General features: G+C 60.7%; 49 protein-coding genes (1 of these 49 only partly in view). 32 read left to right on the top strand and 17 right to left on the bottom strand.

The window, feature by feature from the left end; all coding sequences use genetic code 11:
• Positions 1-140: 140 nt before the first annotated feature.
• From AACY45_RS07725 to AACY45_RS07675, 11 genes are all read left to right on the top strand, one after another.
• Positions 141-959 (top strand): hypothetical protein, encoded by an 819-nt coding sequence (locus AACY45_RS07725; protein WP_339544900.1) that lies wholly within the window; start codon positions 141-143, stop codon positions 957-959.
• Entirely contained in the window at positions 956-2050 is a 1095-nt protein-coding gene (locus AACY45_RS07720; RefSeq protein WP_212620602.1) for an AAA family ATPase, read from the top strand. The genes AACY45_RS07725 and AACY45_RS07720 overlap by 4 nt, the downstream gene beginning before the upstream one ends.
• Positions 2051-2277: 227 nt before the next feature.
• The gene (locus AACY45_RS07715) at positions 2278-4197 is read left to right on the top strand and encodes an alpha-ketoglutarate-dependent dioxygenase AlkB (RefSeq protein WP_339544899.1); all 1920 of its coding nucleotides are present in this window, start codon (positions 2278-2280) and stop codon (positions 4195-4197) included.
• Between the two features lie 688 nt (positions 4198-4885).
• On the top strand, positions 4886-5869 hold the full coding sequence (locus tag AACY45_RS07710; protein WP_339544898.1) for a helix-turn-helix domain-containing protein: 984 nt from the start codon (positions 4886-4888) through the stop codon (positions 5867-5869).
• A 167-nt stretch (positions 5870-6036) separates the two neighbouring features.
• Positions 6037-7071 (top strand): DUF1254 domain-containing protein, encoded by a 1035-nt coding sequence (locus AACY45_RS07705; protein ID WP_339544897.1) that lies wholly within the window; start codon positions 6037-6039, stop codon positions 7069-7071.
• Positions 7072-7152: 81 nt separating this feature from the next.
• Positions 7153-7998, top strand: a complete 846-nt coding sequence (locus AACY45_RS07700) for a MipA/OmpV family protein (protein ID WP_339544896.1) — start codon at positions 7153-7155, stop codon at positions 7996-7998.
• A gap of 37 nt (positions 7999-8035) precedes the next feature.
• Positions 8036-8851, top strand: a complete 816-nt coding sequence (locus AACY45_RS07695) for an acid phosphatase (RefSeq protein ID WP_339544895.1) — start codon at positions 8036-8038, stop codon at positions 8849-8851.
• A gap of 13 nt (positions 8852-8864) precedes the next feature.
• Positions 8865-9659, top strand: a complete 795-nt coding sequence (locus AACY45_RS07690; protein WP_339544989.1) for a hypothetical protein — start codon at positions 8865-8867, stop codon at positions 9657-9659.
• A gap of 628 nt (positions 9660-10287) precedes the next feature.
• Positions 10288-11784: an OmpA family protein gene (locus AACY45_RS07685; protein ID WP_339544894.1), complete on the top strand. Its 1497-nt coding sequence runs from the start codon at positions 10288-10290 to the stop codon at positions 11782-11784.
• Between the two features lie 18 nt (positions 11785-11802).
• Positions 11803-13617: a hypothetical protein gene (locus AACY45_RS07680; RefSeq protein ID WP_339544893.1), complete on the top strand. Its 1815-nt coding sequence runs from the start codon at positions 11803-11805 to the stop codon at positions 13615-13617.
• Positions 13617-14450, top strand: coding sequence for a hypothetical protein (locus AACY45_RS07675; RefSeq protein WP_339544892.1), 834 nt, complete (start codon positions 13617-13619; stop codon positions 14448-14450). The genes AACY45_RS07680 and AACY45_RS07675 overlap by 1 nt, the downstream gene beginning before the upstream one ends.
• 137 nt (positions 14451-14587) lie before the next feature.
• Here AACY45_RS07675 and AACY45_RS07670 read toward each other — a convergent pair whose 3' ends face one another.
• Both AACY45_RS07670 and AACY45_RS07665 read right to left on the bottom strand, forming a co-directional pair.
• The gene (locus tag AACY45_RS07670; RefSeq protein ID WP_339544891.1) at positions 14588-15874 is read right to left on the bottom strand and encodes an OprD family porin; all 1287 of its coding nucleotides are present in this window, start codon (positions 15872-15874) and stop codon (positions 14588-14590) included.
• Between the two features lie 290 nt (positions 15875-16164).
• Positions 16165-16860 (bottom strand): DsbA family protein, encoded by a 696-nt coding sequence (locus AACY45_RS07665; protein ID WP_339544890.1) that lies wholly within the window; start codon positions 16858-16860, stop codon positions 16165-16167.
• A 228-nt stretch (positions 16861-17088) separates the two neighbouring features.
• On the opposite strand from AACY45_RS07665, the gene AACY45_RS07660 reads away from it, so the two are divergent.
• Positions 17089-19185, top strand: a complete 2097-nt coding sequence (locus tag AACY45_RS07660; RefSeq protein ID WP_339544889.1) for a TonB-dependent receptor — start codon at positions 17089-17091, stop codon at positions 19183-19185.
• Between the two features lie 52 nt (positions 19186-19237).
• Here the strand turns inward: AACY45_RS07660 and AACY45_RS07655 are convergent, their stop codons facing one another.
• From AACY45_RS07655 to AACY45_RS07640, 4 genes are all read right to left on the bottom strand, one after another.
• Entirely contained in the window at positions 19238-19438 is a 201-nt protein-coding gene (locus AACY45_RS07655) for a hypothetical protein (protein ID WP_339544888.1), read from the bottom strand.
• Between the two features lie 244 nt (positions 19439-19682).
• Positions 19683-20789 (bottom strand): agmatine deiminase, encoded by a 1107-nt coding sequence (gene aguA, locus AACY45_RS07650; RefSeq protein ID WP_339544887.1) that lies wholly within the window; start codon positions 20787-20789, stop codon positions 19683-19685.
• Between the two features lie 5 nt (positions 20790-20794).
• Positions 20795-21673, bottom strand: coding sequence for an N-carbamoylputrescine amidase (aguB, locus tag AACY45_RS07645; RefSeq protein WP_339544886.1), 879 nt, complete (start codon positions 21671-21673; stop codon positions 20795-20797).
• A gap of 227 nt (positions 21674-21900) precedes the next feature.
• A complete protein-coding gene (locus AACY45_RS07640; protein ID WP_339544885.1) occupies positions 21901-24813 on the bottom strand; it encodes an aminotransferase in 2913 nt (970 codons plus the stop codon).
• Positions 24814-24986: 173 nt separating this feature from the next.
• Between AACY45_RS07640 and AACY45_RS07635 the strand changes: the two genes are divergently transcribed.
• Genes AACY45_RS07635 through AACY45_RS07625 form a run of 3 tightly spaced genes read left to right on the top strand, consistent with a single transcriptional unit; the run spans position 24987 to position 28700 of the window.
• Positions 24987-26795, top strand: coding sequence for a sensor histidine kinase (locus AACY45_RS07635; protein ID WP_339544884.1), 1809 nt, complete (start codon positions 24987-24989; stop codon positions 26793-26795).
• Positions 26792-28195, top strand: a complete 1404-nt coding sequence (locus AACY45_RS07630) for a sigma-54-dependent transcriptional regulator (protein ID WP_339544883.1) — start codon at positions 26792-26794, stop codon at positions 28193-28195. Before AACY45_RS07635 ends, AACY45_RS07630 begins: the two co-directional genes overlap by 4 nt.
• Positions 28196-28244: 49 nt before the next feature.
• Positions 28245-28700 carry a YiiD C-terminal domain-containing protein gene (locus AACY45_RS07625; RefSeq protein WP_339544882.1) on the top strand — a complete coding sequence of 152 codons (456 nt, stop codon included), beginning with the start codon at positions 28245-28247 and terminating at the stop codon, positions 28698-28700.
• A gap of 87 nt (positions 28701-28787) precedes the next feature.
• Here the strand turns inward: AACY45_RS07625 and AACY45_RS07620 are convergent, their stop codons facing one another.
• The 3 genes from AACY45_RS07620 to nudE form a co-directional block, all read right to left on the bottom strand.
• Positions 28788-29237, bottom strand: a complete 450-nt coding sequence (locus AACY45_RS07620; RefSeq protein ID WP_339544881.1) for a hypothetical protein — start codon at positions 29235-29237, stop codon at positions 28788-28790.
• Between the two features lie 141 nt (positions 29238-29378).
• Positions 29379-30215, bottom strand: coding sequence for a 3'(2'),5'-bisphosphate nucleotidase CysQ (gene cysQ / locus AACY45_RS07615; RefSeq protein WP_339544880.1), 837 nt, complete (start codon positions 30213-30215; stop codon positions 29379-29381).
• Positions 30212-30778, bottom strand: a complete 567-nt coding sequence (gene nudE, locus AACY45_RS07610) for an ADP compounds hydrolase NudE (RefSeq protein WP_339544879.1) — start codon at positions 30776-30778, stop codon at positions 30212-30214. Before nudE ends, cysQ begins: the two co-directional genes overlap by 4 nt.
• 88 nt (positions 30779-30866) lie before the next feature.
• Between nudE and yrfG the strand changes: the two genes are divergently transcribed.
• Complete coding sequence (gene yrfG / locus AACY45_RS07605; protein WP_339544878.1) at positions 30867-31529, top strand: GMP/IMP nucleotidase; 663 nt, start codon at positions 30867-30869, stop codon at positions 31527-31529.
• 62 nt (positions 31530-31591) lie between these two features.
• Here the strand turns inward: yrfG and lysM are convergent, their stop codons facing one another.
• Complete coding sequence (gene lysM, locus AACY45_RS07600; RefSeq protein ID WP_339544877.1) at positions 31592-32032, bottom strand: peptidoglycan-binding protein LysM; 441 nt, start codon at positions 32030-32032, stop codon at positions 31592-31594.
• A gap of 135 nt (positions 32033-32167) precedes the next feature.
• Between lysM and AACY45_RS07595 the strand changes: the two genes are divergently transcribed.
• The 4 genes from AACY45_RS07595 to AACY45_RS07580 all read left to right on the top strand — a co-directional run bounded on the left by AACY45_RS07595 (position 32168) and on the right by AACY45_RS07580 (position 37060).
• Entirely contained in the window at positions 32168-33055 is an 888-nt protein-coding gene (locus AACY45_RS07595) for a LysR family transcriptional regulator (RefSeq protein WP_339544876.1), read from the top strand.
• 94 nt (positions 33056-33149) lie between these two features.
• Positions 33150-33989: a formate dehydrogenase accessory sulfurtransferase FdhD gene (gene fdhD, locus AACY45_RS07590; RefSeq protein WP_339544875.1), complete on the top strand. Its 840-nt coding sequence runs from the start codon at positions 33150-33152 to the stop codon at positions 33987-33989.
• Positions 33986-36334, top strand: coding sequence for an FdhF/YdeP family oxidoreductase (locus AACY45_RS07585; protein WP_339544874.1), 2349 nt, complete (start codon positions 33986-33988; stop codon positions 36332-36334). The genes fdhD and AACY45_RS07585 overlap by 4 nt, the downstream gene beginning before the upstream one ends.
• Positions 36335-36568: 234 nt before the next feature.
• The gene (locus tag AACY45_RS07580) at positions 36569-37060 is read left to right on the top strand and encodes a glycine zipper domain-containing protein (RefSeq protein ID WP_339544873.1); all 492 of its coding nucleotides are present in this window, start codon (positions 36569-36571) and stop codon (positions 37058-37060) included.
• Positions 37061-37125: 65 nt separating this feature from the next.
• On the opposite strand, the gene AACY45_RS07575 is transcribed toward AACY45_RS07580, so the two are convergent.
• Both AACY45_RS07575 and AACY45_RS07570 read right to left on the bottom strand, forming a co-directional pair.
• Positions 37126-37557, bottom strand: coding sequence for an acyl-CoA thioesterase (locus tag AACY45_RS07575; protein WP_339544872.1), 432 nt, complete (start codon positions 37555-37557; stop codon positions 37126-37128).
• A gap of 229 nt (positions 37558-37786) precedes the next feature.
• Positions 37787-39736 carry a RecQ family ATP-dependent DNA helicase gene (locus AACY45_RS07570; protein ID WP_339544871.1) on the bottom strand — a complete coding sequence of 650 codons (1950 nt, stop codon included), beginning with the start codon at positions 39734-39736 and terminating at the stop codon, positions 37787-37789.
• Positions 39737-40156: 420 nt separating this feature from the next.
• On the opposite strand from AACY45_RS07570, the gene AACY45_RS07565 reads away from it, so the two are divergent.
• Positions 40157-40438, top strand: coding sequence for a hypothetical protein (locus AACY45_RS07565; protein WP_339544870.1), 282 nt, complete (start codon positions 40157-40159; stop codon positions 40436-40438).
• 111 nt (positions 40439-40549) lie between these two features.
• The gene (locus AACY45_RS07560) at positions 40550-41680 is read left to right on the top strand and encodes a hypothetical protein (RefSeq protein ID WP_339544869.1); all 1131 of its coding nucleotides are present in this window, start codon (positions 40550-40552) and stop codon (positions 41678-41680) included.
• Between the two features lie 72 nt (positions 41681-41752).
• On the opposite strand, the gene AACY45_RS07555 is transcribed toward AACY45_RS07560, so the two are convergent.
• Entirely contained in the window at positions 41753-43294 is a 1542-nt protein-coding gene (locus tag AACY45_RS07555) for a phosphoenolpyruvate carboxykinase (protein WP_339544868.1), read from the bottom strand.
• 179 nt (positions 43295-43473) lie between these two features.
• A complete protein-coding gene (gene hslO, locus AACY45_RS07550) occupies positions 43474-44376 on the bottom strand; it encodes an Hsp33 family molecular chaperone HslO (protein WP_339544867.1) in 903 nt (300 codons plus the stop codon).
• 100 nt (positions 44377-44476) lie between these two features.
• Here hslO and AACY45_RS07545 point away from each other — a divergent pair, with 100 nt between their 5' ends.
• Positions 44477-45286: a phosphatase PAP2 family protein gene (locus AACY45_RS07545; RefSeq protein WP_339544866.1), complete on the top strand. Its 810-nt coding sequence runs from the start codon at positions 44477-44479 to the stop codon at positions 45284-45286.
• Positions 45287-45337: 51 nt separating this feature from the next.
• Here AACY45_RS07545 and AACY45_RS07540 read toward each other — a convergent pair whose 3' ends face one another.
• Positions 45338-45742 carry an RNA-binding S4 domain-containing protein gene (locus AACY45_RS07540; protein WP_339544865.1) on the bottom strand — a complete coding sequence of 135 codons (405 nt, stop codon included), beginning with the start codon at positions 45740-45742 and terminating at the stop codon, positions 45338-45340.
• Positions 45743-45960: 218 nt separating this feature from the next.
• Here AACY45_RS07540 and rimB point away from each other — a divergent pair, with 218 nt between their 5' ends.
• A complete protein-coding gene (gene rimB / locus AACY45_RS07535; RefSeq protein WP_095167470.1) occupies positions 45961-46443 on the top strand; it encodes a retropepsin-like aspartic endopeptidase RimB in 483 nt (160 codons plus the stop codon).
• Positions 46440-47345, top strand: coding sequence for a 30S ribosomal protein S6--L-glutamate ligase (gene rimK, locus AACY45_RS07530; protein WP_339544864.1), 906 nt, complete (start codon positions 46440-46442; stop codon positions 47343-47345). The genes rimB and rimK overlap by 4 nt, the downstream gene beginning before the upstream one ends.
• A 69-nt stretch (positions 47346-47414) precedes the next feature.
• Here rimK and AACY45_RS07525 read toward each other — a convergent pair whose 3' ends face one another.
• On the bottom strand, positions 47415-48728 hold the full coding sequence (locus tag AACY45_RS07525) for an ATP-binding protein (protein WP_339544863.1): 1314 nt from the start codon (positions 48726-48728) through the stop codon (positions 47415-47417).
• Between the two features lie 107 nt (positions 48729-48835).
• The gene (gene ompR / locus AACY45_RS07520; RefSeq protein ID WP_339544862.1) at positions 48836-49576 is read right to left on the bottom strand and encodes an osmolarity response regulator transcription factor OmpR; all 741 of its coding nucleotides are present in this window, start codon (positions 49574-49576) and stop codon (positions 48836-48838) included.
• Positions 49577-49937: 361 nt separating this feature from the next.
• Between ompR and AACY45_RS07515 the strand changes: the two genes are divergently transcribed.
• The 7 genes from AACY45_RS07515 to tauD form a co-directional block, all read left to right on the top strand.
• Positions 49938-52262 (top strand): Tex family protein, encoded by a 2325-nt coding sequence (locus AACY45_RS07515; RefSeq protein ID WP_339544861.1) that lies wholly within the window; start codon positions 49938-49940, stop codon positions 52260-52262.
• A complete protein-coding gene (locus AACY45_RS07510; RefSeq protein WP_339544860.1) occupies positions 52262-52645 on the top strand; it encodes a PaaI family thioesterase in 384 nt (127 codons plus the stop codon). Before AACY45_RS07515 ends, AACY45_RS07510 begins: the two co-directional genes overlap by 1 nt.
• 273 nt (positions 52646-52918) lie before the next feature.
• Positions 52919-54502, top strand: a complete 1584-nt coding sequence (gene gshA, locus AACY45_RS07505) for a glutamate--cysteine ligase (RefSeq protein ID WP_339544859.1) — start codon at positions 52919-52921, stop codon at positions 54500-54502.
• Positions 54503-54756: 254 nt separating this feature from the next.
• Complete coding sequence (gene tauA, locus AACY45_RS07500) at positions 54757-55731, top strand: taurine ABC transporter substrate-binding protein (RefSeq protein ID WP_339544858.1); 975 nt, start codon at positions 54757-54759, stop codon at positions 55729-55731.
• A 15-nt stretch (positions 55732-55746) separates the two neighbouring features.
• Positions 55747-56541 carry a taurine ABC transporter ATP-binding subunit gene (gene tauB / locus AACY45_RS07495; protein ID WP_339544857.1) on the top strand — a complete coding sequence of 265 codons (795 nt, stop codon included), beginning with the start codon at positions 55747-55749 and terminating at the stop codon, positions 56539-56541.
• Positions 56538-57377 (top strand): taurine ABC transporter permease TauC, encoded by an 840-nt coding sequence (gene tauC, locus AACY45_RS07490; RefSeq protein ID WP_339544856.1) that lies wholly within the window; start codon positions 56538-56540, stop codon positions 57375-57377. The genes tauB and tauC overlap by 4 nt, the downstream gene beginning before the upstream one ends.
• 44 nt (positions 57378-57421) lie before the next feature.
• Positions 57422-57671, top strand: partial view of a taurine dioxygenase gene (gene tauD, locus AACY45_RS07485; protein ID WP_339544855.1) — the 5' end (the start) only. 587 nt of this gene lie beyond the right edge of the window; the window shows 250 of its 837 coding nt (coding positions 1-250); it begins with the start codon at positions 57422-57424; the stop codon falls past the right edge of the window.

Here is a 57671-nt window from a genome sequence, read left to right as displayed (position 1 = left end):
AAGACAAATGACAAGCTGACATTGACGTCGCCAAGCAATTCATGGCACTTTGGCATCACTAACTTGAATCCACTAAATGGACTGTTCTACTCCGACTCTTTCATGCCGAATGGTCGACAGCAGAGCTTAGAGGGATGCTTATGCCATGGCTGCAAACGGTGCTGGATGTTGAAATTAACGATCAAATTTCTTCTGACGACCGAACCACTCCAACAACGTTTTTAGGTTGGCCAAGACAGACTGTTTTTACCGACGTCATAGAGGGTGGACAAGCGGATTTTGACGCACCAATCGGACACCTCAGTGGCGCTGATAGGGCGTTACTCTATGCAAAGTACAATCAAGTTAGGCACTTAGACGAATTGAAACACGCTTTCCGTCAGCTATTTCAACCAGGGCAGAGCTATGGCGACCCTCTGATGATCGATCTCGGCTGTGGCCCTTTCACAGCCGGGCTATCTCTAGCGGCAACGCTAGGCAAAAACGACGTATTTGATTACTACGGCGTAGACCACTACCAATCGATGAGAGATCTTGGCCTGCGATTAGCTAACGCCACTCGGGCTCATGGCGGGTTGCACGATCGTACGAAGTACCAATTCCTGCAAGATTTGAATCAGGTAAATTTCGGCCCGATCCGAGGAAGCCTAACTCTGTTCGTCGCATCTTATTTGCTAGCGAGCCCAAATCTCAACATTGAAAATTTGGTACGAGACATGGTTAACGCCCATACCAGGGCAAGTTTGGGACCTGCCGCAGTGCTTTACACTAATAGTGCCCGCGCAGAGGCCAGAGCTAAATTCCCAGAATTTAAAAAGCTTCTCATCGAAGCAGGGTTTAATTTAGTGATCGATCATATAGACAGGTTCACAGAAACAATCAAAACGCCCACGGATGTCCACTACGCTCTTTTCTTTAAGCCTGCGAATTTTAGTATTCGACGAGACAAAGCCCTATGAAACTTCCGTTGCTAGATGACCTTATTCATGAGCAATTGGATATCTACGACGCTGATCCCGAGACCCCATTGTTTGTCTTGGGACCACCAGGGTCTGGTAAAACTTCTCTGGCAGTACTCCGGATGCAGTTGTTACGCTCGCTAGGACATTCGTGCCTGCTCATTACAAAAAATCGATTGCTAGCTTCTTTGGGTTCACAGCTTGGGAATCAAGCCCTCAACGTAACCACCATGCACTCCTTTATTAGCAGCGACCACTCGCAAAGAATTGGCTGTTTCGCACCCGAGCCTTATGGGCCATTCATATACGATTGGCCTACGCTGCTATCCAACTACGAACGGGCCAATATTGAACCACAGTGGGATCATTTGGTGATTGATGAAGGTCAAAACCTACCCGCTGGATTCTTCGCATGGGCTGTACGTTATGGTGCAAAAACTGTCAGTGTGTTCGCGGATGAGGACCAAACCACCGATAGCCAAAGAGCTTCTATCGAGGATATTCTCGCTGCGCCTATGCCCGATCCGATCCGACTATCAGCCAACCACCGGAACACTCGCGAAATAGCTGCGTTGGCCGAACACTTTCACAGATCAAGCACTCTCCCACCTGCCGTGGTACAAAGGCCACGTAGCGGAGATATGCCACGCCTTGTAACATTTACACAATGGAGTGACGCAATATCTTCTATTGCAAATCGCTTGACCAACCGGGGCGGCTCAATTGGCGTTATCGTCTATCCAGTGTCGAAAGCGCAAGCAGTGCATCAGATGCTGAAATCCGCGCTGCCGCCTGAGACCCGAGTAGATCTTTACACCCACCGAATGCCAAAGGGAGCTGAACAGAATATCCACCCAATGAAGGCAGGAATCACAGTATTGACTGGCGAGTCAGCTATCGGCCTAGAGTTCGACAGCGTCTACCTGCAGGATCTTTCGCGCTCCCTACCGAGCGTTGACAAAGATCAATGCCGTCGCATGTATATGCTTTGCGCAAGGGCTCGTGACTCGTTGATACTATTGAATGAACCGTCGCCGCTGACAACAGCCCAACTCTCAAGCCTTCCTGACTCGACTCTACTCTCACGATGACCCAACCATCGCAGCCCAGCTTGACCTTACCCTTGCAGTTCGAAAATGAGCCGCACTCGACGGAAACCACACCTGCTGCGCCTATGAGGCTTGCTTTCTCAATGGACCATCGGGCCTGGCTTAGCTTGCTGGCGGAGGAGTGGTGGCCTATAAGAAGAGATTTAGTTTGGGTCCGATTTGGTATAGACCAACCAGTGCAGACGCCTATAGCTGATGATCGAATAGAGGTGCTTGCCTGGGTCGATCCTCAAAAGCTGCCCAGCGACGCAAAAGTCATGATCTGGCGTAAGAGTGAATGGGTCAATGCCGCCTTAGGCACTCTAAAACCTAAGGATAAACAGCTGGTTTGGCCTGGCCCAGTTCCGCTTTTTGCAATTACTCACTTCTCGGTTACTTCGCAGGATCAGAAGGTGCGCCTACAAGGTATGGCGCAAGGCTTTGCAAACTTAGCACTGCCGGAACAAGAAATTTTTATAGAAGAGCACTCCGGATTACACCCGCGAGATCTGAAGGAAAAGACCCCGAAATTCCCTCTGCAACCTCCTGAGTATTGGAACGCACTGCGTGGCGCCGCCGCAATGGCTCTGTGGGCAGTTCCAAAGATCACCCCGTGGCTTGAAAAGGCCAGCGAATGGTTCGGTGAAACGAAATCCACACCCATGCCTTGGGCGCCTTGGCTCGAAAAAGCTCCTTGGGTGTGCTTCACGATGATCAGCGAAAGCGACTCACGAGATACTCTGCTCTGGCGTGCAATGCTTGAGGTCTTCATGCAATGCAATATTCGGGAATCTTGGCAATCTAGCGACCTCCTAGAGTCAATATGTGATAAAGCGCGTATTTTTGGTGTAGATCCAGAATCTCTAGACTCTTTACTTTTGGATACCGCTGCGATTTTAGATGACCGCGGTGTCATCGACTCAGCACTATCGCAACGAGATCCACTAGGGCTGGCTCTACAACTAGTACTGTTACGTCCTAAGCCTGAGCAATTTATCACCTGGAAAAACGATCTACGTAGTATTCCACCAGCTGTTTGGTGGTCCGCCGCGATCCTCAGCGGATTGATTGTAGGCTATCGTAATCTAGACATCCGTTTTCGCGGCGGCATCGCTGCCTCTAGACTTGCAGCCTTACAAATATGGCAACGCTCGGAAAAAAAACCGAAGAGTTTTCCGTTATGGGGTGCGACATCATCTCCCCTAGAGCTCGATATCAAGCAGGCAAACGCACGGTTGCAGATTGGTGAGGATGTAATTATTGATCGCCCCCTCAGCAGTCGAGGTCTTTGGTTTGCTGCCGATTATGAGAATTCAGATGTATTACAGATAGCTCAGGATATCGCTGAAAGACAATATCCTGAAGCCCTGCGCTCCTATGTAGATATCACAGATTTGACCATCGCCTACAGTGGTAGCGGCAGACTGACGGTGAATTCTGAAAATAAGACTGTATGCGCTAGAGGCAAAGTACTGATTGATATCGGACATGTTAAAGCAACTCGCGGATTGGATGTTTTGCGCTTCAAAAATTGGATTGCTTCAGGTTCCATTTCAGAAAGGCTAACAGATCCTCCACGAGAGATTCACGCTGAAGTACCAACTAACCATAGCAACCCACAGGGCTTAAGCCTTATTCCTGAATTCATCAGCACGGATGAGGAACAAAAACTTATCAATCTCGTTGACAGTAGCGATTGGCTAGGGGACCTCCGTCGACGCGTCCAGCATTATGGATGGAAATACGATTATCGCTCGCGCTCTATCCAACCTTCTTCTTATCTAGGGCCTTTGCCAGAGTGGGCAGACAATTTGGCATCCCGCCTAGTTGATCACGGATTAGTTTCTGAAAAACCGGATCAGGTAATAGTCAACGAATATATCGAAGGACAAGGCATCAGCAAACACGTAGATTGTCCAAGTTGCTTTAGAGGAACTATCGTAACCATAAGCCTAATTGAAACTTGGTCAATGATATTCCGTCGCCGCAACGAGAAATATGAAATGCTATTACCGCGTCGAAGCGCCGCATGTATGACCGGATCGTCAAGGTACGACTGGACGCACGAAATTCCACAGCGGAAAACTGAGGGGAAACAACTTCGAGGTCGGCGGATATCTTTGACCTTTCGCAAAGTTGACATTAGCTGATTTCAAAAACCAGCCTACTGCCCAGAAAATCAGTCAGTGCCTGCGATTTCATACCATGGCGGCAGTGCGTGGGAGACCTTCGAGTCTGCCGGGCTCCCTGATTTAGGTACAGCCGACAACGTACTGATACTTTATAAATCCCTGATTCGATTCCACTAAGCACCATAACTAGCTGATTTGTTTATAGTTACTAGTTGGGGTACGCCAAATTTTCCATCGAGTTCCATTCCCGCAGAAAACCTAACCTAGTGCCAAGCAACCGTTCGTCTGGTGCCCATACAACGTTCCAGAGAAGGCTTTAAAAATCTCTGGAACCCCCGAAAAACCCGCCTTCTGGCGGTTTTTCGGGGTTCTGTCGGGTAAATCAAAATCTGGTGGGCTCCAGCCCTCTTCTGTACCCTCTCGCCGCCGCTACGCCCCAATGCGAGCCAACTCCTGCATGTAGAACGGCTCCCCCTGCCTCTCCTTGATTCGCACACCAGCCTATCCCTTCTTGAAGCTACTTCTTCCTTGAAATCCATCTGCGCTCGCTACGGGGTGAATGTCAAAAGGCGATGATCTTGTTGCTGAATCGACCATCGTGTTTACTGTGTCGATCGCATGACGTTGGCAAAAGTCTTGCGCAAGTGTTTCCCTGCATGCAAAGACGGTTATCAAGTGGATTGCCTTTAAACAGGTACGGACACCCATGACGAATGCGGCACCAGCCATCAAACTCAGCACGCTTCGGCAAATAGCCCCCTATCTGAGTATGCGCGGCGTGTTTCCGCTGGAGTTCTTTCGGCGTTTTGGTATCTCTCCTCACGTTTTTCAGAACCCTGAGGCATGGGTCCCTCGAGCGGCGTGTTTTCAGATCGCCAACGAAATGGCCGCTATCGCACAGGATGCCTTCGCCGGTGCGTCGGTGGGACACCTGACCGATGTACGCTCACTCGGGGCATGGGGCGAATTGATATTGGGCTCAACCAACCTCGCTCAGGCTTGTGCCATGGCGGCGGTTCATACGGGGTTACTGCATCAAGGAGGAGAAGTAAAAATTGTCACCGAAGGGCGTACGACGAAACTAATCCACCACTTTAACGGCCACCATGGGGCTGACCCCAAGCAAGTCATCACCGCCAGCCTCGTGGTGCTGAGAAAAGTGCCTCTGATGTCCGGCGAGCCTGGCGCCATACGCGTCCAACTAAAAAGCCCGAGAGAACGAGGAGACGAGGCGCTTGAAAAGTACCTGGGCCCGAATCTGCAGATGAACGCTGAGCACAACATGATCGAGTTTGATCGCGAGTTGCTGGAGATTCCCCTGCAATACACTCGCGATGTAGCCTGGAAAACCACCCGAGCCTTAAAGTCGACCGCTGAAACTGCTGACGTGCTCGCCAGGCAGATTGCGGATCAGGAACGATCCAAACTTGCCACCATTTCCAGAAAGATTGGACTGTCGCCTCGAACGTTGCAGCGTCGCCTCGAGCATTGCGGCATCGACTTCGACGCGTTACGAGACGAGACACGTCGCAGCGAGGCATTTCAGTTACTGGCCAGCGGTAAATACACTGCGACCGAAATTGCCTATATGGTCGGCTACAGCGATCCCGCGCACTTTACTCGAGCCTTCAAGCGCTGGACCGGCAGCCCGCCCTCGCGCTACCGCGCCCTTCTGGAACATGATCGCTAACCGCCTCACCTGACCCCTCCCCCTTCGTCCAACCTTTTGGCCGCTTTCAGAGGCTGGCGTCGTGGCACGTACTCGCTTGGCTTTTGGCACCAAATGGCAAGTTTCCATTGGGGTGTTCTTATACAGTTTGAATAGGTAATGCCAACGTATAAGACCCAGAGGTTTAAATGTCCTACTCATCCACGGCCTGCATTGTCGCTCTGACATTGACAACGTTTGGGAGCGTGAACGCTCAGTCGTCGTCAGGTACAGCGCCCTTGGTGGGTGTTGATAATTTTATCCGTGCCGAGTCCGATCTCTACATGGGAAAAATGGTGGCCAGCGGCGGCTTTGGTCGGTTTGTGCATAGCCGCGAACCGGTGCCCATCGACGCTCAGAACGTCATCCGAATGAATCGCGACACGCTGTACTCATCAGCAGTATTCGATCTCGATGCCGGTCCAGTCACGATCACGTTGCCTGAGGCCGGTGGGAGGTTCATGTCGATGGCGGTGGTCAACGAAGACCACTACGTGCCCGCCGTCATATACGACGCTGGGCGCCATACGCTAACGAAAGAGGGTGTCGGCACACGTTATGTTTTTGTTGCTGTACGCACGTTCTTCGACCCCTCAGATCGCAAGGACCTTGAGCAGGTGCATGCACTGCAAGACGCAATCAAGGTCAGCCAGGCCCAGGCAGGGGAGTTCGTAGTACCGAAGTGGGATCAGGCGAGCCAGAAAAAGATCCGTGACGCGCTGGCTGTCCTGGGTTCGACGATCCCCGACTACAACCAGTCTTTTGGCCCCAGGGGCATGGTCAATCCGATCCACCACTTGATCGGAACTGCGACGGGATGGGGCGGAAACCCGGCCAAGGACGCTATCTACCTCGGCGGTGTGATGCCGCAGAACGACGGGAAAACCGTTTACCGACTCAAGGTTGGAGATGTGCCGGTCAACAGCTTCTGGTCCGTGAGTGTCTACAACGCGGACGGTTACTTCCAGAAGAACTCAAATGACGCCTATTCGTTGAATAACCTCACCGCCAAGAAAAGTGATGATGGCTCGATTGTGATTCAGTTCGGTGGTTGTGAGGCAACGATCGCTAACTGCCTGCCAATCACGCCCGGCTGGAACTATACGGTCCGACTTTATCAGCCGAGCGACGCAATACTGAGTGGCCAATGGCGCTTCCCAGAGCCGCAACCCGTCGCGCGCTGATCAAAGCATCAACTAAAAGGCTTCGCACTTTTAACAAGTAAAAGAGCCCGTCAGTTCGGTTTACAGCAAAGGAAAGCAACCATGACAACCGTCGCTGATTCAAACTTTTTTAAACATCCAGCGATACTCATTACCGGTGCGACCCTCGCAGTTGCGATGGCATTGCCTGCACACGCTGACGACTCCAGCAGCACGCCCTCCGTGACGGTCGGCGGCGGAGTTGCCGTCGGCCCGTTGTACCAAGGCTCTTCCCGGTACGCCGCCTTCCCGTCACTGAAACTCAAAGCGGTCCTGCCGACCGAAAACTGGGGCAAATTTACCGCGGCCTTCCCGGACGGACTGCGCTGGGACTTGCCTGGGCTGTCACCTTTCGGCGTGGCCCTGTTGCTGGGGTATGACCCGGGACGCAAGGAAAGAATCCACACCCTGGACGGTCGTGATAACTACCTGAAGGGAATGGGCAACCTGGACAGCACGGCCTTGGTGGGGGCAGAGGCCTATTGGGTCCTGCCGGCCGGTCGCCTGTTTGTTCGAGGCCTGCAATCGAGCCAGAGCCGAGATTACGGCGGTGAAAGCCTGGGCCGTACGGCGTACCTGGAGGCCGGGGTTGCCACAGCATATGCACTGTCTTCGACCTTGACCCTGGACTCGACCCTGTACGGCACCTGGAGCAATGAGAATGACATGATGGCGCGCTTCGGTATCACCGCTCAACAGGCTGCACGCACCCGGTTCGACGAATACCACCCAGGCGGAGGAATGCGTGACGTGACCTTGAAGCTGGGCCTCACCTGGCAATGGCAGCCACAACTGGCACTGGAAGGCGGCGTCAAGACCTACGCCCTGGTCTCCGATGCACGCAACAGCCCACTGACGGGTGAAAAAGTGGGCGCAGGCGCCTATCTGAATGCCCTCTACCGGTTTTGATCAGCCGGCAACACCGGGATAGATAAGGGAACACTCGATGAAAACAGTACATAAGCAGTTGGGGCTGGTCGGCCTGCTCTGGTCGGGGCTGGTGCTTGCCGACGATGCCGCCACCCAGGTCACGGACCCTCACTTCAAACTAGCCCCAGGCTATCTTGACTCGGCGCACTTACCACTGCGCCTGGCGTTGCTTGGCGCTCCACCCAAGCCTGACTCTGCGGCGCTGGCGCGGGATGAGGAAGCACAGCGTGCGGCGCTGTCGCTACGTGGCACAGCCCGGGAGAAACTCGCGGCAGCGGATGCGGAGTTGTCATTCCCCGGCCCGGCAAACGCATTCTCCTGCGCGATGGGCGGGCCGATCAGCGAGAAAAGCACCCCGCATCTTTATACCTTGATGCAGCGCACCCTGACGGACGCCGGCGGCTCCACCTATGCCGGGAAAAATGCCTACAACCGCACCCGCCCCTTCGTAGCGCATAACGAAGGGACCTGCCGCAAAGACATGGAACCACTGCTGCGCACGGATGGCTCCTGGCCGTCCGGTCACTCTGCTGCCGGTTGGGCCTGGGGGCTATTGCTGGCCGAGATTCAACCAACGCGCGCCACTGAACTGATGACTCGTGGGTTGTCATTCGGCCAGAGCCGAGTCATCTGCGATGCCCATTGGCAGAGCGACGTGGATGCAGGCCGCATCATGGGGGCGGCGACCGTGTCGAGTTTGCATAGCAATCCGGCGTTCCTGGCGGACTTGGCGGCCGCGAAGGAAGAGGTCAAGGCGGCTCAAAAAGCTGGCCTAAAACCTACAGGGGACTGTGCGGCCGAGGGCGTGGCGCTCTCGCTGACTCAGCACTGATCGGAGAAACACCATCATGCACAATGACAACCCTCGCTCGGCCTTGCGGCGTAAGCACGCTCACCTGGCACTGGTGGCTGGCACCTTTGCGGCAGCCGCGAGCAGTTTTTCGACGGGGGCCATGGCGGCGGACGGCGATAGCTGGACGTTCAACGGCGGGCCTTACGTATGGGGCGCCGGCATTCGTGGACACGTAGGCCATAGCAAGACCGGGACCCAGTTTATAAAGTCCGATTTTTCCGACATCGCGCGTACCGTCGATATGTCAGTGATGCTCATGGGCGAGGCGCGGCGCGGGCCATACAGCGTGCTCGCCGACCTGATGTACATCGACACCGACACCCGCAACCGTCTCTCGGCGGACGCCCCGGCGTCCAAGCTTGAGGTGGAAGGCAAGACCGCTTCTGGATTCTTGGGGGGCGGGTACACCGTGTTGGGTGATGAAAATCGTCGACTGGACGTCGCCGGCGGTGTGCGTGCCTGGTACAGCAGCACTACGATCAGCCTGCATGGTGGGCCGGCTGGCGGTCTGTCTGGCTCCGACAAGGCTACCTGGGCGGACGCCATGGCGGGGCTGCGTGGGCACTATGCCGTGAATGACCGATTCTGGCTGTCCTCATGGGGAATGGCAGGCGCGGGACAGTCTCGGGAAGACTGGGATCTGGCCGCACTGGCGGGCTGGGAGTTCTTGCCTGGCTTTTCTGCGGTCGCCGGTTACCGGGCCATGGGGGTGAATTATCGCCATGACGGTTTCGTCTACGACATTGTCCAGAAGGGTCCACTGTTGGGTATCAGTGGGCGATTCTGAAGCGCTCATAGCAAAATTCCCCAACAGTCAGAGAAAACGCTAAAAGCGCTACGCCTCCCGAAGAACCCGCCTAATGGCGGGTTTTTCCGTTTCGGCCGTGCGCCTATCTCCAGCCCCGCCTCCAGCCGCCTCCCCCCAGCCGCGAGAGTCTGTCAAAAGTCAGATTTGTCGTTTTTCAACATATCACAATGCCACTATTGTTCATTTTCCCACTATCATGTGCCCATTACCCTCGATCCCATGGCTGACGGCCCTGGTGTGCTAGATTTGTCGCCTCACAGCGGCACCTACGAACACGGACGTCCCGGCCTTTAACGCCTGGCACTTATACGGAAATTCCCCTCCATGGGCTTTTGCCTGGGTCACTGCATCACCTGTTGTTTGCCTGGAGTCCTGCGCACTGCACGCGGCTCGGGTTTCTGCGCATCTGGCGTTTGCAAGCGCAGGTTTTCGATAACGCGCACTGCGATCAATCAAGAAGCACCGCGGCGATCTGCAATCGCCAGCGGGGCGTAACGCATTCAGCTGCTGGGCTGACAAGAATTCCCGTCTGATGGGCGGGTTAAGGAATGGGGAAAAGGACATTGGTATGCGTGTAAATGGAAGAGTGAAGCCTACGGCCCTTGCGATGGCGGTAGCGGTCGGCCTGAGTGGTTGTGCGCAGATCGACAATTACATGGGCGAGTCCTCGGGGACCACCGCCTGTTTCACCGGTGCTGCGGTTGGCGCCTTGGTGGGCGTAGCGGTCGTGGCGCTGACCAAAGGCGACGGCAAGGACATGTTGGTTGCCGGGACCGCTGGCGCCGGTGTCGGTTGTGGCGTGGCCCTGCTGTACCAAGACCGGGTGCAAAAGCTGCAAGCCGTGGCCAAGCAGGAAGGCCTGGTGATGCAGGTCAACGAGTTGAACGCCAATGTCGCCGCCACGCCGAGCGCCGCGCCGAAGTTGCAAGCCGTTGGGGTTGAAGCCCAGGTCCAGTCTTCGGAGATGTTTGCCGTGGGCTCGGCGGAGCTGACCCCGGCCGGTCGTCGCCAACTGACGCTGCTGGCGACGGCACTGACAGACAAGCAAGCGGACAAGGCGCCGGCCACGAAGAAAATCCTGGTGGTCGGGCATACCGATGCCACCGGTTCGGCTGATTTCAATCAGAAGCTGTCGGAGCAACGTGCACGCGCCGTAGGCCAGATCCTCGCCGATGTCGGTATTCCCCGTCAGAACATTTACTACCAGGGCGCCGGTGCATCGCGCCCGCTGGCCAACAACGCCACCGAGCAGGGGCGCACCGAGAACCGGCGTGTCGAGTTCGTCGAAGTGCAGAACGAGCAGTTGCTGGTGGAGCGCGTGCGCAATGAGCGCAGCAACGCCAAGTACCTCGCCCACGGCACCGCGCCGGTCACCGCGACCAAGCCGGTGACTAGCAAGCCTTCGAGCAAACCTGCGGTCGTGGCCAGCAAGCCTGCAAAGACCTCGACCCCGATTGCCCAGGCGCCAGCGCCTGAAGTCAAAGCCCCCGTAATGGCCGACAGCTCGCCGAATGTTCCGCTCAGCGGCAAGGGTGGCGTCGACTTCGGTGGCCATCCAGTGACCGATACCCGCTCGCCGCTGGCCATGGGCATCACCCCGAAAAGCTCGCCTTTCGCCATCATCGGCACCGCCAACGCGGCGGCCCCGCTCAGTTCCTGCGTGGCCGACCTGCCGCGCGTCGAGGGTCAGGTCAAGAGCCTGGCGGACGACAAGCCGCTGAAGGAGTTCGCCACCACCGAGTTTTTCCCAGGGCTCAATGGCAAGCCATGGGCCACGGCGGTGAACGGTCACTCCGTGGCCGTGGGCCCCATCGCCGTGCTGCGTGACGGCGCCAAAGTGGCCCAGGCACCCAAGATGCAATTGATCACCGACTTCGCCGGCGCACAGAAAAAGCAGAGCCCGAGCTACGCCTCGGTCGCCAACACCTACGAAGGTGAGAGCCAGATTCTGTACCGCGTGTTCGCGCTCGATCAGCAAAAGTCGCCGTTGACCTGCATCGACCTCGTGTTCGACAAACGCGCCGGCAAAGCGGTCGCCGGTGAAATCTATTACCCGAAACAGGGTGACGCTTACGTCGCTCAGTTCACTCCCAAGCGTCGATAAGTAGAAAGGAACCCACCCATGCTCGAGATTTTCCGCGCGTTTTTTACCGCGTACTGGTATGTGATCATTCCGGTCGTGTTCACCGCCCTGATGGCCATTCCGGTCATTGTTTATTGGACTTCCTTCAAATACTGGTGGATGAACCTGCGCATTCGCATGCCGGGTTTTGGCCGGATTCGCCATTGGGTCAAGAACCCAGGTGAAAAGGAAAAGGCCGGCGAAGACAACCTTAAACCCCTCGGATTCCTGTCGTCCGAGAGGGAGTTGTGTGGGTTCTACGAGGCTTACTACCGCCAACACCAACCGTCGGAAGCCGCCTTCCGTCGCAACCAGGACTACCTGGGCAAGATCCACGAAGACGGTCGCCGCGAGAAGGGAATCGGCCTGTGGACCTTGATCGTGGTGCTGATGCTGATCGAAGCCACGGCCTTCGGTTTCGCCCTGGCGCCATTTGCCCTGACCCTGGCCACCCCTAACACGGCACTGGCGGGTGCATTCGCCATCGGTCTGGTGATTTCGATCATCGGTTTGTTCCTGTCCGAGTTTGCCGGCCGCGCGCTGTATAAAAACCGCGTCGTTGACCAGATCATGTCCTACGAGAACCTGCGCCGCAGCGGTGCCGGTGGCGACATGATGAGCACTGCCGTCATCACACTCGACAACACCAACGACGATGACGCAGACGCGCAATATCAACAAATGCTCAACCGGGTCAAAGTGGACAAGGACGGCGATAAGCCGGCCAAGCGCTACACCATGCTGATCGGTTATGGGATTTTCATCGTCGGCCTGGCCGTTGCAGCGTTCTGGGTCCGTACCGAAACCCTCAATGCCCAGGAAACCGACCTGATCGCCAACCCGCCAGCCGTGAGCCAGTCGGCCGACGACTTCCCGGCCAACGATGGCGTTCCGCTGCCGGACGACATGCAAGCGCTGTCCGATAACGCCGCAGGCAAATCGGCGCAGGATCAGATCGATGCCTTGCACCGTGCATCCCTGGTGACCTTTGCCGTCTTGAGCGGGCTGTTCATCTTCATTCAGGCGAGCTCCACTTACCTGGCGTTCATCTTCGGCTTTGCCGGCACGCATTCGCGCAAAGCCTGGGAGCTGACCCACAAGTTCTCCAGCGCCAATGACTACATGCGTTATCACGCCAACAAAGCCCGCTGCGTTGCCAACGACGCGCAAGCTTCGCTGGGTACGCTGCAAGGCCTGCAATTAAAAGTGTTCCGTGTCAGTGGCACCGACCAGGAAAAACTGCGCTCCGATCTGCTGAATCGCACCTTCGAGTCTTACATCCACCAGGAAGACGAAAAGGCGGCGGCCAAGGAAAAAATAAACACCAGAAAAGATACCGACAGACAGAATCGGCAGGTCATCGTCGACTACATGTCCAAGATCGTTAAGGAACTCAAGGCAGCCATTGATGCGAGTGACGATGACAAGATCAACGAACTGATTGCCAAAGCCAGCCCACGCTTTGAACAGATCAACGACAACGATCCGGAACTGGTCGACTACAAAAAGAGCTTCGCCGCGTTGAAGATCTTCTACGTAGCTCCCACTCCTGCACAGGCCGCCACGCCGGCCCCGGCTCCGGCCCCAGTAGTCGCCCCGGTCGTGGCCGTCACCGTGGAAGCAGCCCCTGCCCCCGCCGCCGCGCCAGCGCCAGCACCCGCGCCGTCGGCCACCGGCTTCGACCACAACGCCTTCGGCGACCTGACCGCCTTCGATGAAGATGACATCGACTACGTGGCCAACAAGAAAGGTGTGGACGCTGCCACTATCCGTCGCGCGCGCAAGCTGCAAATGCTCGATAAGCAGGAGGTCTGATGAAGTTCAAGAGCCTGTTGCTGGCTCTGGCATTCGTGCCCGCTGCCCTGGTGGCAGCGGAGCGCAATGATGTGCCGAGCTGCTACGCCCAGACCAAGATCGAGCAGTTTCGCAGTGCGCCTTCCGGGCGCATGTTGACGGTGGTGGTCGACCAGACCACGCCGCTGACCCAGGACCTGCAGAAAACCGCCTGGGGCCACATCAAGCGCTTCCTGCAGCCGGGCGACAAGCTGCGCCTGTACTCGTTCAGCGCCTACCTCGACGGCCATTACACGCGCCTGCAGTTTGCCGGCGAGCTGGAAAAGCCGATCGACCCGGCCGTGCTCGGCGATGTGCCGATGATGGCCAGCCGCAAGTTCGACAGCTGCATGAAGGGCCAACCGACCGCCTTCTATCAGCGCTTCGGCAAGGCCTTCGCCAGCGCCATGGGCAAGTCCAGCTCGGACATCCCGCGCAGCGAAATCCTGTTCAGCCTCAAGTCCATCGGCGACGACCTCAAGAGCGCCGAAGGGGTCAACGAGAACGTCATCCTGCTGATGTCCGACATGCTCGAGTACAGCGACTTCGGCAGCTTCTACAGCAACAACGGGATCCGCGAGATCAACCCGGGAGTGGAACTGGCGAAGGTCGAAAAGCAGAACCTGCTGGCTGACTTTGGCGGCGCCCGGGTCTATGTGCATGGGGCGGCCTTCGTGCCCACCCAGATCAAGAACGGCTACCGCAGCGGCAAGATGATCCAGAACCTCGAAGGCTTCTGGAGCCAGTACTTCGCCAAGTCCAACGCAGCACTCAACGGCTTCGGCAACCCCGAGTTGACGAGCGCTGTCGAGTGATTGATCGCCCGCCTGCGACTTGTGGGAGCGAGCCCGAGCGACAAGACTCGCCCCACAGGCAACGCCCATAAAAAAAGCCCCGAACCAGTCGGGGCTTTTTTTCAGCCTGGTATCAGGCCGCGATCACGCATGCAGTATCAGAACACGTTGATCGGGTAATCCACGTACACCCGCAGCTCGTTGCCGCTGACGTTGTACTCGCTGGATTTCTGCGACACGCGCAGGATCGAGCTACGCAGCTTCACGCTCAGGTCTTTGGCCGGGCCGCTCTGGACCACGTACTTGAACTGGTTGAAGATTTCGCGCTCGGTGCCGCCGGTGCTGGTGGAGGTGGTGATGTTGTCGCCACGCACGTAAGCCACGTTGTAGGTCAGGCCTGGCACGCCGAAAGCGCCGAAGTCGAGGCCGTAGCCCAACTGCCAGCTGCGCTCGTCTTCAGCGTTGAAGTCCGACCAGTAGGAGTTGGCCAGGTAGATGGTGTTGCCACCGTCACCGATACGACCCTGGTCTTTCTGGTAGCCGCCGTAGGCGTAGCCCAGGTTGCTGTCACCGGTGCTGCGCTGGTGCGCCAGGGTGAACGAGTGCGGGCCGGTGGCGAAGGTGGCGGCCAGGCTCCAGATCTTGTTGTCGTCGCCAGTGGCGCCGCTGTCACGAACGTAGGCGTCTTCCAGCTTGGTGCGGTAGCCGTTCAGGTCCAGGGTCAGGGACTGATCGCTGGCCAGCGGGAATACGTAGTTCAGGTTGATGTACTGCTTCTTCAGCACGTCTTCGACGTCGGAAGCGTACAGCGCGCCCTTGAACTGCTCGGTGAACTGGTAGCTACCGCCCAACACGTTGATCGACTTCAGACCACCGCTGTCACGGCCTTCCGCGCTTTTACGCGACTCGGCAGTGAAACGACCGGCGTTCAGTTCCAGGCCTTCGATCTCTTTGGAGGTCACCAGGGTACCGGTGTAGCTTTCCGGCAGCAGGCGGGAGTTGTCGTAGTTCAGCACCGGCAGGGCCGGCATCTGGTCACCGTAGGTCAGCACGGTGCTCGACAGACGGAATTTCACCGCCGCGCCAGCCTTGGACAGGTCGTTGGCGGCAGCGCCGCTGTCGCCTTGCTTGAAGAAGTCGATGCCACCGGCACCGCTACGACCCTTGCCGCCGTCCAGGCGCAGAGCGTACAGACCGAAAGCGTCCACGCCGACACCCACGGTGCCCTGGGTGAAGCCCGAGGAGAAGGTGCCAATGGCAGCCTGGCCCCATTCGGCCTTGTCGTCGTTACCATCCTTGTAATCGCGATTGATGTAAGCGTTGCGCAGCAGCACTTTCAGGCTGCTGTCCTCAACAAAACCCTTGGACTCAGCTTGGTCATTGGCCATTGCTTGAGTCGCGCTCAACATCCCCAGTGCGATCAGACTAATACGCTTATTCAACATGTTATTTTCCTTATTACGGGTTGATACGCGCTGTGACCGCTGGCTGAAATGGCTGCTTTTGCGCTCTTTTTTCATCCCTAAACAAAAGGGCCCGCCCACGCAAAAGCGTGGCGGGCCCTTTTTATTGTTTTGAGTCGTGGCTACGTGCCACAGGCGTTGGGGCGAATCCTAGCCGCGCATGTAACAGTGTGTCAATTTCGTGAATCGTCTGTAATAAGACGAAAATTGTCTAAGAAATCAGTTACCAACCGCACTCGCAGACTGCCTGACGAACGGCCTCGCCCACTCAATCAATGGGCACAACCGTCCAGCCCGCAGGCCGGTCCCACTGCGGCACTGTCACCCGCAGGCTGTTTCAGCGACTGGCCCAGCCAGTGGGCAAAGGCTTCAGGCTTGCCCAGCCAAGGGCCGATATCGATCAGGGAAAACTGGCCATCCTGCTCCAGTACCAGTGTCGGAAACCCTTGCCCGCCGACCTCTGCCAACAGCGCTCGGCTGTGCTTGAAGTGGCCTTGCAACTCAGTGGCCAGAACCTGCTTGAACGCAACGTCAAAAGCCTCGGCATCCAGGCCAATGGCGGCGGCCAGTTCCCGCAGCACCGCCGCGTCGGCAATGCGCCGGCCTTGTACATAGTGCGCGCTCTGCAAGCACCCGAGCAGCTCCAGGCCACGATGACCAAGACGCTGCGCCGCCAGCACCGCCGCCGTCGGTGGCGCCGAGTCGAAGACTGCCGAGTGATCGCGCAGCAGTCCGTCGAAATAGGCCTGGCCAAACGGCTGCCCGCTGTATTCGGCAATTCGCCGGTCGTGGGGCATCACATAGTCACGCAATTGCGCACTCACCGGCTGACGGTTGGCACCGGTCATCATGCCGCCGCCGTGCAGCAAAACCGGCACAAGCGCCTGCGCTGCCTGCACCAGGGGTTTGGCGCCATAGCACCAACCACACAGGGGGTCGTAAATGTAGTGAAGGGTTGGGCCGGGCATGTGGGGCTCCAGGAAAGGGTCAGAATTCGAGGGCAGCAGGTTATGCCTGACTCAAACCGGGAAAAACGCCGAAATGGGACTTGGTGTGTTGTGTAGAACGGTCGAATCGCCAAAGAAACAATTGGAAACAATCAAACACGGCCGCCCTTCAGGAATAATTAACAGAAGTAAATAGCAAGCATTACCATTCGCACCCTCGAATGACCTACCTCTCCGGATGCGTTTCAAATGCCTGCCCCCTTCCGTCTTACGTCCGTCACCCTAGGCCTGTGTGCCTCGTTGACTGGCGGTTTTGCCTGCGCTGCCACCACTGAATTGCCCGCCACCTCGATCAGCGCCGAAGTAGGCGAGGTCGACGATCCGCGGGTCAAGGAAGTCAGCACCGCGACCCGCACCGCCACCCCGGTGCGCTACGTCCCGCAGGCCATCGACTCGGTCAAGACCGCCAACCTCTCCGACTACGGCACCAATGACCTGGGTACGGCCCTGGGCGGCATCCCCAACGTCAGCAGCGGCGCCGACACGCGCTTCGACAGCTTGCGCATTCGCGGCTTCGACGCCAGCAACGACTTCTACCTCGACGGCATCCGCGACGACAGTCAGTACGTGCGCGACCTGCACAACATCGAGCGCATTGAAGTGCTCAAAGGCCCGGCCGCGGTGCTGTACGGCCGTGGCAGCCAGGGCGGGATCGTCAACCGGGTGAGCAAGTTGCCCGAGTTCGGCCGTCGCTCGACCCTCGAAGCCCAGGGCGGCAGCGAGGACATGCGCAGCCTGTACGCCGACCTGAGCACCGACCCGAGCGAAAACCTCAGCCTGCGCCTGAACATGGGCAACCTGGATGAAAACAGCTTTCGCGATGGCGTCAGTGGCAGCCGCCAGCTGTTCGCGCCGTCGATGAGCTGGCAACTGACACCGGACCTGAACTGGTTGGTGCAGTACGAATACAGCCGCTACAACCGCACCCCCGATCGCGGCATCCCGGCCATCAACGGACGGCCTGTCGATGTCGGCCGCGATACCACCTACGGCACCGATAACGATTTCATCGACGACAAGTCGCAATCCCTGCGCTCGAAACTCAGCTACGAGTTGGCCGATAACTGGCAACTGCGCCATACCCTGGGGGTGTTCAAGCTCAACAGCGATTTCGACAACACCTACGTCACCAACGTGAACCCCGTGACCCACCAGGTGGTTCGCCAGCATTGGCAGCAAGACCTGACCACCCGCAATGTGTTCAACAACCTGGAACTGGAAGGCGGTTTCAGCACCTTCGGCCTCGAGCATCGCCTGCTCAGCGGGCTGGAGCTGGGCAGCCAGCGCCGGGATCCGAAGCTGTACAACGCGGCCACCACACCACCGGGCAACAGCCCGGTGCCAGGCCTGGACCTGTACAACCCGGACCGGAATATCGTGCACACCGGGCGCATGCAGGTCTTCAGCGATTCCCACACCGAAGTCGAAAGCCGCGCCATTTACCTGCAGGACCAGTTACGCCTCAACGATCAATGGCAACTGCTGGCCGGCGTGCGTTATGACACGTTCGATGTCGACTCGACCAACCAGCTCAAGGACCTCTCCGAAGACCGCGACAGCCACAGCACCAGCCCACGGCTCGGCGTGGTCTGGACCCCGCTGCAGAACCACTCGTTCTACGCCTCCTGGAGCAAGACCTTCTCGCCGGTCGGTGGCGGCCTGATCGGCATCACCCCGGGCCTGACCACCAACGTCAACGACCTGAGCCCCGAACTGACCAAGCAGAAAGAAATCGGCGTGAAGAGTGACTGGCTCGACGAGCGCCTGAGCACCACCCTGGCGATCTACGAGCTTGAGCTCTACAACCGCCGCACCAGCGATCCCAACGATCCGACCGTGACCCTGCTCACCGGTGTGCAACGGTCGCGCGGCATCGAACTGACCGGCGCCGGGAAAATCACCGGCAACTGGTACCTGCGAGGCGGCATGGGTTTCCAGGACGCCACGGTCGAGAAAGACAACAACGGCTTTGAAGGCAAGCGCATCAGCAACGTTGCCAAGCGCAACGGCAGCCTGTTCATCACCTGGAAGCCGGAGATGGGCTGGTACGCCGAGACGGGACTGACCCTGGTGGGCGATCGTTATGCCGACAACCTCAACACCACGGTCCTGCCCGGCTATGGCCGCTGGGACGCCCTGGCCGGTTTCCGCCAGAAAGACTGGGACCTGCGCGCGGCGCTGAACAACATCAGCGACAAAACTTACTACGAGTCGTCGACCAGCGCCTTCCAGATCCAGCCAGGAGCCCCCCGCAGCCTGGTGGTCACCGGGACCTACAGTTTCTAAAGGCAAAAAAAAGCGCTGCCATCCGGGCAGCGCTTTACCAATCCATTGTTGTCTATCCCTGCATCACATCCCACAGCGCTTCCAGTTCTGCCTCGCTGAAAAAACCAGCGGGGTAGCGCTCGATCATCGTCCTGCGCGGGTCGGATTCCCTGACCTGTCGCGTTCCGTTGGACTTCAACCATTGCGCCAGCACTTGCAGCGACTCGCTATTCAGCGCCAAGGGATGCGCTGGCTGCTCGCTGACCCTGTTCATTGCAGCGCTCTCTCCCGGTTCTTGAGCGGCCAACTTATCCAAGGTTTATGACAGAACAACACCGTTCTACATTCCCGAGAATTACTCACGGGCACATACAAGAGCTATGCCAAGGCGCCTGGCAGCCCGACGTGCGGCAGCAAAAAGCCCGCAGTCCTTGCGGGCTGCGGGCTTGCCGGTTATTACTCGATGTCGCGGGCTAAAAATCCCGGTCATCGCTCACCACAGGCTGTTACAACTTCACTCAACCTTTGTGCGGTGCAGGCTGCTGTTGGGTCAGGCAATGAATGTTGCCGCCACCCAGTAACAGTTCACGCCCCGGCACCATCACCACTTCATGCTGCGGGAACAGGTTCTGCAGGATTTCCTTGGCCGGGCCATCCAGCGGATCGTCGAAACTCGGCGCAATGATGCCGCCGTTGACGATCAGGAAGTTCACGTAGGAACCGGCCAGGCGCACCGACGGATTGCGCTCCTGGCTGCCGTCTACCGGATCAACGCCAGCGCATTCTTCCTCGGTCGCATACAGCGGCCCCGGGATCGGCATCTTGTGCACGACGAACGGGCGGCCCTTGGCGTCGGTGCTGTTTTCCAGGACGTTCATGGCCGCCTGGCAACGTGGGTAGTTCGGGTCCTGCGGGTCGTCGGTCCAGGCCAGCAGCACTTCGCCGGGACGCACGTAGCAGCAGAAGTTATCCACATGGCCGTCGGTTTCGTCGTTGTACAGACCGTCCGGCAACCAGATGATCTTATCCACAGCCAGTTGCGCGCTGAGCACCGCTTCGATTTCGCTACGGCTCAGGTGCGCGTTGCGATTGCGGTTGAGCAGGCATTCTTCGGTGGTGATCAGCGTACCTTCACCGTCGACGTGGATCGAACCGCCTTCGAGCACGAAGCCCTCGGTGCGGTAACGCGAACTGCGCTCTATCTCGAGGATCTTGCCGGCGACTTGCGCGTCACGGTTCCACGGCGAGTACAGGCCGCCGTCGAAACCGCCCCAGGCGTTGAAGTCCCAGTGCACGCCGCGCACTTCACCGCTGTGGTTGATGACGAAGGTCGGGCCGGTATCACGTACCCAGGCGTCATCGCTGGACATCTCGACCAGGCGAATATTCGGTACGTCGAGGCGGGCGCGGGCGTTTTCGTATTGGCCGGCGGACACAGCAACGGTCACCGGTTCGAAGCGGGCAATGGCCTTGGCCACCGCCACGTGGGCGGCCTGTGCGGGCTTGCCGCCCAGGCGCCAGTTGTCCGGACGCTCTGGCCAGACCATCCAGGCCTGGGTCTGGGGGGCCCATTCAGCCGGCATGTAGAAACCGTCGGCGCGGGGGGTGCTGTGCAAAGTGCTCATAACAATCAGGACTCCAGGGAACCGTCTAGGGTTTTCAGCGGGCCATACAGGTTCGGACGCCGATCACGGAACGAACCCCAGGCGCTGCGGATGTGCTCCAGCTCATCCAGATCAAAACTGTGCACCAGTATGCCTTCTTCGGTCTGGTTGAGCTCCTCGACCTTCTCGCCGAACTGATTGGCGATGAACGAAGAACCGTAGAAGGTGATGTCGTAGCCGTCCTGTTCTTCGTTGCCGATGCGGTTGCTGGCGATCAGCGGCATCAGGTTGGCGCCGGCATGGCCCTGCTGCACACGCTGCCAGTGGTCGCGCGAGGAGATGGTCTTGTCGTGCGGCTCGCTGCCGATGGCCGTCGGGTAGAACAGAATCTCGGCACCGAGCAGCGCCATGCTGCGGGCGCACTCCGGGAACCACTGGTCCCAGCAGATGCCCACGCCGATTTTCGCGTAGCGGGTGTTCCACACCTTGAAGCCGGTGTCGCCCGGGTTGAAGTAATACTTTTCGTGGTAGCCAGGACCATCGGGGATGTGGCTTTTACGATAAATCCCCAGGTTGCTGCCATCGGCATCGATGATCGCAATGCTGTTGAAGCGCGCCCGACCCGCCAGCTCGTAGAAGCTGATCGGCAGGACCACCTGCAACTCCTTGGCGACTTTCTGGAAATGCTTGATGGCCACGTTGTCTTCAACGCGGGTCGCCAGTTGCAGGTAGTCCGGGTTCGGCTTCTGGCAGAAGTACGGGGCCTCGAACAGCTCCTGGATCAGAATGATCTGCGCGCCCTTGCTCGCGGCCTCACGGACCAGTTTCTCGGCGGTCTCAATGTTGGCTTCAAGGTCCCAGGAACAGGCCATCTGGGTAGCGGCGACAGTAACGATACGACTCATGAATCATCTCCCGGGCGGGTGCAGGGGGTCGAGCGTGGCATCGACCGATGACGGAAAGAGGTTCGGCCGGGCGCAGAAATCCACAGCGCGGCGTCAGGCGACTTTATAGCCGATAAAAATCGGCTTTTGAAGTACGCTGCATGCGCATTTATCTTTTTATAGCTTTTAATGCCGATAATAATCGATATTTGTGGAGGATTTACTGGCCTCATCGCGGGCAAGCGGGTTTACAGCCCTTCGTCCAGCACCTTCGCCAGCATGTCGACAAAAAAGTCGACACTCTGGCGCGACGTCACCATCGGCGGCTTGATCTTGAGGACGTTGAGGTAGTCTCCGGTCGGTTGCATGAAGATCCCCAGTTCGCGCAGGCGGTCGCACAGCAGGGTGGTTTCTTCGGTGGCCGGTTCCAGCGTCTCGCGGTTGCGGACCAGTTCCACTCCCAGGTAGAAACCCGAGCCATGCACCGCACCGACCAACGGATAACGCTCGACCAAGGCCTCCAGGCGCTCCTTGAAATAACCGCCGACGACCTGGGCGTTTTCCCACAGTTTTTCTTCTTGCATCACGTCCAGCACCGCCATGCCGATGCGGCAACTCACCGGACTGCCACCGGCCGACGAGAAGAAATAGCCTTCAGCTTCCAGCGCCTGGGCAATGTCCCGCCGGGTAATCACCGCCCCCAACGGCTGGCCATTGCCCATGCCCTTGGCCATGGTGATGATGTCCGGGACCACACCCTGCTCCTCGAAGCCCCAGAAAAACTTGCCCATGCGCCCATAACCCACCTGCACCTCGTCGGCGATGCACACCCCGCCCCGGGCGCGGACCAGCCCATAGACCTGCTGCAGATACCCCGCTGGCAACGAGATGCCACCGGCGTTGCCATACACCGGCTCGCAGATAAAGCCCGCCAACGGGCGCTTCTGCTCGTCCAGTCGAGCCAGGTGGTGCTCGACGCTGCGCACGTAATCCGGCGCACTGTCGGGCCCACGGAACTCACCCCGGTAGGTGTTCGGCGCGGTGACCGGGTGTACCCAGTCGGGGCGGCTGCTGAGCGCTTGCGGGTTGTCGGCAATCGAGGTCGACACCGCGTCCGCCCCCACCGTCCAGCCGTGATACGCCTCCAGCACACTGAGCATGTCGCGCGCGCCGCTGTAGGCCCAGGCCAGGCGGATCGCCAGGTCGTTGGCCTCGCTGCCGCTGTTGACCAGGAACACCCGGTCCATCGAGTCCGGCGCCAGCGCCAGCAGGCGCTCGGAGAACTCGGCGATGGCGGCATAGTGAAAGCGCGAGTTGGTGTTGAGCAGCGACCACTGCCGGCCGGCCTCGGCGGCCATGCGCGGGTGACCGTGGCCCAGCACCGCGACGTTATTGAGCATGTCCAGGTAGGAGCGGCCCTGCATATCGATCAAGTGGTTGCGCCAGCCCCGCTCGATGCGCGGCGGATCGACGTAATAGTGCTTTTGCGAACGGGCGAAGCTGGCATCCCGGCGGGCCAGCAACGTGTGCGGATCGAGCTCGACCTCGGCATCGCAGGCCAACCCCAGCAACGCCGCCGGAGAGGGGCACAACGCCTGCCAGGCCGGGGCCCGGGACGGTGTGCAGAACAGCGGCGGATTGAGTTCGGCGCCACGACACAGTTGCACCCGCAACGCGCCGCCGACCTCCCCCAGCACCTGGCCCTTGAGCACCGCGGCACCGCTGTGCAGCAACGGGCTGACGCCCCACAGGCGTACGCTCAACTGGGCACTGTCGAGCTGCAGCCGGCCATCGGCGCTCAAGTGGACAATGCCGGCAAACGGCGCCTCGACCGCAGTGCCGGCCGGCACTTGCAAGTCGACGTGCAGCGGGTAAGTGTCCGGCTCCACTGCACTGTCCGGCCGGGTCCGGGACAAACGGTACTGCCCGTAGCGGCTGGCCGCCAGACCGTGGGTCACCGCCGCTTCCGCCAGCAGACGCTGATCGATCCCCTCCTGCTCCCAGTTGCCGGCCTCGAAATGAGTACTCAACACGCCCAGGTCGATCAAGGCGAACTCGCGTCCCACCAGGCTCGGTAGCAAGGGCGCAAACCCCTGGCTGGCAATCACCGGCAACGACTCGCCGGCGGTCACCAGGATCGCCGCTTCCATCAGCTCGAACGGCACCGACGTGGCGACACGGAAGATCTCCCACTCGTGGCTCAGGTTGTCGCGGCTGTACTGGTTCTGCGGATCGATGCTCACCTGCTGCTCACCGCTGAGCACCAGCACCGCCGCCCGCGCCACAATCAGCGGCCACAGCGCCTGCAACTCTGCACGCTGCAGCGGATTGACCGCGTGGTAGGCGCGCACCGCCGGCAGGATCACCATGGGGTCGCCGTCGGCATGGTGCAGCAGCGCCGCGCAGGTCACCGACAGGTCGGTGATGCGCCAGGTGCGGATCAGGTCGCCGAAATCGATGACCCCCTGCAACTGCCAATGGCGTTGCGCGTCCCGCGTCCAGACCACGTTGTCGTCGGTGATGTCCATGTGGATCGCCTGCACCGGCAGCTTCGCCTGCAAGGGTAGCAAGCGCCGCTCGGCGTGCACGGCGGCGGCGCTGATCAGCTCGCGCTGCTGCGGGTCGCCGATCACCGGCAGCAGGTGCTCGATCAATGCGCTGGCGTGGCGGGCATCCCACTGCAGCGTGCGCTCCAGCCCCGGGTGGGTGAACCCGGCGAGGGCCAGGTCCATCTCGCCGCAGAGCCGACCGAAACCGGCCACCACCTCATGGCCCAGGTGATCGAGGTGGGTCAGGGATTGCCCGTCGATGTAGTCGAGCACGCGCACGTGCAGGGACTGGCCGGCCAGCTCCAGGGTCAGCAGGTCGGCGCCGTTCTTCGCGGCGATGACCCGCGGCACCTGCAGCCCGGGGCACGCCGCCAGGTGTTTGAGCGCGGCGTGCTGGGCCTCAAGCTCCAGCGCAGCGTAGTCGCCACGGCAGATTTTCAGGACAAAACGACCCGAATCGCTGTCGAGCCGATAGTTGAGGTCCTGCTGGCTGCCCAGTGACTGCAGCGTCCCGCTCAGCCCGTAGTGCTCACGCAGCAGCTCCAGCGCTTGCTCTGCGGTGACGTGCGGACTGGCCAGACTGGCGCGGTGAATCAACGTGGCGAGCAACATACAACGACCCCTGGATTTTTTGTAAGGCGTCTATATCGCCACCGCTCAGGGCGATACGCAACCCCCTGGCAGTGGTCAGTGATCGGCCAGCGTGGCGCAACGCGTTGCGTGAGTGTCTCGCCACGCAAGCCTAGGCATAATGCAGCGGTACCCTCAGGCGACGCCCGACACCCATGACTCCAGCCCTCCCCCGCAGACCCCGTTGGCGCAGCCTGGCCCTGCTTGCCCTGTGCCTGGCCCCCTTGCTGTGGCCGCTGGAACACCTGGCCGAGCGTTACTACCGCAGCGAACTGGCCGGACAGAACCGCCAGACCCTGGACCTGTACGTCGCCAACCTGCTGGGCACCCTGCACCGCTACGAGGTGCTGCCACAGATCCTCGGCGATCTGCCCGCCTTGCGTGCCGTCCTGAGGACGCCGGACGAGGGCGTGGCCCAGGGCAACGCCAACCGCTTCCTGAAAAACATCAGCGCCCAGACCGGTGCCGAGGTCATGTACCTGATGGACGTGCGCGGCAACACGCTGGCCACGTCGAACTGGGACAAGCAGGACAGCTTCATCGGCCGCAACTTCGCCTTCCGTCCGTACTTCAGCGAAGCCATGCAGGGTCGCCTCGGGCGCTTTTTCGGCCTGGGCACCACCTCCACCAAACGTGGCTATTACTTCGCCGCCGCCGTGCGCGACGGCGAGGACATCCTCGGCGTGCTGGTGATCAAGGTCGACCTGGACCACACCGAAAGCCTGTGGGGCAAAACCCCGGAACAACTGCTGGTGACCGACCACAATGGCGTGGTCATCCTCACCTCCCGGGCCGACTGGCGCTTCCGTGCAAGCCGGCCGCTGACGGAGGACGAACGCACCGCCATCGCCGCCGTGCAGCCCTACCCGACCCTCGATCCACGGCCCTTGCAGATCGACCAGAACGCCTGGTTGACCCAGACCCAGCAGATCGATGAGACCGGCTGGCGCGTCAGCATTCTTGCGCCCAGGACCCTGATCGACCGCCCCGTGCGCACCGTATTGGCCATTGGCGGCGCGACGCTGCTGGTGCTGATGTTGCTGCTGGGGTTGATGATGCAGCGCCGGCGTCATTACCTGCAGCGCATCGACTTCGAAGCCAAGACCCGGCGCGAACTGGAAGCCCGGGTGGCCGAGCGGACCAGTGACCTGGAAGGCCTCAACCGCCGGCTCCGGGAGGAAGTGCTGGAGCGCGAGCAGGCGCAACAGGAACTGGTGCGGGCCCAGGACGACCTGGTGCAGGCCGGCAAACTTTCGGCGCTGGGCACCATGTCGGCGAGCATCAGCCACGAACTCAATCAACCGCTGGCGGCGATTCGCAGCTATGCCGAGAACGCCGAGGTGCTGCTCGATCATCAACGCACCGACGATGCCCGCGGCAACCTCAAGCTGATCAGCGAACTGACCGGGCGCATGGCCTCGATCATCGCCCACCTGCGCGCCTTTGCCCGGCGCGACCGCCATGCCCCGGAAAGCGTCGCCCTGCAACCGGCGCTGGACGATGCCCTGGCGTTGCTGGCCAAGCGTCGCCGCAGCATGGAAGTGGAGTTGATTCGTGACCTGCCGGCCGCCGCGCTGTGGGTCGAGGCCGGCGAAACCCGGCTGCGCCAGGTGTTGGGCAACCTGCTGGCCAATGCCCTGGATGCCCTCACCGAAAAAGGTCCGCCGCGCAAACTCTGGTTGAGTGCCGAAACCACCGCCGAGGGCGTCAATCTGTACATTCGCGATAACGGCCCGGGGTTCTGCATGGAAGCCCTGGGCCGCGCCAGCGAGCCGTTCTACACCACCAAGACCCGCACCCAGGGCCTTGGCCTGGGGCTGGCCATCTGCGAAACCTTGATGCGCGCCTTCGGTGGTGAACTGTCGTTCGCCAACCACAAGGAAGGCGGCGCCCTGATCACCCTGCGGCTGCGCGCTGGCGCACCCGGTGTAAGCCTGCAACCGTCCGAGGACCGCAGTGAATGAGCAACCTGATCGACAATCGGATTGAAGTGGTGCTGATCGACGACGATCCGCACTTGCGCCAGGCCCTGAGCCAGACGCTGGACCTGGCCGGGCTGAAAATCCTGCCGCTGGCGCAAGCCCAGGGCCTGGCCGCGCGCCTGGAGCGTGACTGGCCCGGCGTGGTGGTCAGCGACATTCGCATGCCCGGCATGGACGGCCTGGAGTTGCTGGCCGAACTGCACGCCCAGGATCCGGAGCTGCCGGTCTTGCTGATTACCGGTCACGGCGACGTGCCCCTGGCGGTGCAGGCAATGCGCGCCGGAGCCTATGACTTCCTCGAAAAACCCTTCGCCAGCGATGCCCTGCTCGACAGCGTGCGCCGGGCCCTGGCCCTGCGCCGCCTGGTCCTGGAAAACCGCAGCCTGCGCCTGGCCCTGAGCGATCGCAATGAACTGAGCACGCGGCTGATCGGCCATTCACCGTCGATGCTGCGCCTGCGCGAGCAGATCGGTGCGCTGGCCCCGACCAAGGCCGATGTGCTGATCCTCGGCGAGACCGGCGCCGGCAAGGAAGTGGTGGCCCGCGCCCTGCACGACTTGTCGAACCGCCGCAACGGCCCCTTTGTCGCGATCAACGCCGGCGCGTTGGCCGAGTCGGTGGTCGAAAGCGAGCTATTTGGCCATGAACCGGGGGCGTTCACCGGGGCGCAGAAACGGCGCATCGGCAAATTCGAATTCGCCAATGGCGGCACGCTGTTCCTCGATGAAATCGAAAGCATGAGCCTGGACGTGCAGGTCAAGCTGCTGCGTCTGCTGCAAGAGCGGGTGGTGGAACGGCTGGGGGGCAATCAGTTGATCCCACTGGACATCCGCATCATTGCCGCCACCAAGGAAGACCTGCGCCAATCCGCCGACCAGGGGCGTTTTCGCGCCGACCTGTACTACCGCCTGAACGTCGCGCCCCTGCGCATTCCGCCCCTGCGCGAACGCGGCGAAGATGCGCTGGTGATGTTCCAGCACTTTGCCAATGAAGCCAGCGAACGCCACGGCCTGGCGCCCCACGAATTGCTCCCCGGGCAACGGGCGATGTTGCTGCGCCATCGCTGGCCGGGCAACGTGCGCGAACTGCAAAATGCCGCCGAGCGGTTTGCCCTCGGCCTGGAACTGGCGCTCGACCCCACTGCCGCCGATGGCAGTCCCGCGCCGCTGACTGCCGAGCCCAGCGGCAACCTCAGTGAGCAGGTGGAAAGCTTCGAAAAGAACCTGATCGCCGCCGAACTGGCGCGCTCCCACAGTTCCCTGCGCAGCGTCGCCGAAGCCCTGGGGGTGCCGCGCAAGACCCTGCATGACAAACTGCGCAAACACGGCTTGAACTTCGCCGACGCCGCCGGCGCCCACAACAGCGCCGAGGAACTCGATTGAGCCGCATACCGCCATCTGTCATCCCGGCAACCCACCATGAGGTCCGTGCATGAACCACGACAGTCGTTACCTGGAATCGATCCTGCACCACGACATCCCCCTGACGCGGGAGATGGGCCTCAAGGTGCTCGACTGGCAGTCCGGGCAATTGCGCCTGCAGCTACCGCTGGCAGCCAACGTCAACCACAAGAGCACCATGTTCGGTGGCAGCCTGTACTGCGCCGCCGTGCTGGCCGGTTGGGGCTGGTTGCACTTGCGCCTGCGCGAAGCCGGCATCGAGGACGGGCACATCGTGATCCAGGAAGGGCACATCAGCTACCCGCTGCCGGTGACCACCGACGGGATTGCCCTCTGTGAAGCTCCGAGTGCGGCGGTGTGGAAAAAATTCGTGACGATGTACGAACGCTACGGCCGGGCACGATTGACGCTGCATGCGCGGATTGTGAATGCCGGGAGTGATGAGGATGCGGTGACGTTTACCGGGCAGTATGTGCTGCATCGCTAGCACTGGCTGGCTATCAAAGCTGACGATGACGCGACTGCCCTCGGCGTCATCGTTCCTGCCAACCCCCGCACTAAACGACAGCGACGATCAGTCAGACTTTGGAAGTTTGTCGTACGTCACCACCACATTTGCCGAACCGTCGGCAACGAGTTGCTTGTTCGACTTAAATTCTCCATTCCGACAGGTCACAGACCGATAACCAACCAGTTCAATCGTGACGCTATAACCCTGGGCACTTTCACTCGAACGACAAAGAGTATCGTTGCTGTACAGTTGAGTGGTGGTGTTGGGACGATGGTCGACTGACGCCATACCTATTATGTGCGGCGTGCCTTCTACCTCGATTTGCGGTGAGATATTGACGCCGACATAGGTCTGCGAAGTTAATACCAAGTCCTTGTCGCCATGTTTTACAACCCCGCTTGTCGTCAACAACGTCAAGCCCTCTGGCGGGGACTTGATCGTGACAGTCCCGGCGGACGCGCTCCCGAAATAAAGTGAAAGTCCAACCAATAAAAGCACTTTATCGATTTTCATTTGAACCTCAGCCCCATCAGTCACCCACCATCATCAGGTATGTTGGATGCTAGCACTCAGCCCCCTACTTGAAACCTGTCATATCTGACAGTGTGCAAACATACAGTGATCAAACAGGGGATGACTTTACAGGCTGACTGTTCAGTTTGAACTCAAGCTCAATAACTTCTCTCGCCATGACACGCCCGCAGGCAATGCCAAAAAGTAGTTGTTAAGCAGCGACTCCCGCGCAGGATAGCTGAATCGTTCGCCACTCAACTCCAGCACCTCGCCGCCCGCGCCTTCGAGTACGCCTTGGGCTGCCGCGGTATCCCACTGGGACGTCGGCGCCAATCGCGGGTAACAATCCGCCGCACCTTCGGCCAGCAGGCAGAACTTCAACGAACTGCCGATGTTCGCCAGCTGCAACTCACCCAGGCTGGCACTCAAGCCCGCCAGCAAACGCTCTTGCTCCGGGCTGGAATGGCGGCGGCTGGCGACCACGGTAAAGGCTTCGCCTGCGGCCGGCGCCTGGCGGACCTGGATCGGCAACGCGGCGCTGTCTTTGTCGGCGCGCCAGGCGCCGAGCCCGGCACCGCCGAAGTAGCAGCGGCCATTGGTCGGCATCGACACCACCCCAAACACCACGCGTCCCTGCTCGATCAATGCGATGTTGACGGTGAACTCTTCACTGCCGGCGATGAACTCCTTGGTGCCATCCAACGGGTCCACCAGCCACCAGCGCTGCCAGCCGGCACGCACGGCCTGGGGGATATTGGCGTCTTCTTCCGACAGCACCGGGATGCTCGGGTCAAGCGCCGTCAGGCCCGCGAGAATCACATGGTGTGCAGCCAGGTCGGCGGCGGTGACCGGCGAGTCGTCGGTCTTGGTCATCACCTCGGTACCGGTGCGCCAGAACGGCAGGATCGCCTCGCCAGCCTGCAGCGCCAGCTCGACCACCGACGCCAGCAACGGGTGTGTCGGGGGTAAATTCCTCATGGCTGGAACGCTCCGCGCTGGGTCAGCAGGTCACGGGCCAGGTAGAGCGCCGCCAAGGCGCGGCCTTCGGTGAACTGCGAGTTTTGCGCCAGCGCGGCCAGTTCGCGCAGATTGACCCGATCGACTCGCATCGGCTCCGGCTCATCCCCTTCCAGGCGCTCTTCATAGAGCTCGGTGGCCAGCACCACCTGAATCTTCTGGCTCATGTAACCGGGCGACAGCGACAGCTCGGTCAGGTGCTCCAGTTGCCGCGCGCCAAAACCGGCCTCCTCCTTGAGCTCGCGCTCGGCGGCGGCCAGCACATCCTCGCCCGGCTCGATCAGGCCCTTGGGCAATGACATTTCATAGGCATCGGTGCCACCGCAGTACTCTTCGACCAGCACCGCGTGGTCGGCATCGAGCATCGCCACAATCATCACTGCGCCATACCCGGCGCCCTTGCCGACCAATCGCTCGTAGGTGCGCTCCACGCCATTGGAGAAGCGCAGTTGCACCTCTTCCACGCAAAACAGGCGGCTGGTGGCGACGATCTCGCGGGCTAGGACTTCGGGTTTTTGGCGCATAGCGGCTCCTTGGCGTGAACGGGTTACTATACCCGGCCTTTCCTGATTGTTTATGCCGGATATCTGTTTCCCGCTGGAGAAGCCTGCAATGCCCACACTGCCCTGGCGTGACATCGATACCGTTCTGCTGGATATGGACGGCACCCTGCTGGACCTGCACTACGACAACCATTTCTGGATGGAACACCTGCCCCAGCGCTACGCCGAATGGCACGGTATCAGCCGGGCCATGGCCGAGCTGGAAATGCAGCCGTTGTTCGAGCGCAACGCCGGTCAATTGCAATGGTATTGCCTGGATTTCTGGAGCAGCGAACTGCGTTTGCCGGTGCGCGAGTTGAAGCTGGAAACCGCCCACCTGATCGCCCTGCGCCCAGATGCCGATACCTTTCTGGCGGCAATCAAGCAGGCCGGCAAGCAGGTCATCCTGATTACCAACGCGCACCGCGATTCGTTGTCGTTGAAACTGGAAAGGATCGAACTGGCGCCCTACTTCGAACGCTTGATCAGCTCCCACGACTATGGCTTCCCCAAGGAGAGCCAGCAGTTCTGGGATGCGTTGCAGGCCGACATCGGCTTCGAGCCAAGCCGCAGCCTGTTCATCGATGACACCTTGCCGATCCTGCGCAGTGCGCGGGAGTTTGGTGTGGCGCATTTACTGGCCGTCAGCGTGCCGGATAGTCGCAAGGGGCCCAAGGACACGGCCGAGTTCGCCGCGGTGGGGGATTATCAAGCGCTTATTGCTGGGCTTTAGACCTAGTCGACGGCATCGCGAGCAAGCGGAGCGCCGCTTGCTCGCGATAGCGGTCTTAAGCGTTACTCAGGAATACGCAACGACTGCCCCGGGTAAATCTTGTTCACATCCTTGAGCATCGGCTTGTTGGCATCAAAGATTTTTTGATACTTGTTGGCATCTCCATACACACGCAAGGAGATCGCGCTAAGGGTGTCGCCCTTCACGACCGTCACAAATGTAGCGGCCTTGACCACAGGACCAGTCACCGTGATCTGGTCATCGACACTGCCGACGCCGGCAATGTTGCCCACCGCCAGGAGGATCTTCTCTTTCTCTTCCTGACTGCTGACTTCGCCCGTCACAGTCACCTTGTCGCCATCCACCGTGGCCTGCACATTCGGATTGCCCAGGCCGACCTTCGCGATGTGATCCTTCAACTGCTCGCTCGCATTGGCGTTACCCGGTGTCAGCAGATCAATCAGTTTTTCGCCTGCTTCTTTCACAAAGCTAAAAAGACTCATGGTGCACTCTCCTTGGGTTTAATAGGTCCGGTCGCGAAAGACTAGACCAACTCTGCGCAACGCGGTTCCCAATCGACCAATGACGCACATCAACCCAACCGCTAGAATCGCTCCTCATCGCGCACAGGAATGAAGATGGACATCAAGCAGCTGAAATTCCTCATCGCCCTCGACGAAACCCGCCATTTCGGCCAGGCCGCCGCGCGCTGTCACATCACCCAGCCCACCCTGTCGATGCGCTTGCGCAACCTGGAAGAAGAACTGGACCTGCCGCTGGTCAATCGCGGCCAGCGCTTCGAAGGGTTTACCGCCCCCGGTGAGCGGGTGCTGGCCTGGGCGCGCACCGTGCTGGCCGCCTATGACGGCCTGTATGCCGAAGCCGCGGCCTGCCGCGGCAACCTGGTCGGCACGCTGCGCCTGGGGGTGGTGCCGCTGTCGAGTTTCGATCCGCTGCCTTTATTGCACCAACTGCACGGCGAACACCCGAACCTGCGCTTCGAGCTGTCGGCCCTGAGTTCCGAGCAAATCCTCGAACAACTGGCGAACAACCGGCTGGACCTGGGCGTGTCCTACCTCGAGCGCCTGGATGGCGAACGCTTCGACTCGCTGGCCTTCAGCGAAACCCGCATGGGCCTGCTCTATGACCAGCGCTTCTTCACCTTCGGCGAGACGCCTTTGAGCTGGGAGGCGCTGATCGAGTTGCCCCTGGGCATGCTCACCAGCGGCATGCACTTTCGCCAGTCCATCGACCACAACTTCCACAGCCGGGGCCTCAACCCGCAACCGCTGCTGCAGACCGATGCCGTTCATCAATTGTTGCAGGCCGTCCACGGTGGCCTGTGTTGCGCCATCATGCCTCTGGACGGTGGCCTGGAAGCCTTGACCGAACACCTGCGCCTGCAGCCGATTGAAAACGCGCAAACCCTCGGCCGCCTGGGGTTGATCATGCGCCGCAGCGCCCCGCGCTCGGCACTGGCGGAAGCCTGTTTTGCGATTTATCAGAGATCACAGGCCGGCTCTTGATCGACGCCATCTATCGGCAGATCAGTATTAGCGATTAGACGCGACACTTTGCCGCGCCTAGGCTTAAAGCTGGATCAACCGCCGGTACAGCCCCATGAACGCCAAGCGCCCGACCTGCGCGGTGCCTGCCTTCGACACGCCCGTGCCCGCCGCCAGTCAGAGCTACCAGTATTGCAACCTCGACCACAGCGCCAGCGCCAGCACCGCGCTCGCTGAAGAAGTCGCGCTGGCGATTGCCTACAACGGCATCAGCCAGGCGGTGATGCTGGTGACCCCCACCGACCTCGAAGACTTCATTGTCGGCTTCAGCCTGGGCAGTGGAATCGTCAGTGAGTTGAGCGATATCTACGACCTGCAACTCAGCGGCTCAGGTTCTGCGATGTACGCCCAGGTCAACATCGCCAGCCGTGCGTTCTGGAACCTCAAGCAGCAGCGTCGGCAACTGGCCGGTACCAGCGGCTGCGGCCTGTGTGGCGTCGAGGCCGTGGAGCAGGCCTTGCCGCAACTGCCCGTCTTGCCCGGTGCACCCCTGCCGCCGGCCGAATGGCTGGAGGGCCTGCGCCAACGCATCAACGCCTTCCAGCCCCTGGGCCAGCACTGCGGTGCAGTGCACGCGGCGGTGTTCATGAACAATCAGGGTGAATTGCTGCTGGGCCGCGAAGACATCGGTCGGCACAACGCCCTCGACAAGCTGATCGGCGCCCTGGTCCGGCAGGACATCCCGACGGCGGGCGGGGTGGCGATTGTCACCAGTCGCTGCAGCCTCGAACTGATCCAGAAAGCCCTGCGCGCCGGGATCCAGACCCTGGTCAGCCTGTCGTCGCCCACCGGCCTTGCCCTGCAGTGGGCGCGCCGGCACAACCTCAATCTCATCCACCTGCCGCACAAAAGTGCGCCGCGGGTGTATAGCCCTGCGATGGAGAATCAAGCGTGAGCACTCATCATCAAGCCGACCAGACACCCACCCCACGCTACAAGCCCTACAAGGGCCCGGCCGGTGGCTGGGGCGCGTTGATCAGTGTCGCCCAGGCATGGTTGACCAGCGACAACGCACTGAAGAACATCCGCATGATGCTCAAGACCAACCAGAACGGCGGGTTCGACTGCCCGGGCTGTGCCTGGGGCGATTCGCCGGAAAGCGGCATGGTCAAGTTCTGCGAAAACGGTGCCAAGGCGGTCAACTGGGAAGCCACCAAACGCCGTGTCGACGCGGCATTCTTCGCCAAGCACAGTGTCAGCGCATTGCTGGAGCAAAGCGATTACTGGCTCGAATACCAGGGCCGGCTGACCGAGCCGATGAGCTACAACGCCGAGACCGACCGTTACCAGCCCATCAGCTGGGAAGCCGCGTTCGCGCTGATCGGCCAGCACCTGCAAAACCTGTCGAGCCCGGACCAGGCCGAGTTCTACACCTCGGGCCGCGCCAGCAATGAAGCGGCCTATCTGTATCAGCTGTTTGTCCGCGCGTTTGGCACCAACAACTTCCCGGATTGCTCGAACATGTGCCACGAAGCCAGCGGCGTGGCGCTGGCGCAGAGTGTCGGGGTGGGCAAAGGCACCGTGACCTTCGATGACTTCGAACATGCCGACGCGATTTTCGTCTGGGGCCAGAACCCCGGGACCAACCATCCGCGGATGCTCGAACCGCTGCGTGAAGCGGTGAAACGCGGCGCCCAGGTGGTCTGCATCAACCCGCTCAAGGAGCGTGGCCTGGAGCGCTTCCAGCACCCGCAACACCCGATCGAAATGCTCACCAACGGCGACAAGCCGACCAACACCGCCTACTTGCGTCCGGCGCTGGGTGGCGACATGGCGTTACTGCGCGGCATGGCCAAGTTCCTCCTGCAATGGGAACGCGAAGCGCAGGGCAGCGGCGCACCCGCGGTGTTCGACCATGACTTCCTCAACGAACACACGGTCAACATCCTCGACTACCTGAGCCAGATCGACGACACCCCATGGGAGCAGATCGTCGAACAGTCCGGGCTGAGCCTGGAAGAAGTCGAGCAAGCGGCCCGCATGTACGCGGCCGGCAAGAACGTGATCATGTGCTGGGCCATGGGCATCACCCAGCACCGCCACTCGGTGCCGACCATCCAGGAAATTGCCAACCTGATGCTGCTGCGCGGCAACATCGGCCGCCCAGGCGCGGGCCTGTGCCCGGTACGCGGGCACAGCAACGTGCAAGGCGACCGGACCATGGGCATCAACGAGCGGCCACCGGTGGCATTCCTCGACGCCTTGGAGCGACGCTTCCAGTTCAAGGTGCCGCGCGACAATGGCCACAACGTGGTCGAAGCCATCCACGCGATGCTCGAAGGCCGTTCGAAAGTCTTTATCGGCCTGGGCGGCAACTTTGCCCAAGCCACGCCGGACAGCCCACGGACCTTCCAGGCCCTGAGCAACTGCGACCTCACTGTGCAGATCAGCACCAAGCTCAACCGCAGCCACCTGGCTCACGGTAAAGCCGCCTTGATCCTGCCGTGCCTGGGCCGTACCGACATCGACCTGCAAACCGAAGGGGCGCAAGCGGTGACCGTGGAAGACTCGTTCAGCATGGTCCACGCCTCCAATGGCCAGTTGAACCCACTGTCCAGGCTGATGCGCTCGGAACCCTCGATCATCGCCGGCATCGCCGCGGCCACCCTGGGCAGCACGCCCGTGGACTGGAACTGGTTGGTGGCCGACTACCGGCGCATTCGCGAATTGATTGCCGACACCATCCCGGGCTTCAAGGACTTCAACCAGAAGATCGAACACCCGGGCGGCTTCTACCTGGGCAACAGCGCCGGCGAACGGCGCTGGAACACCCCGTCAGGCCGCGCCAACTTCCGCGCCAACGCCTTGCCGCTCGACCTGGTGCACGAGCGCACCCGGGCTACCGGGCAGTTGCCGGACCTGATCATGCAGTCCATGCGTTCCCACGATCAGTACAACACCACCATCTACGGCCTTGATGACCGTTATCGTGGGGTCAAGGGCCAGCGTGATGTGCTGTTCGTCAACGAAGCCGACATCATCCGCCTGGGCTTCAAGCCAGGGCAGAAGGCTGACATTGTGTCGATCTGGGATGATGGCCGGGAGCGCCGGGTGAAGGGCTTCACCTTGCTGGCGTTCGATATTCCAGCCGGGCAAGCGGCGGCGTACTACCCGGAAGTGAACCCGTTGGTGCCACTGGAAAGCACCGGGGATGGCAGCCATACGCCGACGTCCAAGTTTGTCGCGATCCGCCTGGAAGCGGCGAGTGCCAGTGGCTTGATCATGGCCAGGTCGGCCTGAGGCCTGGCGTCGAGTTTTCGACCGCCTGCGCTTGACCAACACCCACAAAAAAGGCCGCTTTGTTAGCAAAGCGGCCTGTCCCAAGTAATTAAAGACCTGCAAAAATCAATTAAGTTCCGTAGAAAAAACAACAACTTAGCAAAATGTGCAGCGGTCGTGTTACTCGTCGGATTTCGATTGTAACCATCCTGTCACAGCCTCAGGATCGCGGCGTCATCCCTCTGAGGCTCCTCTATGAAGTTCTCCTCGATTCTCTTGTTGTCCTTTGGCCTGATCAGTGGCGTCGCGTCAGCTGGAGGCACCACCGAAGCCGGTGTGGGCGGCGCATTGGGCGGGGTTCTTGGCTCGGTGGTCGGTCAGTCACTGGGCGGCAGCACTGGCTCAACCATTGGTGCAGCACTGGGCGGTGCTGGTGGTAGCGCGGTGGGTGCGGACAAACGCAGCCGTGGCGAAGCCGCGATCGGCGGTGCGCTGGGCGCAGCCGGCGGCAACGTGGTGGGTCGCAGCGTAGGCGGTACCACGGGCAGCCTGATCGGTGCGGCAGCGGGCGGCGGTGCCGGTGGCGCGCTGGGTAACTACATGGGTAACAAAAGCGATGAATACGACCGTGACGATCGTCGCTACCGTGGCGATCGCGATGACCGTCGCTACTACCGCAACGGTCACCCCGGCCGCGGCCATGCCTATGGGCATCGCAAGCACAAGCACAAGCACTATCGCGACTGACCCCAGAGTCGCCTCACACACCCCGCACAAAAAGAATCGCAGCCCTCGGGCTGCGATTTTTCGTTTCAGGCCAGCAATCGCTCCAGCGCCTGGCGCAGCCCGGCAGGGATGCTCACCGGCTGGTTCGAAGCCCGGTCGACAAACACGTGGACAAAACGCCCTGCCGCACAGGCATCCTCCTCACCGGCCTTGAACACGGCCAGTTCGTACTGCACCGAACTGTTGCCCAGCTTGCCGATCCGCAGGCCTATGTCGATGCGCTCGGGGAACGCGATCGAGGCGAAGTAATCGCACGCCGAACTCACCACAAACCCGACCACCTCACCGTCATGGATATCCAGGCCACCGACCTCGATCAGGTAGGTGTTCACCGCGGTGTCGAAGAAGCTGTAGTAGGTCACGTTGTTCACATGACCATACACATCGTTGTCGTGCCAGCGGGTAATGATCGGCTGGAAGTGCCGGTAGTCGGCGCGTTGGGGCAGGCGGTCAGTCATGGGGGTTCTCACGCAAAGGGGCGGGCAGTGTAGTGGCTGCAGCGGGGCTCAGTCAGCCTGGTAGCGCGGCATTGGCCAGGCACATGACGATGCCACGGCCCACGGCGGCATGCTGAATCTGGAATGGCGTCTGGCTCATTGTTTGCTCTCTTGTTGGCGATCCTTAGACAGCGATCACCATAGTCAGCCGGCCAGGCTTTTTGAAGTCAATTGCGCTGAGGGGCGACATTCAGCAAATGGATGTTCCTGCAGGCAGATGGCGTTCGACCCAGTCCCGCACCTCGGCATAAGGGTAAGCCTCCAGCGCCGCAAACCCGGGAATGGACCGGGCCTTGAGCTTGGTGAACAGCGGCACGCTGATACCGCACAAAAACCGTGTCAGCCGCTCCGCGCTCGGCACCTGGGCGTTGAAGCCCTGGTGCCTGTGGATAAAATCGCCGCACAGGGCTTCGAAACTTTTATCCGCCAGCGCCGGCAGTTCGGGGGGTGCAGGCAGACGGGCAACCTGGCCATGGCACACCGAGCAGTGCCCACATTGCTCGGGCGCCTGGTTGTCGCCGAAGTACTGCGCCAGGCGATAACCCAGGCAGCGTTCCGTGGCGAACAACTCGAGCATGGCGTGGATCCGGGCAATTTCCGCGCATTCGTGCCGGGTGAAATAGCCATGCAGTTCAAGGCTCAGCGCCTGCGCATCAAAGTCGCCCTGGAGCACGCTGTAGACCTCGGTCATCTGCTTGCTTTCCAGCTCGATCCAGCCTTGTTCCTGGAAATAATCCAGGGCCTTGACCACCCGGATGCGCTCAGCCTGATGCTGCAGGTACAGCGCGTCGAAATTGACCGTGGCCCAGGTCCGTGCGCGACTGGACGTCTGGATGATGGCCTCGACGAAGTCCCGGCGCTCGCCGGTAAAGCGCGCCAACAGCGCTTCAGGTTCCAGTACAAACTTGAACCGGTACTCGGCAAAGTAGGCATAACGCGCAGCGATCAGGCGCTTGAGTTCCAGTTGAACCAGCAGGGTCTTGAGCGGCAACTGGCGGATGTTGCTGTGATCGGCCAGCGGCCCCAGCAAAAACTCCCATTGCCCGTCCGGCGCGCACGCTTGCAGCTCATCGAGCACACAGCGAATGCCCTCCAGTTCCGGGGTGTCGCCATAGACGAAGTTTTCCAGCACGTTGAGGCTGTCACGATTGGCCAGCACCAGGCAGTCGGAGGGTCCGCCGTCACGTCCGGCCCGACCGATTTCCTGGCTGTAGTTTTCGATGGATTTGGGCAGGTCGAAATGCACCACATTACGGATGTCGCTCTTGTCGATGCCCATGCCGAAGGCAATGGTGGCGACAATGCAATTGGACTGGCCACCCATGAACCGGCGTTGAATCGCTTCGCGCTGATCATGGGGTAACCCGGCGTGATACGCCTCGGCCGCAAGCCCTTGCTGACTCAGGTGCTGGGCAATCTGTTCGGCAGTTTTCTGCAAGGTCACGTAGACGATGCTGGGCTGCCCCGCACGCTCACCCAGCCACTGCACCAGGCGCCGGCGCTTGTCCTGGCCACGCACCGGTTCCACCAGCAAATTGAGGTTGGCCCGATAGAAACCGGTGGTGACCACATCGTCGGGAGCAATGGCAAACCTGGCCTGCATGTCGACGATAACCTTGGGCGTAGCGGTGGCGGTCAGCAACAAGGCCTGGGGGATGCTGAACTGGCGTTGGTAGTCCGGCAGCTTCAGATAGTCCGGGCGAAAGTTATGACCCCACTCGGAAATGCAGTGCGCCTCGTCCACCACCAGCAGCGAGATCGGTACCTGCTGCAGGAAATTGCGAAAGCGCTCGTTCTTCAGGCGCTCCACGGAAATCATCAGGATCTTCAACTCGCCGCTGCGCGCCCGCGCCATGACCTCGTTGGCGTCGTCACGGCTCTGCGCCGAATCGATACTGGCGGCGGCGATACCGTGCCGTTGCAGGAAGGCCAGTTGATCCTGCATCAACGCCAGCAGCGGCGAGACCACCAGCGTCAGGTGGGGCAACAGCAGGGCCGGCAACTGATAACACAAGGACTTGCCCGAGCCCGTGGGGAAAATCGCCGCTGCCGAGCGTCCGGCCAACACCGCGCTGACCGCCGCCTCCTGGCCGGGACGAAACTGTGGATAACCGAAGACCTGTTCGAGGGTGTTGTGCATAAGCGGTCACTCCATTGACGGTTGCGATGCCAAAAGCCTAGTGGGCGAGCGCAGCACGTCGTGAAAAGGTCGGGGGGGAAAAAGATACGAAATGATACAGGGAGAGCGTCCTATTACCCGTGGCACCGCAACTCTCCCGTATCGCGCATCTCAATGCGAAACACCCTACGCCACTTTGCCCAACTGACTCAGTCGCATCAGGCATTGCCCCTTCACGCACGTAGGAAATCCGAGTTGCGGCCAACCGCCGCAAAAAAACGCGAAACGCCTGTAGGCCGGCGTCCGATTGTTGTGTAAATCCCCTACAAAAGCCGTCCATGCCTGCCGTCTTGCAGGGCCTTGGCGCGACTCCCTATAGTTTGCAACACAACGCGACCGCCCCTGCCGTACGACGTCGCGAACGCCTACCGGAAACCAGCCATGAGTACCTTGACTCCGATCTTCGACCGCTATCGTGGGCTGAGCTCTGCCGCCGGCGACAACCCGGTACTGCTCATCGACACCCAGGCCAACCCCCAGGCCCTGCTCGACGCCGCCCAACAACGCATCCGCGCGGCCAGCAACCTGTTGGACACTTTTTACTGCCTGTGTTTTAACCAGGCGGACGTGAAGGATATTCCGCATATCGTCAACGCGTTATACCTGCTGATTCAGGACGGCAATGACTTGCTTGATGTCATGCAACAACGGATGTCGACATAAACTTGAATATGTCGATAACGCACTAAAAACCCAGCAACACTAAGCACCTTTTCAAACTTAATTATTAGAACTTAATCTGCCTGTTCATTGACTATTGAAAGGCAGTACGAAATGAGCATATTAACGGTTTATTTTTGTGGTACCGGCTCGACTAAATTTGACACTCACAACGATGCTTACTGGAACGGCGAACTTATCTCGACCCTGGCCAGCCATGAACTCGGGCGAGAGTTTGCCGAGTGGGCGGTCATAGACGGTCCTGGCAGCAGCAATCTGCAGGCCGACGAAATGTTCTTCAAGTCCGAAGCGTACGGCATCAACGGCAGCCTGTTCGGCAGCGGCTGGAAAGAAAACGTCAGGCACGCCCTGCAACTCATCAAGGGCACGAGTTCCTGGGAACGGCTCGAACTGACCGAAGAGGAATACAATCGCCTGAAGGCCGCCGGCATCCCTATTGAAGACGTTACGTCCGTCGGCTCTTGGTTATGGCGTAAATACAATTACGGCGAACGCGCTTTCACCCAACAGAAGTTACAGGAGCAAATTATCAAAATGTTCCGCAAGGACGGTGTTATCCCCACTTGCGTCAATCTTGTCGGCTGGAGTCGCGGCGCAATCAGTTGTCACATGCTGGCCAACATGATGCTCAATGACCCCGAACTTAAAAGTGTCGCGGTGAATATCTTTGCCGTCGATCCGGTCCCCGGCCCCCTCAACTTTCAGCCTGAGCGCGTGACACTCGGCGCCAACGTTAAAGACTATGTGGGTTTTTTTGCCCGTGACGAACGCTCCAAAGGGTTTTCCTGCGTCATCCCCCTCACACACAGCGGCACCAAAACCCATATCTACCCCATGGCCGGTCGCCACGGCACATTGGTCGGCAACGCTTGCGTCAAGGGCACCCTTGGCCCGAAACAACTACCGCAACCCGGCCTGATCGTTCGCCACTTCGCCGAGCGCTGCCTGACCCGCTGGGGTGTGAGGCTCGACAAGATGCTCAACCTGTCGACCTCCGAGCTGCAGAACTACCACCATGCCATCGAACAAGCCGACGCCCATTACGTGCTCATGCGCAAGGAGTCCTATACCTACTTCACCGAACAGGAACAGGGCGAGCGTTACGTCTCCCATGGCAGCAACGGCACCGCCTTCTCTTCGGTCCAGGGCCCTGCCCTGCAACCGCCGGCGGGGCTGGGCGCGAGCCTGACGTTTGAGCCGTCCAGCTACCGGGATATTCGTTGAATGGACAGCGCTTGAATCACAGGCACAAAAAAGCCGCCCCGAGGGACGGCTTTTTTTACATCAAACCGATACTTACAACTTAGGACCCGCAGCCTTGATCGCGTCGCTCACGTCGAACTTCTTGAAGTTCTCGATGAACAAGCCGGCCAGGGCCTTGGCAGCTTCGTCGTAGGCTGCTTTGTCAGCCCAGGTGTTGCGTGGGCTCAGCAGGCCAGTCTCAACGCCCGGTACGGCCACTGGCACGTCGAGGTTGATGGTGTCCAGGTGCTCGGTCTCGGCACCGATCAGAGCACCGCTCTGGATCGCTGCGATCACCGCACGGGTCGTCGGGATGTTGAAACGCTTGCCGACGCCGTAGCCACCGCCGGTCCAGCCGGTGTTGACCAGGTAGACCTTGGAGCCGAAACCGCGGATGCGCTTGATCAGCAGCTCTGCGTATTCGCCAGCCGGGCGCGGGAAGAACGGTGCGCCGAAGCAGGTGGAGAAGGTCGACTTGATGCCGCTGCCCGAACCCATTTCGGTCGAGCCCACCAGAGCGGTGTAGCCGGACAGGAAGTGGTAGGCCGCTTGTTCTTCGTTGAGGATCGACACAGGCGGCAGGACGCCGGTCAGGTCGCAGGTCAGGAAGATCACAGCGTTTGGCTCGCCACCCAGGTTCTGCTCGGAACGCTTGGCAACGTGCTCCAGCGGGTACGCGGCGCGGCTGTTCTGGGTCAGGCTGACATCGGCGTAGTCGGCGTGCTTGGCATCGTCGATCACGACGTTTTCCAGGACTGCACCGTGCTTGATGGCTTTCCAGATGACGGGCTCGTTCTTCTCGGACAGGTCGATGCACTTGGCATAGCAACCGCCTTCGATGTTGAACACCACGCCTTCGCCCCAGCCGTGTTCGTCGTCACCGATCAGGTAACGGCTTTCGTCGGCGGACAAGGTGGTTTTACCCGTGCCCGACAGACCGAAGAACAGGGTCACGTCGCCCTCTTCGCCGATGTTGGCGGCGCAGTGCATTGGCAGAACGTCGGCAGCCGGCAGCAGGAAGTTCTGCACCGAGAACATGGCTTTTTTCATTTCACCGGCGTAGCGCATGCCGGCGATCAGCACTTTCTTCTGGGCGAAGTTGATGATCACGCAACCATCGGAGTTGGTGCCGTCACGCTCTGGCACGCACTCGAAGTTGGCCACGTTGAGCACTTGCCACTCATCACGACCCGCCGGGTTGTACTGCGCCGGGTTGATGAACAGGCAACGACCGAACAGGTTCTGCCAGGCAGTCTGGGTGGTCATCTTCACGGCCAGGTAGTGGTCGGCAGCCGCACCAACATGTACGTGGGAAACGAAATGCTCTTGCGCGTTGTTGAATGCCTCGACGCGAGCCCACAGGGCATCGAACTTGTCGGCCGGGAACTTGCGGTTGATCGGGCCCCAGGCGATAGCGTCCTGGGTGGTCGGCTCTTCAACGATGAAACGGTCAACTGGCGAACGGCCGGTACGGTGACCGGTGCGAACAACCAGCGCGCCGGTATCGGCAAGCTCGCCTTCACCGCGACTCAAGGCTTCTTTAACCAGATCATCAACACTCAGATCGGTGTACACGGCGTTATTGGCTTGCGTCATGAGGTTCCCCGTCGGCCAGTGGCCGAGTGCTCCAAACGTTTTGTAGTAGAAAGTCCTGCACTACTACCGCGAAAAAAGTGGGCCGGATTATGCCAGAAAAGCCTGAAAAGAGTAGGGTCCTCCCGTCAGTACGGCGTTATTCCGGCCCAAAGCAGTGAATTTACCTGTGCTGAAACGTTTTAGTGACGAGTATCTGACGGCGTATCCACGCCCGCACCGGCGAACAATTGGCCGATATCGGCCGAGTCGAACAGGTAGCGCTGGTTGCAGAACTGGCAATCGATCTCGATATTGCCGCCATGTTCGACGACCAAGGCCTGGGCATCTTCCAGGCCGAGGCTGACCAGGGCATTGCCGGAACGCTCGCGGGAACAGCTGCAACGAAAGCGCAATTTCTGCACATCAAACAGGCGCACCTGCTCTTCGTGGTAGAGGCGGTGCAACACGGTTTCATTGTCCAGGCTGAGCAATTCATCGGCAGTCAGGGTGCCACCCAGTGCCGTGATGTGCTGCCAGCTGGCGGCACGCTCTTCGTCGTCTTTCAGGCGGTCGGCTGGCAGTTGCTGCAGCAGCAGGCCACGGGCCCGACGGCCATCGGCATGCAGCCAGAAGCGGGTGCCAACCTGCTGGGACATGACAAAGTAATTGGTGAAGCATTCCGACAGGGTCGCGCCATCGAGGTCGACGATGCCCTGGTAGCGCTGGCCCTGGGTTGGGTCGACGGTCAGCGCCAGCACGCCATTGGGCATCATGTCCGCCAGGGTCGCGTCAGGCGCGATCTGGTCGGCTTCGTAACGCGCCAGGCCACGGATTTCCCGCTCGCTCGAGCACTCGATCATCAACAGCGGTACCGGGCCTTCGGAACGCGCCTGAAGGATCAGCAAACCATCGAACTTCAAGGTGCCGACCAGCAGCGCCGCAGCCGCCATCAGCTCGCCAAGCATCTGCGCCACCGGCTCCGGATAGGGGTGCTTGGCAAGGACTTCGGCATAGCTGCGCTCCAGCGCAACCAGTTCGCCGCGGGTATCGCTGTCATCGAAAATGAAGCGCTGGGTGTAGTCGGTATCCGGTAGATCAGTCATAGGTCTGGGTATCTGAAGTGATGACAAAATGTGTGCAAGGGCCGAAAATCAGCTCATCGCACTATTTTGGTGCGTTATTTATCGCCATGGGAGGCATTTTATGAACAATCCGAGTCTGTTCCAAGCAAGGTGGGACCTCGGCCGATTGACGCTGTGTAATTTAGTCCCGTTGGCCCTGTTGGGTTTCTGGTTATGGCCTGCGGGACAGATGCTGTGTGTGATTTTCGACGAGTGGCTTTTTCATGTGCTCAATGCCCCCCTGGCAACCAGTCCGACCTGGCTGCACATCTGGGCGGTCGCCAGCCTGAGGCCCTTTGACGCGGTGGTCGGGATCATCCTGCTGGCGCTGCTGATTCGCGGTAACTGGGTGTTCAAGGCCGGCGATGTACGCCGCGCTTTTTTTGGCTTCTTCGCCATTCTGTTGTTGATGCTGGTGATCCGTACCCTGTTCTCCAAAGTCGCCGCGCACCTGGGTTGGCAACACCAGAGCCCATCGATGGTGATCGCCGGCGCGGTGCAAATGAGCGACTACTTCCCGGGCCTGGAAAAAACCTGGGAGCTCAAGGACCGCTCCAGCCAGAGCTTTCCCGGGGACCATGCCTCGGTGCTGATGATCTGGGCTCTGTTCATGGGCTTGTTCAGCCGTACCCTGGGGCAATGGCTGACGATCTGGAGCCTGGCCCTGCTGTTCATGCTGCCGCGCCTGGTGGCTGGCGCCCACTGGGGTCAGGACGACTACATCGGCGGCATGCTGCTGGCAGTCTGGGCATTGGGTTGGGGTTACTACACGCCGTTCGCTGCCAGGGCATCCGAACTGTTAATGCGGCTGACCGCGCCACTTTTCAAGTTGTTGGGCCAGTTGCCGGTGGTTTCGCGGATGAGTGTTGTACAAGGTGCTCCCGCCAACTGAGGCAATGATCGCTGCAAGGATCGCCACCTGCAGGCAGCGATCCTTGATCCGCTATTCGTGGCTGCTGCCGTGAAACTTGAACAGGTCACGGCGCTGTTTCTTGCTCGGCTTGCCGTCGGTGGTGACACTCAGGGCGCCGGCCTTGCGCAGTGCCGCGGCATTCTCGCGCTTGGCGATACTGGCGTCGGTCTCCGCATACAACGCCTGGGCCTCCGGAGCGCCACGCCGGACGATCGATAGGGCCTGGACCACCACCGTGCGCTCTTCAAACCCGATGCGGATCTGAAACTCGTCACCGACCCGCGGTTCCTTGCCCGGCTTGCAGCGCTCCCCTCGACAATGCACCTTGCCACTCTCGATGGCGGCCTTGGCCAGCGCGCGGGTTTTGTAAAAGCGCGCCGCCCACAACCACTTATCGAGACGGACCTTGTCGTCCTCTTCGCTTTTTTGTGCCATGGGTTTTCCTCATTCTGAAATATTTCTGAACTGTACTACCGTTTCTGTCATGCCATGGTTTTCACCGCCGCAGCATACAATGCCCCCCTCCTCGGGCTGCACACGAGGACTGGCAATCCGGGCTGTAGATATCTGTCGCCTTTTAACCACTATTCTGCGTGAATACCGCCCATTCGGCCCCGTTGCGGTGCGAGCGGTATCTCACCGGTTGAGCACATTTGAAGACATTTGACCATTTGACCGTTGTCGGTCTGCGCGAGTGGGTGGCGCTTCCTGATTTGGGAGTCGCGGGCCTGCGAGCAAAAATCGACACCGGCGCCAGCACCTCCAGCCTGCACGCCACCGAGATCGAGCCGTTCGAGCGCGACGGCGAAAAGTGGGTGCGGTTTACCGCGCACCTGGGCACGGTGGTGCAGTTGCGCCACCGGCGCTGCGAAGCGCCGCTGGTGACACGAAAAACCATCAAGAGCTCCAATGGTCACGCGCAAGTACGTTACGTGATCAGCACCACCCTGGCACTCGGCGATCGGGTCTGGCGAGTCGAGTTCACCCTCGCCTGCCGCAAGTCCATGCGCTATCGCCTGCTCCTCGGCTCCAAGGCCCTGATCGACGGCCAGTTGGTGGTCAATCCCGGCATCAAGTACGTTCAAGACAAGCCGGTGTTCCCGGTGTCCACACTCTCCTCCACAGGTGTTGCATGAAGATCGCTGTGCTGTCGCGGAACCCGCGTCTGTATTCCACTCGTCGTTTGGTTGAAGCCGGGACCGAACGCGGCCATGAGATGGTGGTGATCGATACCCTGCGCGCCTATATGAACATCGCCAGTCATAAGCCGCAGATCCACTACCGCGGCAAACCCCTGGAAGGGTTCGACGCCGTGATCCCGCGGATCGGCGCATCGGTGACCTTTTATGGCTGCGCGGTGTTGCGCCAGTTCGAAATGATGGGCGTGTACCCCCTCAACGAGTCGGTGGCCATCGCCCGTTCGCGAGATAAGTTGCGCTCCCTGCAATTGCTCTCACGCCGCGGGATCGGCCTGCCGGTCACCGGCTTTGCCCACTCCCCGGACGACATCCCGGACCTGATCGACATGGTCAATGGGGCGCCGCTGGTGATCAAAGTGCTGGAGGGGACCCAAGGCATCGGCGTGGTGCTGTGCGAAACGGCGACCGCCGCCGAGTCGGTGATCGAGGCGTTCATGGGCCTCAAGCAGAACATCATGGTCCAGGAGTACATCAAGGAAGCCGGTGGCGCGGACATCCGCTGCTTCGTGGTCGGCGACAAGGTGATTGCCGCGATGAAGCGTCAGGCCAAACCGGGCGAGTTCCGTTCCAACCTGCACCGCGGCGGCAGCGCCAGCCTGATCAAGATCACCCCCGAAGAACGCATGACGGCATTGCGCGCGGCAAAGGTCATGGGCCTGGCGGTGGCCGGCGTTGACATCCTGCGCTCCAACCACGGACCGCTGGTGATGGAAGTGAACTCCTCGCCAGGCCTGGAGGGGATCGAAACCACCACCAGCAAGGACGTGGCGGGGATGATCATCCAGCACCTGGAGAAGAACGGTGGACCGAACATGACCCGGACCAAAGGGAAAGGGTGAGGGAGCCGCTACAAGCTACAAGAGGACCTCTGCGGCTCCTCTCTTGTAGCTTGAAACTTGAAGCTGCGTCTAAACTGCATCCCGAGGCAACATCAACCCCAACGGCAACCGCACCCGCGCTTCCAGGCCACCGCCGGAGCGGTTGCGCAGCTCGACATTGCCACCGTGCATCGACGCAATGCGCTTGACGATGGCCAAGCCCAATCCGGTGCCCTTGCCCCCCCGGGCACGGTCGCCACGGGTGAACGGGTTGAAGATCGCCTCCAGCTCCGCGGGATCGATGCCGGCCCCGCGATCCATGACGCTCAGCACCACGTACGGCGCGCTGACATCTCCCGAGACATAGGCCGCCACCTCCACATCGCTGCCCGCGTGATTCAAGGCGTTACCGATCAGGTTGTTCAGCAGGCGCTTCATCGACACCCGGCGTAACGGGAACGGCTGGATCGGCTCCAGGCGCAGGCGCACGCGCTCTTCGTTCTGGTTGTAGGGCGCCGCCACTTCACGCACCAGGTCGCTCAGGTCGACCTCTTCCACCGACTCGTCGCGACCATCACGAATGAAGGCCAGGAACTGGTCGAGAATCGCGTCCATGTCCTCGATGTCGCGCACCATATCGTCCGTCAGGTCGTTGTGACCGCCCATCAGTTCCAGGGACAGGCGCAAGCGGGTCAAGGGGGTGCGCAGGTCATGGGAGACCCCCGCCAGCATCAGCTCGCGCTCACGCCCCGCCTGCTCGACATCCTCGGCCATCTGGTTGAAGGCCCGATACACCTCGGCCATCTCGCTCGGCGTATCGCTGATCGGCAGCCGTACGCTGCGCCCCTGCCCCAGTTGCCGCGCGGCATCCACCAGGCGCTTGAGCGGCTGGTTGAGCTGGCTGACAAAGATCCACGCCGAGGCGGTCGATAGCAGCCCGATGGCGAGGAACCAGCCCAGTACGCTCCAGATTTTCTGGCCCCGCAGCGGATGCGGGTACAGCGGCACTTTCAGCCAGCCATCGCCCAGGCTTGGCGCCCGCACCCAAAGCGCCGGTGGCGCGTGCATGCGCAGGCGCACCTCGGTATCGCCGCCCAGTTCGGCCTGCATCTGGCGCTGGTAGATTTCACTGTAGGGCCAATGCTGTTCACCCTCGGGCACGCCAGCGCCCACCACGCGGATCAGTCCGGCGGCGTCGGCAATTTTGGTTCGGTTGTCTTCGTCGGCGGCCCAGTACGCGCGCAGCGTCAGGGCGACCCCGTGACTGTATTGGCGATCCACCAGCACGTCCTCGTTCATCAACAGATAAACCAGGGTCAGCGCCTTGGAAAACAGCACGACGATCAGCACCAGCCAGAGGGTGCGAGAGAAGAAACTCTGGGGGAACCACACGGGGGTTTTCATAGGAAACAGCTACACACTTTGCAGGAGCGAGAAGACTCGCAGAGTTGCGGATCACTAATCAACCGGATAACTCACTATCCGGTCGACTCGCTCCTACAAATCGCCGATCACTTGGTCGCAGTGCCGTCCGGAACGAACACGTAGCCCACACCCCAGACAGTCTGGATGTAACGCGGCTTGGAGGGGTCGGGTTCGATCATCCGGCGCAGGCGGGAGATCTGTACATCGATGGAACGCTCCAGGGCATCCCATTCGCGGCCACGGGCCAGGTTCATCAGTTTGTCGCGGGTCAGCGGTTGGCGCGCGTTCATCACCAATGCCTTGAGTACTGCAAACTCACCGGTGGTGAGCATGTGTACTTCATCGCCGCGCTTGAGTTCGCGGGTGGCCAGGGACAACTCGTAGTCACCGAAGCTCACGCTTTCGTCTTCGCTGCCCGGCGCGCCCGGGACCGGCGCCGACTGGCGACGCAACACGGCCTTGACGCGAGCCATCAGCTCGTCCGGGTTGAACGGCTTGGCCAGGTAATCATCGGCACCCAGTTCCAGGCCCTTGATACGGCTCAGCTCGTCGCCCTTGGCGGTGAGCATGATGATCGGGATCTGGTTGTTCGCGCCACGCAGGCGGCGGCAGGCGGTCAGACCGTCTTCACCCGGCAACATCAGGTCAAGGACGACCAGATTGAACACTTCACGGGCCAGCAGACGATCCATCTGTTCGGTGTTCGGTACGGCGCGGGCACGGTAGCCCTTGCTGACGAAAAAACGTTCCAGCAGGCTGCTGAGCCCCGGATCGTCGTCAACGATTAGAATTTTTTCGCCTTCAGCAGTTTGTGCAGTGCTGCTCATTGGATGCTCCTTTGATCTCGGCGCGCATTATGGCGTAGCTGCCGTTATACGCACCGTGTGCATTGTTAGCAGATTTTTCCTCTGCCGCCAGCGATACAGGCATTGTGCCTACAGGTTGCTTTAGCCCCCGAAGCTCGGAACGCTGGTTATAATGCGCGGCCTTTTGTGTCAGGCAACGTCAGATCGTTACCGTCTGTGGCGGCTGTTTATTTTTGCGTGCCGGGCAGTAATTTTTCGATTTCACGGGTCAATGGGATGCCTTTTGATCCAGGTAGCGGCGCAGGCCAGGCCGCTCAACCAGTCTCGCCGGGCCTAGTCACTGCGCCCGCGAGCCTGCTTTCACAATTTGTCAGGTGGTTTTATGGACAGCATCAACAGCCGCATCGCCGAGGAACTCGGTGTCCGCCCACAACAGGTCGAAGCGGCCGTCGCGCTACTCGATGAAGGCTCCACGGTGCCCTTTATCGCCCGCTACCGGAAAGAAGTGACCGGCAGCCTCGATGACATCCAGTTGCGACACCTGGAAGAGCGCCTGCGCTACCTGCGAGAACTCGACGAACGGCGCATCAGCATCCTGGCCAGCATCCAGGAGCAAGGCAAGCTGACCCCTGCACTTGAGCGTGACATCCAGCTCGCCGACACCAAGACCCGCCTCGAAGACCTGTACCTGCCGTACAAGCAGAAGCGCCGCACCAAGGGCCAGATCGCCCTGGAAGCCGGCCTCGGCGAGCTGGCCGACGGCCTGTTCAATGACCCGACCCTCGTGCCCGACACCGAAGCCGCGCGCTTCGTCGATGCCGACAAAGGCGTGGCCGACGTCAAGGCGGCCCTCGAAGGCGCCAAGTACATCCTCATGGAGCGCTTCGCCGAAGACGCCAACCTGCTGGACAAGTTGCGCAGCTACCTCAAGCAGGAAGCCACCCTCAGTGCCCGCGTGATCGCCGGCAAGGAAGAGGAAGGTGCCAAGTTCCGCGATTACTTCGAACACGATGAACCGCTCAAGAGCATGCCGTCGCACCGCGCCCTGGCGATTTTCCGTGGCCGCAACGAAGGCATCCTGAGTTCCGCGCTGAAAGTCGGCGACGAACTGCCGGGCACCATGCACCCGTGCGAAGGCATGATCGGCCAGCAATTCGGCATCGCCAACCAGAACCGTCCAGCCGACAAATGGCTGGGCGAAGTGGTGCGCTGGACCTGGAAGGTCAAGCTCTACACCCACCTGGAAACCGACCTGCTGGGCGAGCTGCGTGACGGCGCCGAGACCGAAGCCATCAACGTCTTTGCCCACAACCTGCACGACCTGCTGCTGGCCGCCCCGGCCGGCCCGCGTGCCACCCTGGGCCTGGACCCGGGCCTGCGCACCGGCTGCAAGATCGCGGTGGTCGACTCCACCGGCAAGATGCTCGACCACGCCACGGTCTACCCGCACGTGCCGCACAACAAGTGGGACCAGACCATCGCGGTGCTGGCAGCCTTGTGCGCCAAGCACTCGGTTGACCTGATCGCCATCGGCAACGGCACCGCCAGCCGGGAAACCGACAAACTGGCCGCCGACCTGATCAAAAAATACCCAGCGATGAAAATGACCAAGGTCATGGTCTCCGAAGCCGGTGCGTCGGTGTACTCGGCCTCGGAGCTGGCCTCCAAGGAGTTCCCGGATCTCGACGTGTCGATCCGTGGCGCGGTGTCGATTGCCCGGCGCCTGCAGGACCCACTGGCGGAGCTGGTGAAGATCGATCCGAAGTCGATCGGCGTCGGTCAGTACCAGCACGACGTGTCGCAGCTGAAACTGGCGCGCGGCCTGGACGCAGTGGTCGAAGACTGCGTGAACGCCGTGGGGGTCGACGTCAACACGGCCTCCGTGGCGCTGCTGGCGCGCATCTCCGGTCTCAACGCGACCCTGGCGCAGAACATCGTCAGCCACCGCGACGAGCACGGCGCATTCAAGACCCGCGCCGCGCTGAAGAAGGTCGCCCGCCTGGGCGAAAAAACCTTCGAACAAGCCGCCGGTTTCCTGCGTGTGATGAACGGCGACAACCCGCTGGACTCCTCGGCGGTGCACCCGGAAGCCTATCCGCTGGTACAGCGCATTGCCGCGGAGACCGACCGTGATATCCGCTCGCTGATTGGCGACGCAAGCTTCCTCAAGCGCCTGGACCCGAAGAAATACACCGACGAAACCTTCGGCCTGCCCACCGTCACCGACATCCTGCAAGAGCTGGAAAAACCTGGCCGCGACCCGCGTCCCGAGTTCAAGACCGCTGAGTTCCAGGAAGGCGTCGAAGACCTCAAGGACCTGCAGCTTGGGATGATCCTCGAAGGCGTGGTGACCAACGTGACCAACTTTGGCGCATTCGTGGACATCGGCGTGCATCAAGACGGTTTGGTGCACATCTCTGCACTTTCCGAGAAGTTCATCAAGGACCCACGGGAAGCGGTGAAAGCCGGTGACGTGGTCAAGGTCAAGGTCATGGAAGTCGACATCCCGCGTAAACGCGTGGGCCTGTCGATGCGCATGAGCGATACCCCCGGCGAGAAGATCGACGGTGCTCGTGGTGCACGCCCAGGCTCGGCCCCGCGCCAGTCGTCGAACAACGCACCACGCAAGGAAACCCCGGCAGCCGCACCGAGCAACAACGCCATGGCGTCGTTGTTTGCCAACGCCAAGCAGTTGAAGAAACGCTGATGGAGGTCCCTGCCGGGTTGTCCGAAAGCGCCTTTTTCAAGCTCTTGGGTTGCCGTTTGCACAGCCTGGAAACCGGGGTGGCGCAAGTCGCCCTGGCCCTTGCGCCCGAGCTGCGCAATCGGGGTAACAAGCTGCACGGTGGGGCCCTGTTCAGCCTGGTGGACATTGCCATGGGGCTGGCCTGTTCCAGCGTGCATGGCTTTGACCAGCAGAGCGCGACCATCGAATGCAAGATCAACTACATCCGCGCCGTCTCCGACGGCGAGGTGCTGTGCACGGCGCGGGTGCTGCACCCGGGCCGGCGCACGCTGGTGGTCGAGGCCGACGTGATGCAGGGCGACAAACTGGTCGCAAAAGCACAAGGCACGTTCGCTGTCCTGTAGCGAGTGGTCATCAATTTGAGTTAATTTCGGCGCTATGAAACCTGTAGGAGCGAGCTTGCTCGCGATGGCGGTGTGTCAGACGACGTTAATGTTGACTGAGACGCCCTCATCGCGAGCAAGCTCGCTCCCACAGGGATTGTGCAGTTGCTGACTGACCGGCACATGGCCTGTGCAGCTCGAAAAACCAGGCGAAAACGCCAGTTTCCACTTCACCCTTGTAGACCGTCTTGCCCACCCCCATATTGGGGCGACTGACGCGTGAAGGAATCCAACTTGAGCGAACTTCTCAACCGCCGCCTGGCTCTGCTCGGTGAGCGCGCTAACCTCTCTCTGCTCGAACAGTGCCTTCACGGCATCGAACGTGAATGCCTGCGCGTGACCAGCGAAGGTCGCCTGGCGCAAACGCCGCACCCGGAAGCATTGGGTTCCGCGCTGACCAACGAACAAATCACCACCGACTATTCCGAGTCGCTGCTGGAGTTCATCACGCCCGCCCTGCCGGACCCGGCAGACACGCTGGCAAGCCTGGACAGCATTCATCGCTTTGCCTACAGCAAGCTCGGCAACGAGTACCTGTGGAGTCCATCGATGCCGTGCCCGTTGCCGGCCGAGGCAGATATCCCGATCGCCTACTACGGCACCTCCAACATCGGCCAGCTCAAGTACGTGTACCGCAAGGGCCTGGCCCTGCGCTACGGCAAGACCATGCAGTGCATTGCCGGGATTCACTACAACTTCTCGCTGCCGGAGAAGCTCTGGCCGCTGCTCAAGGAATCCGAAGGCTTTGTCGGCACCGACCGCGATTATCAGTCCTCGGCCTACATCGCCCTGATCCGCAACTTCCGGCGCTACAGCTGGTTGCTGATGTACCTGTTCGGGGCCTCGCCGGCACTCGACGCCGGCTTCCTGCGCGGTCGTTCGCACCAGTTGGAACAACTGGACGCCGACACCCTCTACCTGCCCTACGCCACCAGCCTGCGCATGAGCGACCTGGGTTACCAGAGCAACGCCCAGGCCGGGCTGACGCCCTGCTACAACGACCTGCACAGCTACACCGACAGCCTGCGCAAGGCCGTGGCCACGCCCTACCCACCCTACGTGGAAGTCGGCACCCACAAGGACGGCGAATGGGTCCAGCTCAACACCAACATCCTGCAGATCGAAAACGAGTACTACTCCAACATCCGCCCCAAACGCGTGACCTACACCGGCGAGCGGCCGATACAGGCCCTGGTCGCCCGGGGCATCCAGTACGTTGAAGTGCGCCTTCTGGACATCAACCCGTTCCTGCCGACCGGCCTCGACCTGCCCGAAGCGCGTTTCCTCGACGCCTTCCTGCTGTACTGCGCGCTGAATGACAGCCCGCTGCTGACCAGCAATACCTGCAGCAACGCCACCTCGAACTTCCTCAGCGTGGTCAAGGAAGGTCGCCGTCCGGGCCTGCAACTGCAGCGCGATGGACAGCCGGTGGACATGAAGGAATGGGCCTTCGAGCTGCTGGAAAAAATCGCCCCCGTGGCGGCATTGCTGGACCAGAGCCATGGTGCCGACACCCACAGCAAAGCCCTCGATGCGCAGCTGGCGAAGATCAAGGACCCATCCCTGACCCCGTCCGCCCAGGTGCTGGCGGCGATGGAGGAACACAAGGAAAGCTTCGCCCAGTTCTCCCTGCGCCAGAGCCAGGCCCACGCCGAGTTCTTTCGCAGCCAACCGCTGCCGGCTGCAGAGCAAGCCCGGTTCGAAGCCGCGGCCCGCGCTTCGCTGGAGCAACAGACCGAGCTGGAGCAAAACGAAGTCGGCGACTTTGATGTGTTTGTCGGGGCGTACCAGGCAAGCATTCTGGCGATCAGCAACTAACCCTCGAGGGTCCTGCGGGCCTGATCGTCGGAGCGCCGCCCGGAGCAAGCTCCCACAGTGCATTCCCGGTGTGACCACAATCGTGCAAACACCATGAAACCCTGTGGGAGCGAGCCTGCTCGCGATGACCGCGTAGCGGTCGCTCCTCACGTTTCGTCATATAAACTAATTCGAAAAAGTTATTTATTTTCGATTTCTTAGATCATTTAGTCTCATCACTCGCCGATTCCCGGCTGCCTGATGAGGACTTGATGATGAAATTGCACTTCCCCCTACGCCTCCTGGCGGCCGCGTCCCTGGCCGCGGCGAGCTTGTTCGCCCAGGCGGCCGACCTCACCGTCGCCTACCAGACCACCGTTGACCCGGCCAAAGTGGCCCAGGCCGACGGCGCCTACGAAAAAGCCAGCAACGCCAAGATCGACTGGCGCAAATTCGACAACGGTGCCGACGTCATCGCCGCCATCGCTTCCGGCGACGTGCAGATCGGTTACCTGGGTTCCAGCCCGCTGACCGCGGCCATCACCCGCAATGTGCCGGTCCAGACGTTCCTTATCGCCACCCAGATCGGCGCCGCCGAAGCCCTGGTCGCCCGCGACGGTTCCGGGATCAAGACCCCACAAGACCTGGTCGGCAAGAAAATCGCCGTGCCCTTTGTCTCCACCGGTCACTACAGCCTGCTGGCCGCGCTCAAGCACTGGAACATCGATCCGTCGACAGTCACCGTGCTCAACCTCGCCCCGCCGGCAATCATTGCGGCGTGGAAACGCGGTGACATCGACGCCACCTACGTCTGGGACCCTGCACTGGGCGTCGCCAAGGAAAACGGCAAGGTGCTGATCACCTCCGGCGAACTGGCCAAGTTCGGCGCTCCGACCTTCGACGCCTGGATCGTGCGCAAGGACTTCGCCGAGAAGCACCCGCAAATCGTCAGCGCCTTCGCCAACGTCACCCTCGATGCCTACGCCGACTACCGCAAAGACCCGCAAGCCTGGCTCGCCAACCAGGGCAACGTCGACAAGCTGGTGAAACTGTCGGGCGCCAAGGCCAGCGACATCCCGCTGCTGCAAGGCAACGTCTACCCGCTGGCGGCTGACCAGGTGATCACCCTGGGCGCACCGACCACCAAGGCCATTACCGACACCGCCACCTTCCTCAAGGAACAAGGCAAGGTCGAAGCCGTGCTGCCGGACTACGCGCCCTACGTCAGCGCCAAATACATCACCCACTGATCGGAGCACCTCACGATGGCCTTGCTACAGCTGGAGCGCATCAGCGCACAGTACCCAGGCAGCCTGGAACCGGTACTGGCGGATATTTCCTTGAGCCTGGGGCCTCAGCAACTGCTGGTCGCCCTCGGCCCGTCCGGCAGTGGCAAGACCTCACTGTTGAACCTGATCGCCGGGTTTGTCCAGCCCAGCGCCGGGCGCATCACCCTCGACGGCGCCCCCGTCAAAGGCCCAGGTGCCGAACGCGGCGTGGTGTTCCAGGACGATGCATTACTGCCTTGGCAGGACGTGCTGGCCAACGTGGGTTTCGGCCTGGAACTGGCCGGCGTCCCCCGCGCCCAGCGTGAAGTCCGGGCGCGGGAAATGCTCGCCCTGGTCGACCTCGCCGGCTTTGACAGCCGACGCATCTGGCAGCTCTCGGGCGGCCAGAAACAGCGTGTCGGCCTGGCGCGCGCCCTCGCTGCCGACCCACGGGTGTTGCTGATGGACGAACCGTTCGGCGCCCTCGACGCGTTCACCCGCGAACAGATGCAGGAGCTGTTGCTGCAAGTCTGGCGACGCACCGCCAAGCCGGTGTTCCTGATTACCCACGACATCGAAGAAGCGGTGTTCCTGGCCACCGACCTGATTCTGCTGGCGCCCAACCCCGGGCAAATCGTCGAACGCCTGACATTGGACTTCGGTCAGCGTTATGCCGCCGGCGAATCGGCACGGGCGATCAAGTCCGACCCGCGCTTCATCGAAACCCGCGAACACGTACTCGCCCGTGTGTTCTCACAACGCAGCGCCGCCCAGCGGCAGGAGCGCGCATGAATACTTATGAGATTCCGACGGCTGCGGCCAAGACCTCCAGCCCAGCCACGGCCCTGCCTCTGCGGCGCAGCCTCGGCACCCGCTGGGTCAGCGTCCTGACCCTGGTCGGCCTGATCACGCTGTGGTGGGCCGTGACCGCCACCGGCCTGATCGAACCGCTGTTCCTGCCGCCACCCTCGGCGGTGCTGCAAAAGGGTGGGTTGCTGGTGAGCAGCGGCTACATGGACTCGACCTTGTGGCAACACCTGGGCGCCAGCCTTGGGCGGATTGGCCTGGGCCTGGGTTTTGCCGTGCTGACCGCCGTACCGGTGGGCATTGCCATCGGTCATAACCGCATTGCCCGCGGCGTGCTCGACCCGCTGATCGAGTTCTACCGGCCGATTCCGCCCTTGGCCTATCTGCCCCTGATCGTGATCTGGTGCGGCATCGGCGAGCTGTCCAAGGTCCTGCTGATCTACCTGGCGATCTTTGCCCCGATTGCCATCGCCACCGCCACCGGCGTGCGAACCGTGGACCCGACCAAGTTGCGCGCCGCACAGTCGCTGGGCGCCACCCGGGCACAACTGATTCGCCACGTGATTTTGCCCAGCGCCTTGCCGGACATCCTCACCGGTGTGCGCATCGGCCTGGGCGTGGGCTGGTCAACTCTGGTCGCCGCCGAACTGATTGCCGCCACCAGCGGCCTGGGTTTCATGGTGCAGTCGGCCGCGCAGTTCCTGGTCACCGACGTCGTGGTCCTGGGCATCCTGGTGATCGCGCTGATTGCCTTTGCCCTGGAGATGGGCCTGCGTGCCCTGCAACGCAAACTGGTGCCGTGGCACGGCCAGACCCATTGAATTGACTCTGCCGACACGTCGGCACCCGGATTGAAGAGAGCCCCATGAGCAGCCTGACCATCATCCCCTTGAGCCATGCCCTCGGCGCGCAGATCAGTGGCGTCGACATTGCCCAGCCCCTGAACGTCGAACAGCGCGACGCCATCGAGCAAGCCCTGCTCAAGCATCAGGTACTGTTCTTTCGCGATCAGCCAATCACCCCGCAGCAACAGGCGCGTTTTGCCGCCAACTTTGGCGACCTGCACATTCACCCGCTCTACCCCAACGTGCCGGAACAGCCTGAAGTGCTGATCC

Origin of the sequence: Pseudomonas sp. RA_35y_Pfl2_P32 (assembly GCF_963970735.1) — a bacterium.
GTDB lineage: Bacteria > Pseudomonadota > Gammaproteobacteria > Pseudomonadales > Pseudomonadaceae > Aquipseudomonas.
Note: the sequence above shows the minus strand (reverse complement) of the source record. Positions and strands in the feature narration are given on the sequence as shown.

Excerpts from the sequence above, each read along its gene's own strand:
- lysM (WP_339544877.1), bottom strand. The coding sequence starts at position 32,032 with ATGAGTCTTTTTAGCTTTGTGAAAGAAGCAGGCGAAAAACTGATTGAT.
- hslO (WP_339544867.1), bottom strand. The coding sequence starts at position 44,376 with ATGACTGATCTACCGGATACCGACTACACCCAGCGCTTCATTTTCGAT.
- AACY45_RS07540 (WP_339544865.1), bottom strand. The coding sequence starts at position 45,742 with ATGGCACAAAAAAGCGAAGAGGACGACAAGGTCCGTCTCGATAAGTGG.
- AACY45_RS07575 (WP_339544872.1), bottom strand. The coding sequence starts at position 37,557 with ATGACTGACCGCCTGCCCCAACGCGCCGACTACCGGCACTTCCAGCCG.
- AACY45_RS07635 (WP_339544884.1), top strand. The coding sequence starts at position 24,987 with ATGACTCCAGCCCTCCCCCGCAGACCCCGTTGGCGCAGCCTGGCCCTG.
- cysQ (WP_339544880.1), bottom strand. The coding sequence starts at position 30,215 with ATGAGGAATTTACCCCCGACACACCCGTTGCTGGCGTCGGTGGTCGAG.
- AACY45_RS07705 (WP_339544897.1), top strand. The coding sequence starts at position 6,037 with ATGTCCTACTCATCCACGGCCTGCATTGTCGCTCTGACATTGACAACG.
- rimK (WP_339544864.1), top strand. The coding sequence starts at position 46,440 with ATGAAGATCGCTGTGCTGTCGCGGAACCCGCGTCTGTATTCCACTCGT.
- AACY45_RS07725 (WP_339544900.1), top strand. The coding sequence starts at position 141 with ATGCCATGGCTGCAAACGGTGCTGGATGTTGAAATTAACGATCAAATT.
- AACY45_RS07630 (WP_339544883.1), top strand. The coding sequence starts at position 26,792 with ATGAGCAACCTGATCGACAATCGGATTGAAGTGGTGCTGATCGACGAC.
- fdhD (WP_339544875.1), top strand. The coding sequence starts at position 33,150 with ATGAACGCCAAGCGCCCGACCTGCGCGGTGCCTGCCTTCGACACGCCC.
- AACY45_RS07660 (WP_339544889.1), top strand. The coding sequence starts at position 17,089 with ATGCCTGCCCCCTTCCGTCTTACGTCCGTCACCCTAGGCCTGTGTGCC.
- AACY45_RS07555 (WP_339544868.1), bottom strand. The coding sequence starts at position 43,294 with ATGACGCAAGCCAATAACGCCGTGTACACCGATCTGAGTGTTGATGAT.
- tauC (WP_339544856.1), top strand. The coding sequence starts at position 56,538 with ATGAATACTTATGAGATTCCGACGGCTGCGGCCAAGACCTCCAGCCCA.
- AACY45_RS07580 (WP_339544873.1), top strand. The coding sequence starts at position 36,569 with ATGAAGTTCTCCTCGATTCTCTTGTTGTCCTTTGGCCTGATCAGTGGC.
- AACY45_RS07565 (WP_339544870.1), top strand. The coding sequence starts at position 40,157 with ATGAGTACCTTGACTCCGATCTTCGACCGCTATCGTGGGCTGAGCTCT.
- AACY45_RS07710 (WP_339544898.1), top strand. The coding sequence starts at position 4,886 with ATGACGAATGCGGCACCAGCCATCAAACTCAGCACGCTTCGGCAAATA.
- aguB (WP_339544886.1), bottom strand. The coding sequence starts at position 21,673 with ATGAGTCGTATCGTTACTGTCGCCGCTACCCAGATGGCCTGTTCCTGG.
- AACY45_RS07570 (WP_339544871.1), bottom strand. The coding sequence starts at position 39,736 with ATGCACAACACCCTCGAACAGGTCTTCGGTTATCCACAGTTTCGTCCC.
- yrfG (WP_339544878.1), top strand. The coding sequence starts at position 30,867 with ATGCCCACACTGCCCTGGCGTGACATCGATACCGTTCTGCTGGATATG.
- AACY45_RS07625 (WP_339544882.1), top strand. The coding sequence starts at position 28,245 with ATGAACCACGACAGTCGTTACCTGGAATCGATCCTGCACCACGACATC.
- AACY45_RS07680 (WP_339544893.1), top strand. The coding sequence starts at position 11,803 with ATGCTCGAGATTTTCCGCGCGTTTTTTACCGCGTACTGGTATGTGATC.
- AACY45_RS07685 (WP_339544894.1), top strand. The coding sequence starts at position 10,288 with ATGGCGGTAGCGGTCGGCCTGAGTGGTTGTGCGCAGATCGACAATTAC.
- AACY45_RS07620 (WP_339544881.1), bottom strand. The coding sequence starts at position 29,237 with ATGAAAATCGATAAAGTGCTTTTATTGGTTGGACTTTCACTTTATTTC.
- AACY45_RS07675 (WP_339544892.1), top strand. The coding sequence starts at position 13,617 with ATGAAGTTCAAGAGCCTGTTGCTGGCTCTGGCATTCGTGCCCGCTGCC.
- AACY45_RS07595 (WP_339544876.1), top strand. The coding sequence starts at position 32,168 with ATGGACATCAAGCAGCTGAAATTCCTCATCGCCCTCGACGAAACCCGC.
- AACY45_RS07515 (WP_339544861.1), top strand. The coding sequence starts at position 49,938 with ATGGACAGCATCAACAGCCGCATCGCCGAGGAACTCGGTGTCCGCCCA.
- aguA (WP_339544887.1), bottom strand. The coding sequence starts at position 20,789 with ATGAGCACTTTGCACAGCACCCCCCGCGCCGACGGTTTCTACATGCCG.
- ompR (WP_339544862.1), bottom strand. The coding sequence starts at position 49,576 with ATGAGCAGCACTGCACAAACTGCTGAAGGCGAAAAAATTCTAATCGTT.
- AACY45_RS07640 (WP_339544885.1), bottom strand. The coding sequence starts at position 24,813 with ATGTTGCTCGCCACGTTGATTCACCGCGCCAGTCTGGCCAGTCCGCAC.
- AACY45_RS07700 (WP_339544896.1), top strand. The coding sequence starts at position 7,153 with ATGACAACCGTCGCTGATTCAAACTTTTTTAAACATCCAGCGATACTC.
- nudE (WP_339544879.1), bottom strand. The coding sequence starts at position 30,778 with ATGCGCCAAAAACCCGAAGTCCTAGCCCGCGAGATCGTCGCCACCAGC.
- AACY45_RS07695 (WP_339544895.1), top strand. The coding sequence starts at position 8,036 with ATGAAAACAGTACATAAGCAGTTGGGGCTGGTCGGCCTGCTCTGGTCG.
- tauB (WP_339544857.1), top strand. The coding sequence starts at position 55,747 with ATGGCCTTGCTACAGCTGGAGCGCATCAGCGCACAGTACCCAGGCAGC.
- AACY45_RS07665 (WP_339544890.1), bottom strand. The coding sequence starts at position 16,860 with ATGCCCGGCCCAACCCTTCACTACATTTACGACCCCCTGTGTGGTTGG.
- AACY45_RS07670 (WP_339544891.1), bottom strand. The coding sequence starts at position 15,874 with ATGTTGAATAAGCGTATTAGTCTGATCGCACTGGGGATGTTGAGCGCG.
- AACY45_RS07560 (WP_339544869.1), top strand. The coding sequence starts at position 40,550 with ATGAGCATATTAACGGTTTATTTTTGTGGTACCGGCTCGACTAAATTT.
- AACY45_RS07510 (WP_339544860.1), top strand. The coding sequence starts at position 52,262 with ATGGAGGTCCCTGCCGGGTTGTCCGAAAGCGCCTTTTTCAAGCTCTTG.
- tauA (WP_339544858.1), top strand. The coding sequence starts at position 54,757 with ATGAAATTGCACTTCCCCCTACGCCTCCTGGCGGCCGCGTCCCTGGCC.
- AACY45_RS07545 (WP_339544866.1), top strand. The coding sequence starts at position 44,477 with ATGAACAATCCGAGTCTGTTCCAAGCAAGGTGGGACCTCGGCCGATTG.
- AACY45_RS07720 (WP_212620602.1), top strand. The coding sequence starts at position 956 with ATGAAACTTCCGTTGCTAGATGACCTTATTCATGAGCAATTGGATATC.
- AACY45_RS07525 (WP_339544863.1), bottom strand. The coding sequence starts at position 48,728 with ATGAAAACCCCCGTGTGGTTCCCCCAGAGTTTCTTCTCTCGCACCCTC.
- AACY45_RS07655 (WP_339544888.1), bottom strand. The coding sequence starts at position 19,438 with ATGAACAGGGTCAGCGAGCAGCCAGCGCATCCCTTGGCGCTGAATAGC.